General features: G+C 53.3%; 56 protein-coding genes, 5 tRNA genes, 1 other RNA gene and 2 pseudogenes (1 of these 64 only partly in view). 41 read left to right on the forward strand and 23 right to left on the reverse strand.

Annotation, left to right across the window (positions count from 1 at the left end):
• Nucleotides 1-114: 114 nt before the first annotated feature.
• Nucleotides 115-240 (reverse strand): hypothetical protein, encoded by a 126-nt coding sequence (locus ACS603_RS19330; protein ID WP_259349633.1) that lies wholly within the window; start codon nt 238-240, stop codon nt 115-117.
• A gap of 120 nt (nt 241-360) precedes the next feature.
• Here ACS603_RS19330 and ACS603_RS19335 point away from each other — a divergent pair.
• The 3 genes and pseudogenes from ACS603_RS19335 (at nt 361) to ACS603_RS19345 (ending at nt 1,487) form a co-directional block, all read left to right on the forward strand.
• Nucleotides 361-587 (forward strand): annotated as a pseudogene (locus ACS603_RS19335) (type II toxin-antitoxin system prevent-host-death family antitoxin).
• Nucleotides 588-717: 130 nt separating this feature from the next.
• Complete coding sequence (locus ACS603_RS19340) at nt 718-1,170, forward strand: STM2901 family protein (RefSeq protein ID WP_182060037.1); 453 nt, start codon at nt 718-720, stop codon at nt 1,168-1,170.
• On the forward strand, nt 1,170-1,487 hold the full coding sequence (locus ACS603_RS19345; RefSeq protein ID WP_182060038.1) for a DUF1493 family protein: 318 nt from the start codon (nt 1,170-1,172) through the stop codon (nt 1,485-1,487). Before ACS603_RS19340 ends, ACS603_RS19345 begins: the two co-directional genes overlap by 1 nt.
• A 24-nt stretch (nt 1,488-1,511) precedes the next feature.
• Here the strand turns inward: ACS603_RS19345 and ACS603_RS19350 are convergent, their stop codons facing one another.
• Nucleotides 1,512-1,994: an Hcp family type VI secretion system effector gene (locus ACS603_RS19350; protein WP_182060039.1), complete on the reverse strand. Its 483-nt coding sequence runs from the start codon at nt 1,992-1,994 to the stop codon at nt 1,512-1,514.
• A gap of 137 nt (nt 1,995-2,131) precedes the next feature.
• Entirely contained in the window at nt 2,132-2,404 is a 273-nt protein-coding gene (locus ACS603_RS19355; protein ID WP_182060040.1) for a hypothetical protein, read from the reverse strand.
• A 115-nt stretch (nt 2,405-2,519) separates the two neighbouring features.
• On the opposite strand from ACS603_RS19355, the pseudogene ACS603_RS19360 reads away from it, so the two are divergent.
• Nucleotides 2,520-2,855: pseudogene (locus ACS603_RS19360) on the forward strand (ISL3 family transposase); the annotation flags it as partial.
• A gap of 52 nt (nt 2,856-2,907) precedes the next feature.
• Here the strand turns inward: ACS603_RS19360 and fur are convergent.
• The 5 genes from fur to ybfF form a co-directional block, all read right to left on the reverse strand.
• On the reverse strand, nt 2,908-3,354 hold the full coding sequence (gene fur, locus ACS603_RS19365) for a ferric iron uptake transcriptional regulator (protein ID WP_014069352.1): 447 nt from the start codon (nt 3,352-3,354) through the stop codon (nt 2,908-2,910).
• Nucleotides 3,347-3,433 carry a ryhB-regulated fur leader peptide gene (locus tag ACS603_RS19370; RefSeq protein ID WP_182063536.1) on the reverse strand — a complete coding sequence of 29 codons (87 nt, stop codon included), beginning with the start codon at nt 3,431-3,433 and terminating at the stop codon, nt 3,347-3,349. Before ACS603_RS19370 ends, fur begins: the two co-directional genes overlap by 8 nt.
• 212 nt (nt 3,434-3,645) lie before the next feature.
• On the reverse strand, nt 3,646-4,176 hold the full coding sequence (gene fldA, locus ACS603_RS19375; RefSeq protein ID WP_003858653.1) for a flavodoxin FldA: 531 nt from the start codon (nt 4,174-4,176) through the stop codon (nt 3,646-3,648).
• A gap of 155 nt (nt 4,177-4,331) precedes the next feature.
• On the reverse strand, nt 4,332-4,619 hold the full coding sequence (gene ybfE, locus ACS603_RS19380; protein ID WP_041162017.1) for a LexA regulated protein: 288 nt from the start codon (nt 4,617-4,619) through the stop codon (nt 4,332-4,334).
• Nucleotides 4,620-4,748: 129 nt separating this feature from the next.
• On the reverse strand, nt 4,749-5,522 hold the full coding sequence (ybfF, locus tag ACS603_RS19385; protein ID WP_474944742.1) for an esterase: 774 nt from the start codon (nt 5,520-5,522) through the stop codon (nt 4,749-4,751).
• 183 nt (nt 5,523-5,705) lie between these two features.
• On the opposite strand from ybfF, the gene seqA reads away from it, so the two are divergent.
• On the forward strand, nt 5,706-6,254 hold the full coding sequence (seqA, locus tag ACS603_RS19390) for a replication initiation negative regulator SeqA (protein ID WP_014069356.1): 549 nt from the start codon (nt 5,706-5,708) through the stop codon (nt 6,252-6,254).
• A 24-nt stretch (nt 6,255-6,278) separates the two neighbouring features.
• Nucleotides 6,279-7,919, forward strand: a complete 1,641-nt coding sequence (gene pgm / locus ACS603_RS19395; protein ID WP_474944743.1) for a phosphoglucomutase (alpha-D-glucose-1,6-bisphosphate-dependent) — start codon at nt 6,279-6,281, stop codon at nt 7,917-7,919.
• 91 nt (nt 7,920-8,010) lie between these two features.
• On the opposite strand, the gene potE is transcribed toward pgm, so the two are convergent.
• From potE to kdpF, 9 genes are all read right to left on the reverse strand, one after another.
• Nucleotides 8,011-9,324 carry a putrescine-ornithine antiporter gene (potE, locus tag ACS603_RS19400; RefSeq protein ID WP_315688124.1) on the reverse strand — a complete coding sequence of 438 codons (1,314 nt, stop codon included), beginning with the start codon at nt 9,322-9,324 and terminating at the stop codon, nt 8,011-8,013.
• Nucleotides 9,321-11,519, reverse strand: coding sequence for an ornithine decarboxylase SpeF (gene speF, locus ACS603_RS19405; RefSeq protein ID WP_182060043.1), 2,199 nt, complete (start codon nt 11,517-11,519; stop codon nt 9,321-9,323). The genes potE and speF overlap by 4 nt, the downstream gene beginning before the upstream one ends.
• Before the next feature lie 256 nt (nt 11,520-11,775).
• Complete coding sequence (gene speFL / locus ACS603_RS19410; protein ID WP_003858645.1) at nt 11,776-11,880, reverse strand: leader peptide SpeFL; 105 nt, start codon at nt 11,878-11,880, stop codon at nt 11,776-11,778.
• A gap of 277 nt (nt 11,881-12,157) precedes the next feature.
• Complete coding sequence (gene kdpE / locus ACS603_RS19415; protein WP_014069360.1) at nt 12,158-12,835, reverse strand: two-component system response regulator KdpE; 678 nt, start codon at nt 12,833-12,835, stop codon at nt 12,158-12,160.
• Nucleotides 12,832-15,519, reverse strand: coding sequence for a two-component system sensor histidine kinase KdpD (gene kdpD, locus ACS603_RS19420; protein ID WP_474944744.1), 2,688 nt, complete (start codon nt 15,517-15,519; stop codon nt 12,832-12,834). The genes kdpE and kdpD overlap by 4 nt, the downstream gene beginning before the upstream one ends.
• A complete protein-coding gene (kdpC, locus tag ACS603_RS19425) occupies nt 15,520-16,095 on the reverse strand; it encodes a potassium-transporting ATPase subunit KdpC (protein ID WP_182060045.1) in 576 nt (191 codons plus the stop codon). It lies immediately after the preceding gene.
• Between the two features lie 12 nt (nt 16,096-16,107).
• Nucleotides 16,108-18,156, reverse strand: coding sequence for a potassium-transporting ATPase subunit KdpB (gene kdpB, locus ACS603_RS19430; RefSeq protein WP_182060046.1), 2,049 nt, complete (start codon nt 18,154-18,156; stop codon nt 16,108-16,110).
• 18 nt (nt 18,157-18,174) lie between these two features.
• Nucleotides 18,175-19,854, reverse strand: a complete 1,680-nt coding sequence (kdpA, locus tag ACS603_RS19435; protein WP_182060047.1) for a potassium-transporting ATPase subunit KdpA — start codon at nt 19,852-19,854, stop codon at nt 18,175-18,177.
• The gene (gene kdpF, locus ACS603_RS19440; protein ID WP_014069365.1) at nt 19,854-19,943 is read right to left on the reverse strand and encodes a K(+)-transporting ATPase subunit F; all 90 of its coding nucleotides are present in this window, start codon (nt 19,941-19,943) and stop codon (nt 19,854-19,856) included. The genes kdpA and kdpF overlap by 1 nt, the downstream gene beginning before the upstream one ends.
• Nucleotides 19,944-20,278: 335 nt before the next feature.
• Here kdpF and ACS603_RS19445 point away from each other — a divergent pair, with 335 nt between their 5' ends.
• From ACS603_RS19445 to nei, 7 genes are all read left to right on the forward strand, one after another.
• Entirely contained in the window at nt 20,279-20,485 is a 207-nt protein-coding gene (locus ACS603_RS19445; RefSeq protein ID WP_013097552.1) for a YbfA family protein, read from the forward strand.
• Between the two features lie 602 nt (nt 20,486-21,087).
• The gene (gene phrB / locus ACS603_RS19450) at nt 21,088-22,500 is read left to right on the forward strand and encodes a deoxyribodipyrimidine photo-lyase (RefSeq protein ID WP_182060048.1); all 1,413 of its coding nucleotides are present in this window, start codon (nt 21,088-21,090) and stop codon (nt 22,498-22,500) included.
• Between the two features lie 10 nt (nt 22,501-22,510).
• Nucleotides 22,511-23,254 carry a type 2 GTP cyclohydrolase I gene (locus ACS603_RS19455; protein ID WP_474944754.1) on the forward strand — a complete coding sequence of 248 codons (744 nt, stop codon included), beginning with the start codon at nt 22,511-22,513 and terminating at the stop codon, nt 23,252-23,254.
• A gap of 14 nt (nt 23,255-23,268) precedes the next feature.
• Nucleotides 23,269-23,925 (forward strand): 5-oxoprolinase subunit PxpB, encoded by a 657-nt coding sequence (gene pxpB, locus ACS603_RS19460; protein WP_182060050.1) that lies wholly within the window; start codon nt 23,269-23,271, stop codon nt 23,923-23,925.
• Nucleotides 23,919-24,851, forward strand: coding sequence for a 5-oxoprolinase subunit PxpC (pxpC, locus tag ACS603_RS19465; RefSeq protein WP_474944745.1), 933 nt, complete (start codon nt 23,919-23,921; stop codon nt 24,849-24,851). Before pxpB ends, pxpC begins: the two co-directional genes overlap by 7 nt.
• Entirely contained in the window at nt 24,838-25,575 is a 738-nt protein-coding gene (pxpA, locus tag ACS603_RS19470; RefSeq protein ID WP_474944746.1) for a 5-oxoprolinase subunit PxpA, read from the forward strand. Before pxpC ends, pxpA begins: the two co-directional genes overlap by 14 nt.
• A gap of 22 nt (nt 25,576-25,597) precedes the next feature.
• A complete protein-coding gene (nei, locus tag ACS603_RS19475) occupies nt 25,598-26,389 on the forward strand; it encodes an endonuclease VIII (protein ID WP_474944747.1) in 792 nt (263 codons plus the stop codon).
• A gap of 101 nt (nt 26,390-26,490) precedes the next feature.
• Here the strand turns inward: nei and ACS603_RS19480 are convergent, their stop codons facing one another.
• Entirely contained in the window at nt 26,491-27,774 is a 1,284-nt protein-coding gene (locus ACS603_RS19480; RefSeq protein WP_182060054.1) for a citrate synthase, read from the reverse strand.
• 639 nt (nt 27,775-28,413) lie between these two features.
• On the opposite strand from ACS603_RS19480, the gene sdhC reads away from it, so the two are divergent.
• From sdhC to pnuC, 27 genes are all read left to right on the forward strand, one after another.
• Nucleotides 28,414-28,818, forward strand: a complete 405-nt coding sequence (gene sdhC / locus ACS603_RS19485; RefSeq protein ID WP_182060055.1) for a succinate dehydrogenase cytochrome b556 subunit — start codon at nt 28,414-28,416, stop codon at nt 28,816-28,818.
• Nucleotides 28,812-29,159, forward strand: coding sequence for a succinate dehydrogenase membrane anchor subunit (sdhD, locus tag ACS603_RS19490; RefSeq protein WP_008501088.1), 348 nt, complete (start codon nt 28,812-28,814; stop codon nt 29,157-29,159). The genes sdhC and sdhD overlap by 7 nt, the downstream gene beginning before the upstream one ends.
• Nucleotides 29,159-30,925, forward strand: a complete 1,767-nt coding sequence (gene sdhA, locus ACS603_RS19495) for a succinate dehydrogenase flavoprotein subunit (protein WP_014069375.1) — start codon at nt 29,159-29,161, stop codon at nt 30,923-30,925. The genes sdhD and sdhA overlap by 1 nt, the downstream gene beginning before the upstream one ends.
• Before the next feature lie 15 nt (nt 30,926-30,940).
• Nucleotides 30,941-31,657 carry a succinate dehydrogenase iron-sulfur subunit SdhB gene (gene sdhB / locus ACS603_RS19500; protein ID WP_182060056.1) on the forward strand — a complete coding sequence of 239 codons (717 nt, stop codon included), beginning with the start codon at nt 30,941-30,943 and terminating at the stop codon, nt 31,655-31,657.
• Nucleotides 31,658-31,926: 269 nt separating this feature from the next.
• Complete coding sequence (gene sucA / locus ACS603_RS19505) at nt 31,927-34,734, forward strand: 2-oxoglutarate dehydrogenase E1 component (RefSeq protein ID WP_182060057.1); 2,808 nt, start codon at nt 31,927-31,929, stop codon at nt 34,732-34,734.
• A gap of 14 nt (nt 34,735-34,748) precedes the next feature.
• A complete protein-coding gene (odhB, locus tag ACS603_RS19510) occupies nt 34,749-35,969 on the forward strand; it encodes a 2-oxoglutarate dehydrogenase complex dihydrolipoyllysine-residue succinyltransferase (RefSeq protein ID WP_182060058.1) in 1,221 nt (406 codons plus the stop codon).
• 85 nt (nt 35,970-36,054) lie between these two features.
• A complete protein-coding gene (gene sucC, locus ACS603_RS19515) occupies nt 36,055-37,221 on the forward strand; it encodes an ADP-forming succinate--CoA ligase subunit beta (protein ID WP_014069379.1) in 1,167 nt (388 codons plus the stop codon).
• On the forward strand, nt 37,221-38,090 hold the full coding sequence (sucD, locus tag ACS603_RS19520) for a succinate--CoA ligase subunit alpha (protein WP_182060059.1): 870 nt from the start codon (nt 37,221-37,223) through the stop codon (nt 38,088-38,090). Before sucC ends, sucD begins: the two co-directional genes overlap by 1 nt.
• A 732-nt stretch (nt 38,091-38,822) precedes the next feature.
• On the forward strand, nt 38,823-40,391 hold the full coding sequence (gene cydA, locus ACS603_RS19525) for a cytochrome ubiquinol oxidase subunit I (protein WP_182063537.1): 1,569 nt from the start codon (nt 38,823-38,825) through the stop codon (nt 40,389-40,391).
• Nucleotides 40,392-40,406: 15 nt separating this feature from the next.
• A complete protein-coding gene (gene cydB, locus ACS603_RS19530) occupies nt 40,407-41,546 on the forward strand; it encodes a cytochrome d ubiquinol oxidase subunit II (protein WP_014069385.1) in 1,140 nt (379 codons plus the stop codon).
• Between the two features lie 14 nt (nt 41,547-41,560).
• Nucleotides 41,561-41,674 carry a cytochrome bd-I oxidase subunit CydX gene (gene cydX / locus ACS603_RS19535; RefSeq protein WP_182060060.1) on the forward strand — a complete coding sequence of 38 codons (114 nt, stop codon included), beginning with the start codon at nt 41,561-41,563 and terminating at the stop codon, nt 41,672-41,674.
• Entirely contained in the window at nt 41,674-41,964 is a 291-nt protein-coding gene (gene ybgE, locus ACS603_RS19540) for a cyd operon protein YbgE (RefSeq protein WP_182060061.1), read from the forward strand. Before cydX ends, ybgE begins: the two co-directional genes overlap by 1 nt.
• A 148-nt stretch (nt 41,965-42,112) precedes the next feature.
• Nucleotides 42,113-42,517, forward strand: a complete 405-nt coding sequence (gene ybgC, locus ACS603_RS19545) for a tol-pal system-associated acyl-CoA thioesterase (RefSeq protein WP_014069388.1) — start codon at nt 42,113-42,115, stop codon at nt 42,515-42,517.
• Nucleotides 42,514-43,206 (forward strand): Tol-Pal system protein TolQ, encoded by a 693-nt coding sequence (tolQ, locus tag ACS603_RS19550; RefSeq protein WP_182060062.1) that lies wholly within the window; start codon nt 42,514-42,516, stop codon nt 43,204-43,206. The genes ybgC and tolQ overlap by 4 nt, the downstream gene beginning before the upstream one ends.
• A 3-nt stretch (nt 43,207-43,209) precedes the next feature.
• Nucleotides 43,210-43,638, forward strand: a complete 429-nt coding sequence (gene tolR, locus ACS603_RS19555) for a colicin uptake protein TolR (RefSeq protein ID WP_003858589.1) — start codon at nt 43,210-43,212, stop codon at nt 43,636-43,638.
• Nucleotides 43,639-43,679: 41 nt separating this feature from the next.
• Entirely contained in the window at nt 43,680-44,978 is a 1,299-nt protein-coding gene (gene tolA, locus ACS603_RS19560) for a cell envelope integrity protein TolA (protein WP_182060063.1), read from the forward strand.
• A 134-nt stretch (nt 44,979-45,112) separates the two neighbouring features.
• Nucleotides 45,113-46,405 carry a Tol-Pal system beta propeller repeat protein TolB gene (gene tolB / locus ACS603_RS19565; RefSeq protein ID WP_474944755.1) on the forward strand — a complete coding sequence of 431 codons (1,293 nt, stop codon included), beginning with the start codon at nt 45,113-45,115 and terminating at the stop codon, nt 46,403-46,405.
• Between the two features lie 35 nt (nt 46,406-46,440).
• Complete coding sequence (gene pal, locus ACS603_RS19570; RefSeq protein ID WP_003858578.1) at nt 46,441-46,962, forward strand: peptidoglycan-associated lipoprotein Pal; 522 nt, start codon at nt 46,441-46,443, stop codon at nt 46,960-46,962.
• Nucleotides 46,963-46,971: 9 nt separating this feature from the next.
• Nucleotides 46,972-47,766 carry a cell division protein CpoB gene (cpoB, locus tag ACS603_RS19575; RefSeq protein ID WP_182060065.1) on the forward strand — a complete coding sequence of 265 codons (795 nt, stop codon included), beginning with the start codon at nt 46,972-46,974 and terminating at the stop codon, nt 47,764-47,766.
• Between the two features lie 161 nt (nt 47,767-47,927).
• Nucleotides 47,928-48,003, forward strand: a tRNA-Lys gene (locus ACS603_RS19580).
• A gap of 127 nt (nt 48,004-48,130) precedes the next feature.
• Nucleotides 48,131-48,206 (forward strand) — tRNA-Val (locus tag ACS603_RS19585).
• A 3-nt stretch (nt 48,207-48,209) separates the two neighbouring features.
• Nucleotides 48,210-48,285: transfer RNA gene (locus ACS603_RS19590), tRNA-Lys, on the forward strand.
• A gap of 42 nt (nt 48,286-48,327) precedes the next feature.
• Nucleotides 48,328-48,403, forward strand: a tRNA-Lys gene (locus ACS603_RS19595).
• 31 nt (nt 48,404-48,434) lie between these two features.
• A tRNA-Lys gene (locus tag ACS603_RS19600) sits at nt 48,435-48,510 on the forward strand.
• Between the two features lie 29 nt (nt 48,511-48,539).
• Nucleotides 48,540-48,665: non-coding RNA, RtT sRNA (locus tag ACS603_RS19605), on the forward strand.
• 237 nt (nt 48,666-48,902) lie between these two features.
• Entirely contained in the window at nt 48,903-49,946 is a 1,044-nt protein-coding gene (gene nadA / locus ACS603_RS19610) for a quinolinate synthase NadA (protein WP_446492441.1), read from the forward strand.
• Nucleotides 49,947-49,968: 22 nt separating this feature from the next.
• Nucleotides 49,969-50,688, forward strand: coding sequence for a nicotinamide riboside transporter PnuC (pnuC, locus tag ACS603_RS19615; protein ID WP_182060067.1), 720 nt, complete (start codon nt 49,969-49,971; stop codon nt 50,686-50,688).
• Here pnuC and zitB read toward each other — a convergent pair.
• On the reverse strand, nt 50,685-51,617 hold the full coding sequence (gene zitB, locus ACS603_RS19620) for a CDF family zinc transporter ZitB (RefSeq protein WP_182060068.1): 933 nt from the start codon (nt 51,615-51,617) through the stop codon (nt 50,685-50,687). The genes pnuC and zitB overlap by 4 nt on opposite strands.
• Before the next feature lie 184 nt (nt 51,618-51,801).
• On the opposite strand from zitB, the gene aroG reads away from it, so the two are divergent.
• Nucleotides 51,802-52,854 (forward strand): 3-deoxy-7-phosphoheptulonate synthase AroG, encoded by a 1,053-nt coding sequence (aroG, locus tag ACS603_RS19625; RefSeq protein ID WP_182060069.1) that lies wholly within the window; start codon nt 51,802-51,804, stop codon nt 52,852-52,854.
• 61 nt (nt 52,855-52,915) lie between these two features.
• Here the strand turns inward: aroG and gpmA are convergent, their stop codons facing one another.
• From gpmA to galT, 4 genes are all read right to left on the reverse strand, one after another.
• Nucleotides 52,916-53,668: a 2,3-diphosphoglycerate-dependent phosphoglycerate mutase gene (gene gpmA / locus ACS603_RS19630; RefSeq protein WP_014069398.1), complete on the reverse strand. Its 753-nt coding sequence runs from the start codon at nt 53,666-53,668 to the stop codon at nt 52,916-52,918.
• A gap of 228 nt (nt 53,669-53,896) precedes the next feature.
• Nucleotides 53,897-54,940 carry a galactose-1-epimerase gene (gene galM, locus ACS603_RS19635; protein WP_474944748.1) on the reverse strand — a complete coding sequence of 348 codons (1,044 nt, stop codon included), beginning with the start codon at nt 54,938-54,940 and terminating at the stop codon, nt 53,897-53,899.
• A complete protein-coding gene (galK, locus tag ACS603_RS19640) occupies nt 54,934-56,082 on the reverse strand; it encodes a galactokinase (protein ID WP_182060071.1) in 1,149 nt (382 codons plus the stop codon). Before galK ends, galM begins: the two co-directional genes overlap by 7 nt.
• A gap of 5 nt (nt 56,083-56,087) precedes the next feature.
• Nucleotides 56,088-56,946: the 3' portion of a galactose-1-phosphate uridylyltransferase gene (gene galT / locus ACS603_RS19645; protein ID WP_474944749.1), read on the reverse strand. The gene runs 188 nt beyond the window's last position; the window shows 859 of its 1,047 coding nt (coding positions 189-1,047); the start codon falls outside the window, past its right edge — the gene reads right to left on this strand; it ends in the stop codon at nt 56,088-56,090.

Below are 56,946 nucleotides of genomic sequence, written 5' to 3' on the forward strand. Positions count from 1 at the left end.
CTACGCTTACCGGGCCTGGAACGTTGTCATAGCCCGGCAGGCATAACGCCACCGGGCTTTTTTATGCCAGATAACAGGCAAAAAAAAAGCCGTCCCCGAAGGGACGACTCTGGGTTACTTGGTCTGAGTCATTACGTTGACCTGGAAGGTATTGCCGGAGATGTTAATCCCTGGGCCTTCGGAGGCAACGAACGACTTCAGAACAACGAGTAACACCACCGTTAAGATGGAATTTCTCATTTCTTCGCTCCTTTTCTGGAGCTATGTGGTGCTGCTTAATTTGAGTTTCCCGCTTTGCCTACGACCTCTCAACGCTTCCTCTGCTTAAACATCGTAAGTTTTACTCACCCAGAGTTCTCAATGCGAGTTATTAGCTACAGCGTAGCCAGTAAAAACTTGTCGGTGACTATGCGGCAAATAATAGAGGATCATGCGCCGGTTCTCATCGTTCACCAGAGCGGTGAATCATGCGTCCTGATGTCGCTGGAGGAGTACAATTCGCTTGGGAAACTGCATATCTGATGCGCTTACCGACGAACGCCAAACGCCTGATGAACGCTATTGAGAGCTTTAAAGCTGGTGGCTGAACGCGCATCTGACCATCTTCAGTACTGAAAGCGAGCCATTTTCTGATTTTTTTCGAAAATAGAACCCGCCTTTTATCCTTGTTATTAATAAGGGTTTAACCTTACCCTTATTTGATTAAGGGATTATGAAATGGACACTGTAGAGGAACTTGGAGGGACGTATTTCTATCACGGGAATGCGAACGTATCCCCACAGGAGCTTTTTTTGCTGATATTCGTGGAGGGTTTGGCGAACCATCTGGGCGTAACAGTGGAGACTGCTGCAACTATCCTGGCGGGTCAACCTATTTTGCCCAAGCGTAAGGTGCTGGGTGCCTCAGGTTCGCGTACAAGTATTGCCTCCAAGGTGGCGCGCCGTATTTTAAAGGGAGCCCGTTTTCCTGAAGGTGTGAGGGTGGAGACTATCATTGGTATGGGTAGATCAAGGCAGACAAATAATGTTGGGGCCGTTGTGGGAAGGGCGGTTCCGTTTGTTGGGTATGCCCAGGCGGTGATCATCTTTGCCCTTGTGGCCAGAGAAACCAGAAACAAGTACAACCTCATAGCCCGACCGAAAGATCGGATTGCCTGGACATATTTCTAATGTTGTTGCCAGATGAGCAGGAGTTTTTAAATTACATCACTGAGAACTACAGTGAGCGCAAGCGTCCAGCCCAGAAGGATTGGAGCTTTCAGGAGCATTTCAATCTCGTACCCGAAGATTTAGAGGATATGCTGCTCGACCTTTTCAACCGGTATGGGATTGAGTACAGCAAGTTTGTCATGGACAGCTACTTTGAGCCGGAACTGTTTTGGTTTCAGTTTGGGCTGAGAAAGAAGTTTCGTGATCGACAGTACAAGCCGCTGACTCTCGAAATGTTTATTGAGTCTGCCAAAGCAGGTTACTGGCTGTATGACTAAGGGGCTTTGCGCCCCTTACGATGTTTACGCGGACTGGCGTTCGTTCCAGGCGTCACTAAAGATAATATTCCCGTCGTTATGCTTCCAGGTAATCTTCTCGTAACGAAGTTCGACTGTTTCCATGTGGTTTTCGTTAGGGTTATCGCCTGGAGCCATTGCTGGCGAGATAGAAACGACCCGCACACCTTCAAGGAGCATGTTGAAGTATTCCTCCTCCTGACCTTGATAGTTGATGCGGTACCATTTTATTTCAGCTGATACCAGACTCTGGCCGGTGGCTACTGCTTTATAGAGGTATGGGCTTGAGCAATCGAATTCTTTGATGATCAGCATAGGTGAGTGCATGCGGGTACCGGTTATTTTGCCGGTGGCGTTATCTGTTGGGATCATGAGGTTGTGGTGGAACCCTTTAACCTCGATACTGCATTCTCTGTCCTGGACATCAACTCCGCCTTTGATTAATGCACCGCCGTCGTCCTTAAGCCATAAGTAAGCTGGTATAGACATTTTTTCTTATTTCCTTATTTTGTCGAATAATTTCATCGTTAAGAGATAAATAACCTTCGTGTTGAGAAGGTTGGTGGTTATCGGATAAGTGCTGGCATTACCACCGTCCACCACCTCTATCTATACTCGGGCTATGTTTATCGGCCTCTCATCTCACCGATAGATTTAACGTTCGGTATGGTCTGCATCTTCTCGACAGGGTCGTTACACAGATACTCTTCATGTTTCCGTATCGGGTTAGCATCTGCATCGAGCAGTTCAGAAACAAGAATTGCAGGTCCATCATCATCGAATGTAATGAGGTGGTAAAACGAGTAAGTGCCTCCCATTTCAGCGTATTCGACAAACTCGGTTTTTAAAGCAGGTAACCCCAGGCTATATCGAATAGCGTCACCTTTAACTTCGCGCACTTCAGCTCAATCGAGTGATCTTTTTATATGGTTAATAAAGGCAAGCCTATGCCCGTTACAAGCATCGAAGTAGAAACCAGATCATGTTTATGACCAGTACTGTCATTTTCAGATAATGACCAGGTGTTATTTAATCAAAAATACCGTGTATGTGCTGAAAACGGCACTGAAAGAGCTGTGGTATGCGCCGAATGAACAGGAGTCGATTCAGCGCGGGAATGAATGGTACAGACAATGCCCGGAAAGCGGCATAAAGGCGCTGAAGCAGTTCGCTGAAAAACTAAAGGGAAATGTTGGCGGGATAATAGCGAGTGCAAGGCACAGACTAAATACTAGCGTACTGGAAGGGATGAACAATAAGATCAAGGTGATAAAGAGAATGGCATACGGATACCGGGAAAACGACTACTTCTTCCTGAAAATAAAAGCAGCGTTCCCCGGTAAAGCGCGATCAACAAAAAAAAAGCCAACCTTTCGGCTGGCTCAGAGTATGAAAATAGCACTTACTTCGCGTCGTGCGCGTGATCATTTTCGCGGCAATCGCCTTCCGCACAGTGGCCGTACAGGTACAGGCTGTGGTTGGTCAGACGGATGCCATGACGGGCCGCGATTTCACGCTGGCGCGCTTCGATAGAGTCATCACTAAATTCAATGACCTTGCCACAGTCGAGGCAGATCAGGTGATCGTGATGGTGTTGCTGAGTCAGTTCGAAAACAGATTTACCGCCTTCGAAGTTATGACGGGTAACAATGCCCGCGTCATCAAACTGGTTCAGCACGCGATAAACGGTCGCCAGCCCAATTTCTTCACCCATGTCGATAAGACGCTTATAAAGGTCTTCCGCACTGACATGGTGATTGTCTGGTCCCTGAAGCACTTCAAGGATTTTTAACCGAGGAAGCGTAACTTTCAGGCCAGCCTTCTTTAATGCGGTGTTGTTGTCAGTCATGCGGAATCTGTCCTGTTGCTAAACGATTCACTTCTAAGGAGGAAGTGACAGAGAATGCACTTGGGATAATGCGTATCATTATAGAACTGCCATGTCTAAATGAAAACTGCAAGTCTCAAGCAAAGTATGCTTATAAAAACGTGGTATCACCAACAAACTTGTTCGATGGCATCCACGTTTTACCAAGGGGATATTGTACAGGTCTGAACGAAAAAGTTAAAAGTTTGTAGCAATTAATTTAATCGGTTTGACCCGGTCAAGCGGGCGCAACCGAAGTTGCGCCGCTCATTATCAGGCGTTAAGGATGTCGTCCAGGTTCAGTTCTTCGCGGACCTGTTTAACCCATTTTTCAACGCGTTCTGCAGTCAGTTCTGGCTGGCGGTCTTCATCGATGGCCAGACCCACAAAGTGATCGTCGTCGGCCAGGCCTTTAGAGGCTTCGAAGTGGTAACCCGCCGTTGGCCAGTGACCTACGATAGCTGCGCCGCGTGGTTCAATGATGTCGCGGATGGTGCCCAGCGCGTCACAGAAATATTCTGCGTAATCTTCCTGATCGCCACAACCGAACAGCGCAACCAGCTTACCGTTGAAATCAACCTCTTCCAGAGTCGGGAAGAAATCGTCCCAGTCGCACTGCGCTTCGCCGTAGTACCAGGTTGGAATACCCAGCAGCAGGATGTCATAGCCTTCGAGATCTTCTTTGCTGCTCTTGGCAATGTCATGCACATCGGCAACATCTTTACCGAGCTGTTTTTGAATGTTTTTTGCGATATTTTCGGTATTGCCGGTATCACTGCCGAAGAAAATGCCGATGATTGCCATGAGTAAAATAACCTCTTGAAACTTAATGGTATGGTGGCGCAATTTGTCCACGGATAAGGGCAATAATAGCAGAACAGACAACCCTGCGGAAACAGCTATCACGCAGGACTGCACTCTGTGCTACATGAAAAAGGTGAGAAAGGGAGTTTTCTGACTTATGCCTTGCTGTGCAATTTTTCGAGTTGGGCGATCAACATCTCTTCAATCAGCTCGCTGCGGCTGATGTCGCGGGCGCTGGCAAGCTCGTTGAGTGCATCAACGGCATCGGCGTTGAGTTTCAGTTCGACACGCTTAAGCCCACGATTTTTATCGCGTTTAAGCTGGTTGCGTTTATTAATACGCAGCTGTTCATCGCGCGAAAGCGGATTTGTCTTGGGTCGTCCCGGGCGACGCTCATTCGCGAACAGATCTATTGTCGTACGGTCCGTTTGTTCTTTGGCCATGATTTTGAGACTTCGGGGGAAAACAAGCCGCCCTGCTATTGCCCGGGCGATAAGCGCGCCATCATACATCACCCACATCGGCACGCCAACGACTGGAAGCCCGCAGGCTTCCGGTCGCTGTCTTTTTAATCAATTCGCAGTATCAGAGAGATAGCGACGGATCGCGCGAAGCACGGCTTCTGGTTTTTCAGCATGAACCCAGTGTCCGGCTCCGGCGATAACATGCGCGCGGGCTTCGGGGAACTGCCTGATCAATTCATCACGACAGGCTTCGGTGACATACGGCGAATTACCGCCGCGCACAAAGAGGGTAGGGTGTTGCCAGGCCGCAACCGGCTCCCAGCCTACGATTTCTGAGTATTGATCCCACAGCACCGGCACGTTGAAGCGCCACTGGCCGTCGACAAACGATTTCAGCAGAAACTGCACCACACCTTCTTCATTAAGGTGGTCGCGCATGATGGCTGCGGCCTGCTGGCGGGTGGAAACACCGGCGTCTGTCACTGCATTAATAGCGGCAAAGATCTCATCGTGGCGACGCACGTCATAATCCACGGGCGCTACGTCTATTACGACCAGGCCGTTAATGTGCTCCGGCGCGAGTGCGGTCAGGGCCATAACGGCTTTGCCTCCCATTGAATGCCCAATCAGCGTCACCTTTTCGAGGTTGTTTGCCTTAAGCGTATCCAGAAGATCCTGCGCCATTGCGGCGTAAGTCATCTCTGGCGAGCGCCCTGAAAGGCCATGGTTGCGCATATCTACCTGCAAAATATCGTGATCGCTAACCAGATCCCGCGCCAGCACACCCAGGTTATCCAGGCTGCCAAAAAGACCGTGAACCAGTACGATGGGAGAATTATTGTTCGGCGATTGTGCAGATTGCGCTCGGGTATTCAATTTCATGGCAAAGTTCTTTTTTTACGTATGTCAGGTTAGGGTATCATGTTGACCATTCTGCCGCCCGGCTGCAAGGATCCAGTTTAATCTGACTTTTGCCGCCAACCTGGCTTGACGCTATCCGCTGTTGGGATTTGACCTTATAATCCCAACGACTTGTATTCAGATAAGATATCGCACTGGATTAAGATGAAAACAATCGAAGTTGATGACGAACTCTATCAGTATATCGCCAGCCAAACGCGGCATATCGGGGAGAGCGCGTCCGACATTTTACGGCGTATGCTTAAAATTTCCGCCGCCTCACAGCCTGTCACTCCTGTCGCGAAAGATGTCGTGTCTCAGCCGAGCGTTGCGGTGCAAGCCAAACCCGCTATGACACCGGCGAAAGACAAAGTTCGTGCGATGCGCGAACTGCTGCTGTCTGATGAATATGCAGAACAGAAAAAAGCGGTTAACCGCTTTATGCTGGTGCTGTCTACACTCTACTCACTGGATAACAAAGCGTTTGCTGAAGCGACTGAGTCGCTGCATGGCCGTACTCGCGTCTATTTTGCGGGCGACGAACAGACGCTGTTGCAAAATGGCAATCAAACCAAACCCAAACACGTGGCTGGTACCCCGTATTGGGTGATCACCAATACCAACACGGGGCGCAAGTGCAGCATGGTCGAACACATCATGCAGTCCATGCAGTTCCCGGCGGAATTGATTGAAAAGGTTTGCGGTACAATTTAACCCTTGCATAAGAAGGACCAGGCAATGGCAAATCACAGCCGTGCAGGCCAACCTGCACAACAAAGCGATTTGATTAACGTCGCCCAACTGACCGCTCAGTACTACGTGCTGAAGCCGGTTGTAGGTAACGCAGAACACGCAGTGAAGTTTGGTACATCTGGCCACCGCGGCAGTGCGGGGCGCCACAGCTTTAACGAACCGCATATTCTGGCCATTGCCCAGGCCATCGCGGAAGAGCGCGCTAAAAATGGCGTCACCGGTCCGTGCTATGTAGGGAAAGATACTCACGCCTTGTCTGAGCCTGCATTCATTTCCGTACTGGAAGTGCTGGCAGCCAATGGCGTTGACGTCATTGTGCAGGAAAACAACGGCTTTACCCCAACGCCGGCGGTGTCCAACGCGATTCTGGTGCACAACAAAAAAGGCGGTGCGCTGGCTGACGGTATCGTTATCACACCATCCCACAACCCGCCGGAAGACGGTGGTATCAAATACAATCCACCTAACGGCGGCCCGGCAGATACTAACGTTACCAAAGTGGTGGAAGACCGTGCTAACGCCCTGCTGGCAGATGGCCTGAAAGGCGTGAAACGTATTTCCCTGGATGCCGCGATGGCATCTGGTCGCGTGAAAGAGCAGGATCTGGTGCAGCCGTTTGTTGAAGGGCTGGCGGATATCGTCGATATGGCGGCTATCCAGAAAGCAGGCCTGAAACTGGGTGTAGATCCTCTCGGCGGCTCCGGTATCGAATACTGGAAACGCATCGCAGAGCATTACAAGCTGGATCTGACCATCGTTAACGATCACGTCGATCAGACCTTCCGCTTTATGCATCTGGATAAAGACGGTGCTATCCGCATGGACTGCTCCTCTGAATGTGCGATGGCTGGCTTGCTGGCGCTGCGCGACAAATTCGACCTGGCCTTTGCTAACGACCCAGATTATGACCGTCACGGTATTGTCACCCCGGCAGGGCTGATGAACCCGAACCACTATCTGGCGGTGGCCATCAACTATCTGTTCCAGCACCGTCCACAATGGGGCAAAGATGTTGCCGTGGGTAAAACGCTGGTGTCCTCTGCGATGATTGACCGTGTGGTTGACGCGCTGGGCCGCAAGCTGGTGGAAGTGCCGGTTGGCTTCAAATGGTTTGTTGATGGTCTGCATGACGGCAGCTTCGGCTTTGGTGGTGAAGAGAGCGCGGGTGCATCCTTCCTGCGTTTCGACGGTACGCCATGGTCCACCGATAAAGACGGCATCATTATGTGTCTGCTGGCGGCAGAGATTACTGCCGTAACCGGGAAAAACCCGCAGGAGCACTACAATGAGCTGGCTGCACGTTTTGGCGCGCCAAGCTACAACCGTATCCAGGCTTCAGCGACCTCTGCGCAGAAAGCAGCGCTGTCTAAACTGTCCCCGGAAATGGTGAGTGCCAACACACTGGCTGGTGATCCTATCACTGCACGCCTGACGGCAGCGCCGGGTAATGGTGCGTCTATTGGCGGCCTGAAGGTGATGACCGACAACGGCTGGTTCGCTGCGCGTCCTTCAGGTACGGAAGATGCGTACAAAATCTATTGCGAAAGCTTCCTCGGCGACGAACACCGTAAGCTGATTGAGAAAGAAGCGGTAGAGATTGTCAGCGAAGTGCTGAAAAACGCGTAAGTGCGGTTTGTGTGCCGGGCGGCACTGCGTTTGCCCGGCCTACAACAACGAACGTAGGCCCGGTAAGCGCTAGCGCCACCGGGCTATTTTTTTAGCTGTGTTTATTCTTCAATTCAAACCGTGGTGACACCAGACCGTACAGCGTCCAGCCCATAAAGGTCACCATCGCGCCGTAGAGCATCGCTTCCTGGCCGGACGAATAGAGCGCATAGAAGCTGTAAATTGCCCCAATCAGCGCCACGATGTTGGCCATTCTGGCTTTGCCCGGATCGACTTTTGCCACCTTCTGAATAATCACCAGGGCCGCCATCGACAGGATGTACGGAATGATATTCGTCACCACTGCCAGGTTTACCAGCACGTTGAACTGGCTGTTCAGCGACGGGCTGATGGTCATCAGCGACAAACCACTCTGGAAGATAACAATCGCTAACATACCCTGCACCGGCGCATCTGCTTTCGTCACACGCGAGAAGATTTTCGGGAAATAACCTTCGTCTGCGGATGACTTAAACACCTGCGCAATGGTGAACTGCCAGCCGAGCAGTGAGCCGCAGCAGGACATCACCATCAGACCCATGATCACTTTCCCGACGGTTGGGGTAAACATCTGCGCGAAGGCCAGCCCGAACGGCGCGGTGGAGTTGGCGAGATCCATGTTAGGCACAATCCCGGCAATCACGTTAGTTGAAACGATGTAGATAACGGCAGCGCCCAGCGTACCGCCCAGTACAGCAATCGGGACGTTCTTTTCCGGGTTTTCCACAACTTCGGCATTCGCACAGGCGGATTCCAGACCGAGGAATGCCCACAGCGTCATGGCGATAGATGACCCCACCGCAGTAAAGAACGGTACATTGTGCGGGTTCCAGGAGTTGGCATACAGCGTAGGGCTAAACCAGAACCAGCCGATGATGCACAATCCCACCACCGGGATGATCACCCCCCAGACGGTGATACTGCTGATCTGCCCGGTGATGCGCGCACCACCGAAGTTCGCAATGGTACAGATCCACAATACACAAATGGTGGCGATACCGATTTGTACCGGACTGAGCGTGGCACCAAACAGCTCCGTACCGTAACCGACAGCCGAAATAGCAATCGCCACGTTGGCAATCAGCAACGACACACCGTAGGTATAGTTGGCCATAAAGTTGCCCGACTTACCGAAGGCATACTCCGCATAGCCACCCATGCCACCTGATTTACGGCTGAACATCCCGCACTTGGCAAAGGCCCACGCCAGCGCCATTGAGCCAACGGCAGTCACCAGCCAGGAGATAATCGAGATTGTACCGACTTCTGCGAGCTTGGTAGGCAGCATGATAATTCCCGACCCCATCATGTTTACCATGGTGAGGATGGTCAGCTGCACCACACCCATCTTGTTAGACTTACTCATAATTTTTCTCCTTTCAGCAACGACGGCTGAGCGGCAGGTTGCTTGATGACGTTACAGCGAACGTGTTTGCGGCCGTCACACTCTTCCACGTACACGCCCTGGAGCTCTGGCGCAAAGCCTGGCAACAGGTTGATACCTTCTTCCAGCGCGGCAAAGTAGCGCAGCACTGAACCGCCCCAGACTTCACCTGGCACAACGCACAGCACGCCTGGTGGGTAAGGGAGAGCGCCTTCGGCGGCAATACGGCCTTCGGCATCGCGCAGAGACACCAGCTCCACCTCCCCGCGCAGGTAGGCATAGTTGGCGTCCTGGGGTGACATCACCACGCGTGGGAAATGAGACTTACGGAACATCTCTTTTTGCAGCTGTTTCACGTTATTACGCGCATACAGGTCGTGCATTTCCTGGCAAATCTGACGCAGGGAATAGTCGGCGTAGCGTTCCGGGTATTGCTTACAAATCGATGGCAGCACCTCTTTTAACGGTGCATCGGTCTGGAGCAGTTTTTCGAAGCGCACCAGCTGAGCCACAAGCTGCTGCAACTTGCCCATATCCTCTGCCGGGGTCAGCAGGAACAGGATGGAGTTCAGGTCGCATTTTTCCGGGACAATACCGTTTTCGCGCAGGAAGTTCGCGAGAATGGTCGCCGGGACGCCGAAATCCTCGTACTCACCGGTACGGGCGTTGATGCCCGGTGTGGTCAGCAGCAATTTGCACGGGTCGATAAAGTACTGATGCTCGGCATAACCTTCAAAGGCGTGCCAGTTCTCGCCAGGGACGAAGTGGAAGAAGCGCAGGTCAGTGGCAATTTCTGCTGTATCCCAGCTTTCCCACGGGCGACCATCTACGGTTTCCGGCACGAACGGGCGAAGGAACTGGCAGTTTTGCAGAATAAGTTTGCGCGCTTCGATACCTGTGACCACGCAATCCATCCACATGTTGCGACCGCTCTGGCCTTCATGCATCCGGGCGTTGATATCGAGCGCCGCAAACAGCGGATAAAACGGGCTGGTGGAGGCGTGCATCATAAAGGCGTTGTTGAGACGCTTATGCGGCACATAGCGCTGCTGGCCTTTGATGTGGCTGTCTTTCTTGTGGATCTGCGAGGTTTGCGAGAAGCCTGCCTGCTGTTTATGCACCGACTGGGTCACCAGAATACCTGGATCGTTCTCGTTCAGCTCCAGCAGCAGCGGCGAGCAGTCGGCCATCATCGGAATAAATTGCTCGTAGCCCACCCATGCAGAATCAAACAGGATGTAATCACACAGGTGGCCAATGTTATCCACCACCTGACGGGCGTTATAAATGGTGCCATCGTAAGTACCAAGCTGGATAACCGCCAGTCGGAACGGGCGTTCGTCACGGGCGCGACCCGGGGCAACTTCTGCGACCAGCTCGCGAAGATAGCTTTCTTCGAAGCAGTGCGCGTCAATCCCGCCAATAAAACCGTATGGGTTTCGTGCTGTTTCCAGATAAACCGGCGTCGCACCGGCCTGTAACAGCGCCCCGTGATGGTTGGATTTATGGTTATTTCGATCGAACAGCACCAGGTCGCCAGGCGTCAGCAGGGCGTTTAAAACCACTTTGTTTGATGATGACGTACCGTTCAGCACAAAATAGGTCTTATCGGCATTAAACACTTTTGCCGCATGTTGCTGGGCAATACAAGGGGCGCCTTCGTGGATCAGCAGATCGCCCATGGCCACATCCGCGTTACACAGATCCGAACGGAACAGCGTTTCGCCAAAGAAATCCACAAACTGGTTACCGGCAGGATGACGGCGGAAGAACTGCCCCCCCTGATGCCCCGGGCAGTCAAACGCGCTGTTACCCTGTTTGACGTAATCTACGAGGGCACGGAAGAACGGCGGGCGCAGTTGGGTTTCGTACTTCTGCGCGGCAGCTTCAAGCTGGCGGCCATAGAAATCATTGCTGGTGTCAGAGCATTCAAAAACCCCCTGAATGCGGGACAAATATTCTGCCGGAACAATTTCTTCTTTATGTGTGGCAATAAAGACGGGAATACCAAATCCTGTTGCTTCTATTTCTTCTATCGCACCACTTGAAATATCGTTGATGGCCAAAACAACGGCAGCAACATCAATATAATCAGAAGCACTCACATCCACCATTTCGCGAGTGGTGGTAAAGCAATCAGGGCATGAACGGCTGGCAGCAATTTTTAAACTTTTCATCTTTATCTCTTTATTTTAGGCAATAGGAGGCCTTCGATTCTTTACAAGAAAAAAATCGATAATTTACCGGAATAAAAAGCAAAGCCTGACCTCTGATAAAAAATCAGTTAATTGCTTTTTACAGAATTAAATCCAGTCCGTCCGGCTACGAAAGAGCCTGGATCAAGAGAAATGAGCGCACGTGTTCACAGGCAGTCGCCTGTAAAATAAGGTTTTTTAGAATAACCTGTAAGCAGATGCGCCAGAAGTCGAAGGACTACCGGGCATTAAAGAGATGAAAGTCGAAGCAGTTACGGTGGGCAAACATCATAATATGAGTTGTCCGCCGTATGTGGGGCATTAAACGATTGTTGTTTTCCATGTGTGTTTTCCTTTCAGTAATTGAAAGCATGGTCATTCTATCCAGGAAAGGGCGACAAACCGTGAAGGAGATCAACAATAATCGATCAGATCAGAAATAAATATTCTATTTTATTGAATATCGCAGATCAAAATGCTGTTTTGTATGATTAATGTTAATATTCTGTTTTTATATTGTTTTGATTGGCTAAAAATAAGCCGTAAATAACGGCTTTGTTATTTTCTAATATATACATAGGGTGTTATTTATTTTAATTAAAATCGAAATGAATAACTATTCAAATCATGAACCGATAACCGATACCGGTTTCAGTTAATAAATGACGAGGACGCGCGGGGTCGACTTCGAGTTTCTGGCGAAGGTGTCCCATATATATGCGTAAATAGTGACTATGCTCAACAGCGTTTGGTCCCCAGACCTGATTTAACAGCTGACGCTGGGTGAGGACCTTACCATGGTTGTTGAGCAAAACGGCGAGCAGACGAAATTCAATCGGGGTGAGGTGGATCTCCTCTTCACCGCGCTGGATGCGCCGTGAAGCTAAATCGACCTGAATGTCGGAAAAGGTGTACACCGGCTCTGAAGGCGTTGTGGCACTGTGTCGGCGCAGCGCCACGCGTAGCCGGGCCTGAAGCTCGCCAATCCCAAAGGGCTTGATCAGATAGTCGTCAGCACCGGCATCGAGTGCCGCAATTTTATCTGTCTCTTCGGTACGGGCCGAGAGCACCAGAATGGGCATCTGACTCCACTGGCGCACTTCGCGGATGAAATCGATGCCATCGCCATCCGGCAGCCCCAGATCGAGAATGACCAGGTCCGGCTTGCGGGTTGCGGCCTCGATCAGGCCGCGCTGAAGCGTCCCCGCGTCATGAACGCGCAGGCCGTCTCCTTCCAGCGCGGCGCGCAGAAAACGGCTAATCGCGAGTTCATCTTCAACAATCAGGACGTTAATCACAAATCCTCTGGCAATTCATCAAGTTCTGGCGGGGGATCAAGAGGAAGTGTAACACAGAAATGCGCGCCACCTTCCGGGCGGTTCGCCGCTGAAATGGTTCCCCCGTGCACATCGATAATGGCCTGGCAGATAGCCAGCCCAAGCCCGACCCCCGGAATGGCAGACTCCTTATTTCCGCGCGCGAACTTCTCAAAAATGGCGTGCTCCTGCCCGGCAGGGATGCCAGGACCAGTATCCCAGACCTCGAGCTGCAAGGTATGTGCTTCTACCGTTGCGTTAATGCCAATACGGGCTTTCTGCCCCGCATATTTGGCGGCATTTTCCAGCAGGTTGATCAGCACCCGTTCGAACAGCGGCCCGTCAACGTGGATGAGCGTCAGCGGTTCTGGCAGGTTCAGCTCAATATGCCGACCGCCCATTCCGGGCTCGAGCATTTTTAAGGCGCTGCCAACCACTTCCTCGAGCGTCAGCCACTCTTTTTTGAGGTTAAAACCGCCGGACTGAATACGTGCCATATCCAGCAAATTATTCACCAGACGGGTGGTATTGAGTACATGCTGGCGTATTTCGCTGGCCTGCAAGGCGTGGCTGGAGCCTTCCGCCGCCAGGTCAAGCGTCAGGATCTCTGACTGACCAAACAGCACGGTGAGCGGGGTACGCAGGTCGTGTGAAAGCGCTGCAAGCAGGGAGTTACGAATGCTCTCGCGCTCGCTGGCAAGCCTTGCCTGTTCTTCGCTGCTGGTGAGGGCCAGACGTTCAAGCGCACTGGCAACCAGCAGGGTAAATGTCTCCAGCAGGCGTTGCTGCTCGGGGATCATCAGTTGGCGCAGGTTGGTAGGTTCGACAATCACCAGCCCATGATTTTTGTCGGCACTGCGCAACGGCAGGATCTGGTAAGGCACGCCTGGCAACGTATCGGTCCCGGCGCCGGCGGGCAAACCTTTATCAAAACTCCAGCGAGCAATGGCTTCATCCCAGGGTGTCATCCCGGTGGCTGACGTCAGCGGGCGCAACACACCATGCTCGTTTGGTAACAAAATCAGGTTACTGGCGTGAAACGTGGAGCGAATAAACTGCTCGCTGGTCTGGACGATATCCAGAGGCGTGCGGCCCACTGCCAGGGATTTGGACATCTCGTACAGATGGCGAGTGCGCTGTTCGCGATAGCGGGCAATCCGCGCCTGATAGCGAACACCCGCGGTCAGATTCCCGATAACCAGCCCCACGGTCAGCATCACGCCAAACGTCAGGATGTACTGCACATCCGAAACTGCCAGCGTGCCACGTGGGGCGATAAAGAACAGATCGAAGCTCACCACGTTGATAACCGTTGCCAGGACCGAAGGCCAGCGACCGTAGAAAAGCGCCACCACAACCACGCCCAACAGGTAAATCATCACCAGATTAGCGGCGTCAAAGGCGATCAGCCACTGGCTGGCAATGAGGGTTATCAGGGTGCAAAGTACAACGGCAACAAGGCAGCCGCGGATTTGAATACGCCATTTATCACTAAATGCCCGGGCATCCGGCAGGCGGCCTGGCAGGGGAGAGGGCTTGTCATCGAGTGCCACAATCACCAGATCCAGATCGGGTGCGCGTCGGGCCAGCTTATCGGCAAAAGATTCGCGGCTAAACCAGCGTCGATGCTGACGGCGACCAATAACGATTTTGCCGAGATTGTGTTCTCGCGCGTAGCGCAGAATGGCTTTGTCTTCCACCGGGTCGGAGAGGGTGGCGGTTTCAGCGCCAAGCTCCTGGGCAAGCCGGAGCGAGCCAAGGATCGCCCGGCGCTGGTTTTCCGGCAGCGCATGAAGACGAGGGGTTTCGACATACACCGCGTGCCAGACGCTGCCAAATTTTGCCGCCAGCCGGGCGGCAGTACGGATAAGCTTTTCGTTGCCACTGCCGTGATCAATGCACAGCAGAATGGCATCCCGCGTGTGCCAGACGCGCTCTTGTCCTTGCAGATCACGCCAGGCGCGCATCTGATCGTCAACGCGGTCGGCCGTGCGGCGCAGGGCCAGCTCGCGAAGGGCAATCAGGTTGCCCTTGCGAAAGAAATGCTCAATGGCGCGTTCGGCCTGGCCTGCGATATACACTTTACCTTCGTGCAGACGCTGGCGCAGATCGTCGGGGGGAAGGTCAACCAGCACGACTTCATCGGCGGAGTCGAAGAACGGATCCGGCACAGTCTCCCGCACCTGAATACCGGTGACACCGCTGACTACGTCGTTCAGGCTCTCCAGATGCTGGACGTTCACGGTCGTAAAAACGTCGATGCCCGCTTCCAGAAGCTCTTCGACATCCTGCCAGCGTTTAGGGTGGCGTGAGCCTGGCGCATTGCTGTGCGCCAGTTCGTCCATCAGGATAAGCGCCGGACGGCGGGCGAGGGCGGCGTCCAGATCGAACTCAGTGACCAGCCGCCCGCGGTGGCTGATACGGCGGGGCGGTTGCGCGGCAAGCCCGGCCAGCAGCGACGCTGTCTCTTTGCGCCCGTGTGTTTCAACGACGCCGATAAGAATGTCGAGCCCTTGCGCCCGTAACCGCTGTGCTTCAGTGAGCATGGCAAAGGTTTTCCCGACGCCCGCGCAGGCGCCGAAAAAGATTTTCAGTTTGCCGCGATGGGCTTCAGCAGTCTGTTCGAGCAGCCTGTCCGGGTCCGGGCGAATGGGCTCGTCGGTCATTTAGTTTTTCCTTAGCGCGTCCAGCGCCAGATTCAGCTCAACAATGTTCACGACTGGCATCCCGATGAAACTGACCAGCGGTTTCTGCGTATGCTCAGCAACCAGCTGGCTGACCTGTTCGGTGGTCAGCTGGCGGGCGGTAGCCACACGCGGAATTTGCCATGCGACCGATGCCGGCGTCAGGCTGTAATCCAGCCCGCTGGCGGAGGCGGTCACCAGCTCGACAGGCACCTCGCGGCTGGCCTGCGGATTAGCTGCACGCAGTGCGGCAACGCGTTCTGCAATCGCATGGTCAAGCTCCGGGTTGCTGCCGGCCAGATTACTGCCACCGGAGGCCATCGGATTATACGGGCTTTCAGCCGTGGCGGAAGGGCGGCCCTGGAAGTAGCGGGCATCCGTAAAGTTCTGGCCAATAAGGCGCGAACCACGGGTTTCTCCATCCTGCATAATCAGCGAGCCGTTCGCCTGATCGGTAAACCACCACTGGCCCAGCGCGGTGGTCACCAGCGGGTATAGCCCGCCGGTAATCAGCGATAACAGAATAAACAGAAGTATAGCGGGGCGTAACATTGTCATTTGATTCACCTTTTAAACCAGCCCGAACAGGGTCAACAGCATGTCGATAACCTTGATGCCAACGAAAGGAACGACCAGCCCACCCAGCCCGTAAATCCACAGATTACGGCGCAGCATGGCGGCTGCAGTCAGCGGCTTGTAGCTCACGCCTTTCAGCGCCAGCGGGATCAGGAAGACGATGATCAGGGCGTTAAAAATCACCGCGCTGAGAATGGCCGAAGCCGGGGAGTGCAGATGCATGACGTTCAGCGCATTCAACTGCGGATAGGTTGCCGCAAACGCCGCCGGGATAATGGCAAAATACTTCGCCACATCGTTGGCAATACTGAAGGTGGTAAGCGAACCACGGGTCATCAGCATCTGTTTACCGATGTGAACCACCTCAATCAGCTTGGTCGGGTTAGAATCGAGGTCGACCATGTTGCCCGCCTCTTTCGCCGCCTGCGTCCCGGAGTTCATCGCAACCGCAACATCGGCCTGCGCCAGCGCTGGCGCATCGTTAGTGCCATCACCCGTCATCGCCACCAGGCGACCTTCAGCCTGATACTGGCGGATCAGCGCCAGTTTGGCTTCCGGTGTGGCTTCTGACAGAAAATCATCCACGCCTGCTTCTGCGGCGATCGCGGCGGCGGTAAGACGGTTATCCCCGGTGATCATCACCGTTTTGATCCCCATCTTGCGTAGCTGGGCAAAACGCTCTTTGATGCCGCCTTTGACAATATCTTTCAGCGCAATAACGCCCAGCACATGCGACCCCTCAGACACCACCAGTGGAGTGGCTCCCTGACGGGCAACGCTGTCTACCAGTTTGTCCACTTCTGGCGGGAAATGGCCGTTGTTAGCTTCGATATGGCGACGAATGGCGTCGACGGAGCCTTTGCGGATCATCCGGTCCTGGATGTTAATCCCGCTCATACGGGTTTGGGCGGTGAACGGCACAAAGGTGGCATGCAGACTCTGCACATCGCGCTGACGCAGGTTAAAACGCTGCTTAGCCAGAATAACGATACTGCGGCCTTCCGGTGTTTCATCGGCCAGCGACGAAAGCTGCGCGGCGTCAGCCAGCGTTTTTTCATTTACGCCAGGTGCGGGCAAGAATTCCGACGCCTGACGGTTACCGAGGGTGATTGTCCCGGTTTTATCCAGCAGCAGAACGTCCACATCACCGGCGGCCTCAACGGCACGTCCGCTGGTGGCAATAACGTTCGCGCCCAGCATCCGGCTCATACCGGCCACACCGATAGCTGAAAGCAGCCCGCCGATGGTGGTCGGGATCAGACAGACCAGCAGGGCAACCAGCACAGTAATACTGACCGCGGTACCACCGTAAGCAGAAAACGGCCACAGGGTGGCGGTTGCCAGCAGGAAGACAATGGTCAGTGCAACCAGCAGAATGGTCAGGGCGATTTCGTTTGGCGTTTTACGACGCTGTGCGCCCTCGACCATGGCGATCATCCGGTCCAGGAAAGTTTCACCCGGGTTAACGCTGCACTGGATAACCAGCCAGTCAGAGAGAATACGCGTGCCGCCAGTGACGGAGGCAAAGTCGCCGCCGGATTCACGGATAACCGGGGCGGATTCCCCGGTAATGGCGCTTTCGTCTACCGATGCCCCGCCTTCAATGACTTCGCCATCGCAGGGGATGATGTCCCCGGCTTCAACCAGCACCACATCCCCTTTACGCAGCTCATCCGCCGGGACGTGATCCATCTGCGCGCCATGTTTTGGCTCGCGCAATTTGCGGGCAAACGCGGTCTTTTTTACCCCTTTCAGGCTGTTGGCCTGCGCTTTACTGCGGCCTTCCGCCAGGGCTTCGGCAAAGTTGGCGAACAACACGGTGAACCACAGCCAAAGGCTGATAGCCCCGGTAAACAGCGCATTTCCCACCAGATGACCAGTTCCCATCGCCACTGCCAGTGCCGTGGTGAGCAGGCTGCCAACCCAGACGATAAACATCACCGGGTTATGCCACTGAACGCGCGGGCTTAATTTTTTCACCGCATCCATTAGCGCCTGGCGAACTAAAGACGGTTCAAGCAGGGCCAGTTGTTTACGACTCATGACAAATTCTCCGCAAAATCAGCGTAAAGAGAGATATTCCGCGACCGGGCCTAACGCGAGGGCGGGGATAAAGGTCAGGGCACCGACCAGCAACACGGTGCCAATCAGCAGTCCAGTGAATAGCGCGCCGTGGGTTGGTAACGTACCGCTGGTGGTCGGTTGGATTTTTTTACTCACCAGCGAACCGGCAATGGCCAGCACGGGGACGATGACGCCAAAACGGCCGACAAACATGCAAAACGCCAGCAGACAGTTCCAGAACGGGGAGTTAGCGCTCAGGCCTGCAAAGGCGCTGCCGTTGTTGTTGGCGGCAGACGAGACGGCATAAAGCACTTCACTAAACCCGTGAATGCCCGGGTTGAAGATGCCGCTGCGTCCCGCTTCGGTCATCAACGCCAGCGCAGTGCCCAGCAGCACAAGTGCCGGAGTGACCAGGATAGCCAGTGCAGTGAGCTTCATTTCACGCACGTCGATTTTTTTACCCAGGTATTCCGGGGTGCGACCAATCATCAACCCGGCGATAAACACCGCCAGCAGAACAAACAGCAACATGCCGTACAGCCCGGAGCCTACGCCGCCAAACACCACTTCACCGATTTGCATCAGCCACAGTGGGATCATGCCGCCCAGTGCCGTAAAGGAGTCGTGCATCGCGTTGACCGCACCACACGAGGCCGCTGTGGTGACAACCGCGTAAAGGCTGCTCGCCAGAATGCCAAAGCGACTCTCTTTTCCTTCCATATTGATATTGCTGCTGGCGCCCAGCTGCATGAAGTGGCTGTTGCCATTCCATTCGGCCCACATCACCAGCGCTGCGCAAATCACGAAGATAAGGGACATCGCCCAGAGCAGGGTGCGGCCCTGGCGGCGATCGTTAACCACATCGCCAAACGCAAAGCACAGCGCGGCAGGGATCAGGAAGATCGCCAGCATTTGTACGCAGTTCGTCAGCGCCGTTGGGTTTTCAAACGGATGAGACGAGTTAGCATTGAAGAACCCGCCCCCGTTGGTGCCGAGCATTTTTATGGCCTCTTGCGAGGCAACCGGCCCCATTGGCAAAAGCTGTTTTGCCCCTTCAAGCGAGGTATAGCTTGTGTAGGGAAGCAGGTTTTGCAGCGTGCCTTGCTGAATAAAGAACAGGGCAATAATGAGGGCAATTGGAAGCAGCACCCACAGGATGATACGTGTCAGATCGACCCAGGCGTTACCCAACGTACCGACATTCTGACGCGCAAATGCTCGCGTCAGGGCGAAGATCACCGCAATGCCGCTGGCCGCAGAGAGGAAGTTCTGCACTGTTAAGCCAGCCATCTGGCTGAAGTAGCTCAGGGTGGTTTCACCGGCATAGGACTGCCAGTTGGTATTGCTGACGAAGCTGACCGCCGTGTTCAACGCCAGATGCCAGGACAGGCCCGGCAACTGCTGCGGGTTCAGCGGTAAAATGCCCTGAAGCATCAACATCGCGAACAGCGCAACCAGGCCGACAATGTTGAGCAGCAGGATAGCCATCAGATACTGGCACCAGTTCATCTCCTGGTCGCGTATTCCCAGTACGCGCCAGAGCCCTTTTTCAACGCTGCCAGCAACGGGCAGCGCCACGTTGTTTATCATCCTCGCAAGCAGGGTTCCCAGTGGTCTTGCAAGCAAGAACAGCACCAGTAAAAAGCTGGCAATAAGCAAAAACGCCTGAGCAGCCATCAGAATGCCTCCGCATTAATCAGGGCATAAACCAGATAACCCAATAACAGGAACACCAGCACGATGCCGGCAATCAGACCTGCACTCACAACCCACCTCCGGGTGACATTTATATTTGTTCTAAAGATAGGATTTACAGCGCAAAGATTTCGCAAAAATCAGGAGGGGGGATGTAAAAAAAGTATAAAAATGGAAAATCCACAATTTAACTGTTGATAAGTAAATCGTTAACTTTTTTGTAACTTAGTTACGGCGAGAGTGTAAATATTCACTAAATGGATGAAAATAAGTGGTCGGATGAGTAGTAAAATTACAAACAAAGCGATATTATTTTAGCCAGGTCACAGATTTTGAATTTTCCGGATGATGTTTCCGGCCAACTATAGGCCGGATGATGTTTCCGGCCAACTATAGGGGAGAAAATATGGATCTGTATAAAGAGTATCCGGCTCATATCGTTTTCATGCGACGCGCTTTCGCCGTAGTGGCTGGCGTGCTGGCACTGCCGGTCATGCTTTTCTGGAAAGACCGCGCACGTTTTTATAGCTATCTGCACCGCGTCTGGGCGAAAACCAGCGAAAAGCCGGTGTGGATGGATCAGGCCGAAAAAGCGACCTGCGATTTCTACTAATACTAAGATTACACACAGCAATAAAAAAACCGCCAACAGCAATGTGGCGGTTTTTTTATCCCTCTGGATTCGCGGTCCGTTGGGTGGTCTTGCAGCCCCTACCCGGGATTTTCATCATACCCTACTGTAAACAGATGGCAATCCCTCTAAACCTTTATAAAATCCTAATTTTATTCGAATAATTTACCTTTGCTGGTGATGTTATTTATGATGCAGCGTCCCTTTCCGCCATCTCGCACATGGGCATCGGTCCAGGGAAAGGTGTTTTTACAGCCGTAAAGCAGCCCACCTACCCGGGCTTGTGTCCACCGACTTATCACCGGTGGTGAACGGTGGAGCGGTTAGCAGCAGGGACCGCATAATGAAACGCTATATATGCATTGCGTTCATTGTCGCCAGCGTACTCGTTGTTAAGCGTGATGAACCGACCAGGTTTGTTGCATTGACCACGATAGCGCAGGACAAGTAGCGTTAAGGCCGCCTCGGGCGGCCTTTTTTATTTCATCACGTCTACACTTCATGGCAAAGTACCGTAAAAGGCCGCCGCTTTTTCCTTTGGTGGCGTGCCCTTACGGACATAATGGATATTTGCCTGGAGTTTTATGCCCACCCATCTGGTTTGGTTTCGCGCCGATTTACGCGTACATGACAATCTCGCCCTCGCGGCGGCCTGCCGCGATAAGCACGCACGCGTGCTGGCGCTGTTTATCGCTACCCCCGGTCAGTGGCAACAGCATGATGTGGCACCCCGACAAGCGGCATACCTTCGCTCGCATCTGAATCATCTGCAACATGCGCTTGCCGAAAAAGGCATTCCGCTGATTTATAAAGAGGTGAGTGACTTTGCTGCGCAGCAAGCCGCGGTAATGGAAATCTGTCAGCAGCACGACGTTACGCACCTTTTTTACAACTATCAGTACGAGTTCAACGAGCAGCAGCGGGATCGTCAGCTGGAAAACATCGCAGAAGAGGTTGTATGCCAGGGATTTGATGACAGCGTGATGCTGCCCCCCGGCAGCGTGATGACCGGCAATCATGAGATGTATAAAGTCTTTACGCCGTTCAAAAATGCGTTTATCAAGCGTCTGAAAGAGGGATTACCCGAGTGCGTTGCTGCGCCGGCCATCAGAGGTGAAGCCTTAACAGATTTGCCTGAACTCGCATTTAACTACCCGCAGGCAGCGTTTAACGACGCCCATTTTCCGGCATCGGAAAAAGAGGCTATCGCGCAACTGCGCCACTTCTGTAAACAGGGCGCGGCAGATTACGAAGCGCGTCGGGATTTCCCCGCCATTGAAGGCACCAGTCGTCTGTCAGCCTGTTTAGCCCTGGGCGTGCTGTCACCGCGTCAGTGTTTGCATCGCCTGCTGGCGGAACAGCCGCGTACGCTTGACGGTGGGCCAGGTTCAGTGTGGCTCAACGAACTTATCTGGCGCGAGTTTTACCGCCATCTGATGACGTATCATCCTGCTTTATGCAAACATCGGCCATTCATCCGCTGGACGGATAACGTCAAATGGCAGCACAACGATGAGCGCCTTCAGGCCTGGCAGAAGGGGGCAACGGGTTACCCGATTGTCGATGCTGCCATGCGCCAGCTCAATGAAACGGGATGGATGCATAACCGTCTGCGGATGATTACCGCCAGCTTCCTGGTGAAAGATCTGCTTATCGACTGGCGCGCCGGGGAGCGGTATTTTATTTCTCAGCTTATTGATGGCGATCTGGCCGCGAACAACGGCGGATGGCAGTGGGCAGCGTCCACCGGAACCGATGCAGCTCCCTATTTCAGGATTTTTAACCCTACAACGCAGGGGCAAAAATTTGATGCTGACGGTGAGTTTATCCGCCACTGGTTGCCCGCGCTTAAGGACGTTCCCGCTAAAGCGATCCACGACCCGTGGGCATGGGCGGATAAACAGGGCATAAGGCTCGATTATCCCCGTCCCGTAGTTGACCATAAACAGGCGCGAGTCGCCACGCTGGCGGCGTACGAAGCCGCTCGCAAAGCTTAAGAGAGTGATGATGAAAAACACTGAACTGGAAAGCCTGATTAACGAAAAACTCAACACCGCCTCTTTCAGCGACTACGGGCCAAACGGTCTGCAGGTTGAAGGGCGCGAAACGGTGCAGAAAATTATCACCGGTGTGACGGCAAGCCAGGCGCTGCTGGATGAGGCCGTGCGTCAGGAAGCGGATGCAATCATCGTTCATCATGGCTATTTCTGGAAAAATGAATCCCCGATTATTCGTGGCATGAAGCGCAACCGGCTGAAAACGCTGCTGGCCAATGACATCAACCTGTATGGTTATCACCTGCCGCTGGATGCCCATCCTGAGCTGGGTAACAACGTACAGCTGGCGCAGCTGTTGGGCATTACCGTCATGGGTGAAGTTGAGCCGCTGGTGCCGTGGGGTGAGCTGGCCATGCCGGTCCCAGGGCTGGAGCTGGCTTCCTGGATTGAAGCCCGGCTTGGCCGCCGCCCGCTATGGTGCGGTGATACCGGGCCAGATACGGTTAAACGCATTGCCTGGTGCACGGGCGGCGGTCAGGGCTTTATCGACAGCGCGGCGCGTTTCGGTGTGGATGCATTCATCACCGGAGAAGTCTCTGAACAAACCGTTCACTCCGCACGTGAACAAGGGCTGCATTTTTACGCGGCCGGGCATCACGCAACAGAGCGCGGCGGCATTCGCGCACTCAGCGAGTGGCTGACGGAAAATACCGATCTGGAAGTGACGTTTGTGGATATCCCTAATCCTGCCTGATGAGAGGTGTTTAAGTGCAGCGAGCGCGTTGTTATCTTCTGGGTGAAACGGCAGTGGTTCTGGAGCTTGAGCCTCCGGTGACACTTGCCACGCAAAAGCGTATCTGGCGGCTGACGCAGCGCCTGGCGGATGTACCGGAAGTGGTGGAAGCCATTCCGGGTATGAACAACATCACCGTTGTGCTACGTAATCCGCATACTCTGGCGCTGGACGCCATTGAGCGTTTGCAGTGCTGGTGGGAAGAGAGTGACGCGCTGGAGCCAGAATCCCGGTCGATTGAGATCCCGGTCGTTTATGGCGGTAAGGGTGGCCCGGATTTATCTGTTGTGGCACAGCACTGCGGGTTAACAGAAAAACAGGTTGTCGAACTGCACGCCTCGGTGAACTACGTGGTCTGGTTTTTAGGATTCCAGCCTGGCTTCCCCTATCTGGGCGGTTTATCACCCGAGCTGCATACGCCGCGTCGGGCTGAACCGCGCCTGAGCGTCCCGGCGGGGACCGTGGCTATCGGAGGGGAGCAAACCGGCATCTACCCGCTTGCCTCACCCGGTGGCTGGCAACTGATCGGACACACCTCTGCACCGTTATTTGAACCCGGGAAGGATGCGCCAATACTCCTTCGCCCTGGGGATACCCTGCGCTTTGTCCCGCAGAAGGAGGGGATATGTTAACGCTTATTCGCGCAGGACTTTATTCCTCGGTTCAGGATGCCGGCCGGTTTGGCCTGCGCCAGTCGGGCGTCAGCTATTGTGGCGCGCTCGACCGGCCGGCACTTGAAATTGCCAACCTGTTGGTGGGCAACCCTGGCAATACGGCGGCGCTGGAAATCACTCTTGGTCAGTGTGTATTGGAATTTAGCCAGGAAACCTGGTTTGCCCTGACCGGTGCAGGTTGCGATGCAACGCTTGATGGCAAAGCGGTGTGGACGGGCTGGCGGCTGCGGGCGAAAGCGGGCCAGCGATTGGTGCTCAAACGCCCGTTACACGGCGTACGCAGCTACCTTGCGGTTGCCGGGGGTATCGATGTGCCGGAAGTGATGGGCTCGTCCAGTACCGATGCCAAAGCGGGCATCGGCGGGCATGAAGGGCGCCTGCTTCGCGACGGCGATCGTCTTGCCATTAAGCCATCATCTCGCCACTTCACCACAACCCAGGGGGTGAAACAACTGCTCTGGGGTAACCTGATCCGCGCCTTGCCAGGACCGGAATATCAGGAATTTGACGAGGTTTCTCAGGAGTCATTCTGGCGTTCTCCGTGGCACCTTAGCCCACAAAGTAACCGTATGGGTTATCGCTTGCAGGGGCAGACGCTGACCCGTACGACAGACCGTGAATTGCTGTCCCACGGTTTGTTGCCTGGTGTCATCCAGGTGCCGGGAAACGGTCAACCAATTGTGCTGATGAATGATGCGCAGACAACAGGTGGTTACCCGCGTATTGCCTGTATTATCGATGCCGATCGCTACCATCTGGCGCAAATACCGCTTGGGCAGCCGATCCACTTCATTCAATGCTCGCTGGAAGAGGCGCTGAAAGCGCGTCACGATCAGCAGCGATATCTGGAACAACTGGCGTGGCGACTCGATGGTAAAGATTGATTTAAACGCCGATCTGGGCGAGGGCGGCAGCGCAGATGCCGAACTGATGACGCTGGTCTCTTCGGTCAATATCGCCTGCGGATACCATGCGGGCGATGCGCAAACCATGCTGGCGAGCGTGCGTAGTGCAATTAAAAATGGCGTAGCGATAGGTGCTCATCCTAGCTTCCCCGACAGGGAAAACTTTGGCCGCACGGCAATGGTTTTACCGCCTGAGACTGTTTACGCCCAGACGCTGTACCAGACCGGAGCGCTGGACGCGATTGTCCGCGCCCAGCACGGCGTAATGCGCCACGTGAAGCCGCACGGGATGCTTTACAACATGGCCGCACAGGATCCTGCTCTGGCGGACGCCATTGCCCGTGCCGTGTGGGATCACAATCCGCAGCTGATCCTGGTCGGGCTGGCGGGGAGTGAACTTATTCGCGCCGGTCAGCGCCTGGGGCTGGTCACTCGTCAGGAAGTGTTTGCCGACAGAGGGTATCAGCAGGACGGTAGCCTGGTTCCACGCGGTCAACCAGGAGCGCTTATCACTGATGACGCGCAGGCGCTGGTACAAACACTGGATATGGTGCGCACCGGGCGGGTGAGAACGATTAATGGTGCTCAGGCAAACGTACAGGCTGAAACGGTGTGCTTACACGGTGATGGCGAGCACGCGCTGCTGTTTGCGCGTCGGCTGCGGGCGGCTTTTGCCGAACAGGGGATCCTCGTTCGCGCCTGAATTTTACAATAAGGACTGAAAGATGCCAGAAGGCCCGGAGATCCGCCGCGCGGCGGATAGCCTGGAGGCGGCGATAAAAGGCAAACCCCTGACGAATGTCTGGTTTGCTTTCCCTCAACTTAAGCCGTTTGAAGCACAGCTGCTGGGGCAAACGGTGACCCATATCGAAACGCGGGGCAAAGCACTGCTGACGCACTTTTCCCATAACCTGACGTTATATAGCCATAACCAGCTTTACGGTGTCTGGCGGGTTGTTAATACGGGTGAGTCATTGCAAACCACCCGCGTGTTGCGCGTTAAATTACAAACGGCCGATAAAACCATCCTGCTGTATAGCGCCTCGGATATCGAAATGTTAACACCGGAGCAACTGCTCACTCACCCGTTCCTGCAGCGTGTCGGGCCGGATGTGCTGGATATGCGGCTGACGGCGCGCGATGTTAAAGCCCGGTTGTTATCGCCCACCTTCCGCAACCGGCAGTTTTCGGGGCTGTTGCTCGATCAGGCGTTTCTGGCAGGTTTAGGCAATTACCTTCGCGTAGAAATTCTGTGGGTGGTAGGGTTGGCAGCACAACATAAAGCGTCGCAGCTGAATGATGCACAACTCGATGCGTTATCCCATGCGCTGCTGGATATTCCGCGCCTGTCTTACAACACGCGTGGCATGGTGGATGACAACAAGCACCACGGGGCGCTGTTCCGCTTTAAGGTGTTTCATCGCGATGGTGAACCCTGCGAGCGGTGTGGCGGGGTGATTGAGAAGACAACGCTCTCTTCAAGACCGTTTTACTGGTGTCCTGGGTGCCAGATGTAAAAAAGCAAAACGGTAACCCAGAGGTTACCGTTTTTAATGTTTGTTCCCTCTCCACGTGGGAGAGGGTTAGGGTGAGGGCATCAGGCCGCACCCTATTCACATTAGCGCTTAATATCAGACTTAAAATCACGTTGCTCGTAGCCGGTATACAGCTGGCGAGGACGGGCGATTTTCATGCCTTCGCTGTGCATTTCGTTCCAGTGCGCAATCCAGCCCACGGTACGTGCCATGGCGAAGATCACGGTGAACATGGAAGACGGAATACCCATCGCTTTCAGGATGATACCAGAGTAGAAGTCTACGTTCGGGTAGAGTTTCTTCTCGATGAAGTACGGGTCGTTCAGCGCGATGTGTTCCAGCTCCATCGCCACTTCCAGCAGATCATCTTTGGTGCCCAGCTCTTTCAGCACTTCGTGACAGGTTTCACGCATTACGGTTGCGCGTGGGTCATAGTTTTTGTAAACACGGTGACCGAAGCCCATCAGACGGAAGGAGTCATTCTTGTCTTTCGCGCGACGCACGAATTCAGGAATGTGTTCAACGGAGCTGATCTCTTCCAGCATCTTCAGTGCTGCTTCGTTCGCGCCGCCGTGCGCCGGTCCCCACAGGGAGGCAATGCCCGCAGCGATACAGGCGAACGGATTCGCGCCTGAAGAGCCAGCGGTACGCACGGTTGAAGTAGAGGCGTTCTGCTCGTGGTCTGCGTGCAGGATCAGAATACGGTCCATGGCACGTTCCAGCACTGGGTTCACTTCGTACTCTTCGCACGGTGTGGAGAACATCATACGCAGGAAGTTACCGGCATAAGAGAGGTCGTTGCGCGGGTAAACGAACGGCTGACCGATAGAATATTTGTAACACATCGCTGCCATGGTTGGCATTTTGGACAGCAGACGGAACGCCGCGATATCACGGTGACGTGGGTTATTCACGTCCAGGGAATCGTGGTAGAACGCCGCCAGCGCACCGGTAATACCGCACATCACCGCCATCGGGTGAGAGTCACGACGGAACGCATGGAACAGACGGGTGATCTGCTCATGGATCATGGTGTGGCGGGTAACGGTGGTTTTGAATTCATCGTATTGAGCCTGCGTCGGTTTTTCGCCGTTCAGCAGGATGTAGCACACTTCCAGATAGTTGGATTCGGTGGCTAACTGATCGATGGGGAAACCGCGGTGAAGCAGGATACCTTCGTCACCGTCAATGAAGGTGATTTTGGATTCGCAAGATGCGGTAGAGGTAAATCCAGGGTCGAAGGTGAAAACACCTTTAGAACCCAGCGTACGGATATCAATAACATCCTGACCGAGCGTGCCTTTTAGCACATCCAGTTCAATAGCATTGTCACCACCCAGGGTGAGTTTTGCCTTTGTATCAGCCATTTACGGTCTCCTTAGCGCCTTATGCTTAAGACTGCTGTTCACCGGATTTGCATTCAGCTGTTAATCACCGTTACCAGATTGTTATTTGGCTTACCGCTCAGCTCACGAGGAGAAACCAGGGTACAGAGCTATGGCGCCTTGCAGGTAAACGGATGAAATATCAGTGAAAACACAGCAAATCAGCGTTTTTGCAGTCCGAATTATTCAAACCTGTATATCACTAATAACTGTCCTGATAACTTCGGTCAATACCATCACACTGTTACATAACTATTTGTCAGGTGAAAGAGAGACCTCATAACTTTTGCGCATTATATGCCTTTTCTGATGACGTTTGTAACAATATTGTTTAACATTTGTCAAATCAGATGATTAAAATTTAAAAAGATGTTGTTATCGTGACCCTGATCACTGTTCCAGAGAAAACCCGACAAACTGTATGTAGGTTAATTGTAATGATTTTGTGAACGGCCTATACTGCCGCCAGGTCTCCGGAACACCCTGCAATCCCGAGCCACCCAGCGTTGTAACGTGTCGTTTTAGCATTTGGAAGCAATGTTTTGCATGACGCGCAGTTATAGAAAAGGAACGCTGCTTGACCCGCATCGCAGTCCGGAGGAAGGAAACAATAAGAACAGCATGTGGGCGTTATTCATGATAAGAAATGTGAAAAAACAAAGACCTGTCAATCTGGATCTCAAAACGATCCGATTCCCTGTAACAGCAATAGCGTCCATTTTGCACCGTGTTTCTGGTGTGATTACGTTTGTGGCGGTCGGTATTCTGCTGTGGTTGCTGGGAACCAGCCTCTCATCTCCTGAAGGATTCCTTCAGGCCTCTGCCATTATGAACAGCTTCTTCGTGAAATTTATCATGTGGGGCATTCTGACTGCGCTGGCATACCACGTTGTAGTGGGTGTTCGCCATCTGCTGATGGACTTTGGCTATCTGGAAGAAACCTTCGAAGCCGGGAAACGCTCCGCTAACATTTCGTTTGTGATTACTGTCGTGCTTTCACTTCTCGCAGGAGTTCTCGTATGGTAAGCAACGCCTCCGCATTAGGACGCAACGGCGTACATGACTTCATTCTGGTTCGTGCTACCGCCATCGTTCTCACCCTTTACATCATCTATATGATTGGTTTCTTCGCGACCAGCGGCACGCTGACGTGGGAAATCTGGAGCGGGTTCTTCGGATCTGCCTTCACCAAAGTGTTCACCCTGCTGGCCCTGTTCTCCATCCTTATTCATGCCTGGATTGGCATGTGGCAGGTGTTGACCGATTACGTTAAACCACTGGCTATTCGCCTTCCTCTGCAACTGGCTATCGTCGTTGCTCTGGTGGTTTACGTCATTTATGGATTCGTTGTGGTGTGGGGTGTGTAATGAAACTGCCAGTCAGAGAATTTGATGCTGTTGTGATTGGTGCTGGTGGCGCAGGTATGCGCGCAGCGCTGCAAATTTCCCAGAGCGGCCAGACCTGTGCGCTGCTCTCTAAAGTCTTCCCGACCCGTTCCCATACCGTATCTGCGCAGGGTGGTATCACCGTTGCGCTCGGTAATACCCATGAAGATAACTGGGAATGGCACATGTACGATACGGTAAAAGGTTCCGATTACATCGGTGACCAGGATGCCATCGAATATATGTGTAAGACCGGCCCGGAAGCGATTCTGGAACTGGATCATATGGGGCTGCCGTTCTCCCGTCTGGAAAATGGCACCATCTATCAGCGTCCGTTTGGCGGCCAGTCGAAAAACTTCGGCGGTGAGCAGGCGGCACGTACTGCGGCGGCGGCTGACCGTACTGGTCACGCACTGCTGCACACTCTGTATCAGCAGAACCTGAAAAACCACACCACTATCTTCTCCGAGTGGTACGCGCTGGATCTGGTGAAAAACGCCGATGGCGCAGTTGTCGGTTGTACCGCGCTGTGTATCGAAACCGGTGAAGTGGTTTACTTCAAAGCCCGCGCAACCGTGCTGGCGACCGGCGGCGCAGGCCGTATTTATCAGTCCACCACTAACGCCCATATCAACACCGGTGACGGCGTTGGCATGGCTATCCGCGCTGGTGTGCCGGTGCAGGATATGGAAATGTGGCAGTTCCACCCAACCGGTATCGCCGGTGCGGGCGTTCTGGTGACAGAAGGCTGCCGTGGTGAAGGTGGTTATCTGCTGAACAAGCACGGCGAGCGCTTCATGGAGCGTTATGCCCCGAATGCGAAAGACCTGGCGGGTCGTGACGTGGTGGCACGTTCCATCATGATCGAAATCCGTGAAGGCCGCGGCTGTGACGGCCCATGGGGTCCTCACGCCAAGCTGAAACTGGATCACCTGGGTAAAGAAGTTCTGGAATCCCGTCTGCCGGGCATCCTGGAGCTGTCCCGTACCTTCGCCCACGTTGACCCGGTAAAAGAACCGATTCCGGTTATCCCAACCTGTCACTACATGATGGGCGGTATTCCGACCAAAGTTACCGGTCAGGCACTGACCGTGAACGAGCAGGGCGAAGATGTGGTTATCCCTGGCCTGTTCGCGGTAGGTGAAATTGCCTGCGTATCCGTACACGGTGCCAACCGTCTGGGCGGTAACTCACTGCTCGACCTGGTGGTATTTGGCCGTGCGGTGGGTCTGCATCTGCAAGAGTCGATTGCTGAACAGGGCGACCTGCTTGACGCGACCGACGCTGAAATCGATGCCTCTCTCGAACGTCTGAACCGCTGGAACGGTAACCGTAACGGTGAAGATCCGGTTGAAATCCGTAAAGCGCTTCAGGAATGTATGCAGCACAACTTCTCGGTATTCCGTGAAGGTGATGCGATGGCGAAAGGGCTTGAGCAGCTGAAAGCGATCCGCGAGCGTCTGAAAAATGCCCGTCTGGACGACACCTCCAGCGAGTTCAATACCCAGCGCGTTGAGTGTCTGGAGCTGGATAACCTGATGGAAACCGCTTACGCCACTGCGGTGTCAGCAAACTTCCGTACCGAGAGCCGTGGTGCACATAGCCGCTTCGACTTCCCGGATCGTGATGACGAAAACTGGCTGTGCCATTCCCTGTATCTGCCAGAGTCGGAGTCCATGACGCGTCGTAGCGTCAATATGGAACCGAAACTGCGTCCGGCGTTCCCGCCGAAGATTCGTACTTATTAATGCGGAGACAGGACAATGAAACTCGAATTCTCAGTTTATCGTTATAACCCGGATGTAGACGATGCTCCGCATATGCAGGATTACACCCTGGAAGCGGAAGAAGGTCGCGACATGATGCTGCTGGATGCCTTAATGCAGCTTAAAGAAAAAGATCCGACACTGTCGTTCCGTCGTTCGTGCCGTGAAGGGGTGTGTGGCTCTGATGGCGTGAACATGAACGGCAAAAATGGTCTGGCCTGCATCACACCAATTTCTGCGTTGCAGCGCCCGGGTCAGAAAATTGTTATCCGTCCTCTGCCAGGCCTGCCGGTTGTGCGTGATTTGGTGGTGGACATGGGGCAATTCTATGCACAATATGAGAAGATTAAGCCTTACTTATTGAATAATGGGCAAAATCCACCCGCTCGTGAGCACTTACAGTCTCCTGAGCAGCGTGAAAAACTCGATGGGTTGTACGAGTGTATTCTCTGTGCATGTTGTTCGACGTCTTGCCCATCGTTCTGGTGGAACCCGGACAAATTTATCGGCCCGGCGGGTCTGCTGGCTGCCTATCGCTTCCTGATCGATAGCCGCGATACCGAAACCGATAGCCGTCTGGAAGGACTGAGTGACGCTTTCAGCGTATTCCGCTGCCATAGCATCATGAACTGCGTCAGTGTTTGTCCTAAGGGGCTGAACCCAACGCGCGCCATCGGCCATATTAAGTCGATGTTGTTGCAGCGCAGTGCATAAGTAGTGAGAGGGGAGCGCTGTTCCCCTCACCCTAACCCTCTCCCTGTGGGAGAGGGAATAGATTGCAGGAAATCTTTAAAAACTGCCGACGACCTTCCCCCTCTCCCTGTGGGAGAGGGTCGGGGTGAGGGGAAACCCTTAAGACAGTTTCTAAAGGTTCCTTCGCGGGCCAAATGAAAAGAGCTCGCAGGTGAACCCCGGCACGTACACGTGGTGTGCGTGGTAGTTTCTACGGCGAAAGTAAGCATAAAAATGCTTAAGGGATCACGATGCAGAACGGCGCAATGAAAGCCTGGCTGGACTCTTCTTTCCTTTCTGGTGCGAACCAGAGCTGGATCGAACAGCTCTATGAAGACTTCTTAACCGATCCTGACTCAGTGGACGCAAACTGGCGTTCCATGTTCCAGGAGTTGCCTGGCACGGGAGTCAAACCGGATCAATTCCACTCCAAAACACGTGATTATTTCCGCCGTCTGGCGAAGGATGCCTCACGTTACTCTTCTGCGATTTCCGACCCTGACACCAATGCGAAGCAGGTTAAAGTCCTGCAACTTATCAACGCTTACCGCTTCCGTGGTCACCAGCACGCGAATCTCGATCCGCTGGGACTGTGGCAGCAAGACCGTGTAGCGGATCTTGATCCGGCATATCACGATCTGACCGAGGCTGATTTCCAGGAAAGCTATAACGTAGGTTCTTTTGCTATCGGCAAAGACACGATGAAGCTGGGCGAACTGATTGATGCGCTCAAGCAAACCTATTGCGGCTCCATCGGCGCGGAATACATGCACATTACCTCTACAGAAGAAAAACGCTGGATCCAGCAGCGTATTGAATCTGTGGCAGGCCATGCGACCTTCTCTGTTGAAGAGAAAAAACGCTTCCTGAGTGAACTGACCGCAGCAGAAGGCCTTGAGCGCTATCTGGGCGCGAAATTCCCGGGCGCAAAACGCTTCTCGCTGGAAGGCGGCGATGCATTAGTGCCAATGCTCAAAGAGCTGATTCGCCACGCAGGCAACAGCGGTACCCGTGAAGTGGTACTGGGCATGGCGCACCGTGGTCGTCTGAACGTACTGATCAACGTGCTGGGTAAAAAGCCGCAGGATCTGTTCGACGAATTCGCGGGCAAACATAAAGAACATCTCGGTACCGGTGACGTGAAGTACCACATGGGCTTCTCGTCTGATATTGAAACCCAGGGTGGCCTGGTTCACCTGGCGCTGGCGTTTAACCCGTCGCACCTGGAGATCGTCAGCCCGGTGGTTATCGGTTCCGTGCGTGCACGCCTGGATCGTCTGGACGAGCCAAGCAGCAACAAAGTTCTGCCAATCACCATTCACGGTGACGCAGCCGTAACCGGGCAGGGCGTGGTTCAGGAAACCCTGAACATGTCCAAAGCGCGTGGTTACGAAGTGGGCGGTACGGTTCGCATCGTTATTAACAACCAGGTGGGCTTCACCACGTCTAACCCACTGGATGCGCGTTCTACCCCGTACTGCACCGACATCGGCAAAATGGTACAGGCACCTATCTTCCACGTTAACGCAGATGACCCGGAAGCCGTTGCTTTCGTGACCCGCCTGGCGCTGGACTTCCGTAACACGTTCAAACGCGATGTGTTCATCGACCTGTTCTGTTACCGCCGTCATGGCCACAACGAAGCTGATGAGCCAAGTGCAACCCAGCCGTTGATGTACCAGAAAATCAAAAAACACCCAACGCCGCGCAAAATCTATGCTGACAAGCTGGAAGCGGAAAAATTGTCCTCGCTGGAAGATGCGACCGAAATGGTCAACCTCTACCGCGACGCGCTGGATGCGGGTGAATGCGTAGTGAAAGAGCTGCGCCCAATGAACATGCACTCCTTTACCTGGTCGCCATACCTCAACCACGAGTGGGATGAGAGCTACCCGAACAAGGTTGAGATGAAGCGTCTGCAAGAGCTGGCAAAACGTATCAGCACTGTGCCAGAAGCTATTGAGATGCAGTCTCGTGTGCAGAAAATCTATTCCGACCGTCAGTCTATGGCGGCAGGTGAGAAGCTGTTCGACTGGGGTGGCGCTGAAAACCTGGCTTATGCAACGCTGGTTGACGAGGGTATCCCTGTTCGTCTGTCCGGTGAAGATGCGGGCCGTGGCACCTTCTTCCACCGTCATGCCGTGGTGCATAACCAGACCAACGGTTCTACCTATACCCCGTTGCAGCACGTACATAACGGCCAGGGCCAGTTCAAGGTCTGGGACTCGGTACTGTCTGAAGAAGCGGTGCTGGCATTTGAATATGGCTATGCCACCGCAGAACCACGCACCCTGACCATCTGGGAAGCGCAGTTCGGTGACTTCGCCAACGGTGCGCAGGTGGTTATCGACCAGTTTATCTCCTCCGGCGAGCAGAAGTGGGGCCGTATGTGTGGCCTGGTGATGCTGCTGCCGCACGGTTATGAAGGGCAGGGGCCGGAGCACTCCTCCGCGCGTCTGGAACGTTATCTGCAACTCTGTGCTGAACAGAACATGCAGGTGTGCGTGCCGTCTACCCCGGCTCAGGTTTACCACATGCTGCGTCGTCAGGCGCTGCGCGGGATGCGTCGTCCGCTGGTGGTGATGTCTCCGAAATCGCTGCTTCGTCATCCGCTGGCAGTATCCAGCCTGGATGAACTGGCTAACGGCACCTTTATGCCAGCCATCGGCGAGATTGACGAGCTGGATCCGAAAGCCGTGAAGCGTGTCGTAATGTGTTCTGGTAAGGTTTATTACGACCTGCTGGAACAGCGCCGCAAGAACAATCAGAAAGATGTCGCCATCGTGCGTATCGAACAGCTTTATCCATTCCCGCATCAGGCGATGCAGGAAGTGCTGAAACAATATGCTCACGTTCATGATTTTGTCTGGTGCCAGGAAGAGCCGCTTAACCAGGGCGCATGGTACTGCAGCCAGCATCATTTCCGTGAAGTGATTCCATTTGGGTCTGCCCTGCGTTACGCAGGTCGCCCGGCCTCCGCCTCTCCGGCGGTAGGGTATATGTCCGTTCACCAGAAGCAGCAACAAGATCTGGTCAATGACGCGCTGAACGTCGATTAATTAAAGGATACATAATGAGTAGCGTAGATATTCTTGTTCCCGACCTGCCTGAGTCTGTAGCAGATGCGACCGTCGCCACCTGGCACAAAAAACCGGGCGATGCCGTTAAGCGCGATGAAGTGCTGGTAGAAATCGAAACTGACAAAGTGGTACTGGAAGTACCGGCTTCGGCGGATGGTGTTCTGGATGCAGTGCTGGAAGATGAAGGCACGACCGTAACCTCTCGTCAGATTCTGGGTCGCCTGCGTGAAGGCAACAGTGCGGGCAAAGAGTCCAGCGCGAAATCTGAAGAGAAAGCCTCTACCCCAGCGCAGCGCCAGCAGGCCTCCCTGGAAGAGCAGAGCAACGACGCGCTCAGCCCGGCGATCCGTCGCCTGCTGGCAGAGCACAACCTGGACGCGGCTGCCATTAAAGGCACCGGTGTGGGTGGTCGTCTGACGCGCGAAGACATTGAGAAACACCTGGCGAAAGCACCTGCCAAAGCAGAAGCCAAAGCCCCTGCGGCAGCACCAGCGGCACAGCCTGCTCTGGGCGCGCGCAGCGAAAAACGTGTACCGATGACCCGTCTGCGTAAGCGTGTTGCTGAGCGTCTGCTGGAAGCGAAAAACTCCACCGCGATGCTGACCACCTTCAACGAAGTGAACATGAAGCCAATCATGGACCTGCGTAAGCAGTACGGTGACGCGTTTGAAAAACGTCACGGTATCCGTCTGGGCTTTATGTCCTTCTACGTGAAAGCGGTTGTTGAAGCGCTGAAACGCTACCCGGAAGTGAACGCATCTATCGATGGCGATGATGTGGTTTACCACAACTATTTCGACGTCAGCATGGCGGTTTCTACTCCACGTGGTCTGGTAACCCCAGTTCTGCGTGATGTGGATACTCTGGGTATGGCTGACATCGAGAAAAATATTAAAGAGCTGGCAGTGAAAGGCCGCGACGGCAAGCTGACCGTAGACGACCTGACCGGCGGTAACTTCACTATTACCAACGGCGGCGTATTCGGGTCACTGATGTCCACGCCAATCATCAACCCACCGCAGAGTGCGATCCTCGGAATGCACGCCATCAAAGATCGTCCGATGGCGGTAGACGGTAAAGTTGAGATCCTGCCAATGATGTACCTGGCGCTCTCTTACGATCACCGTCTGATCGATGGCCGCGAGTCCGTAGGCTTCCTGGTAGCCATTAAAGAGCTGCTGGAAGATCCAACGCGTCTGCTGCTCGACGTCTAGTTTTAGCAGTCTTGCCCGGCGGTGCTGAGCTTGCCGGGCCTACAAAAGCAATACCTAACGATTACCTGAAGGATGGATAGAACACATGAACTTACATGAATATCAGGCCAAACAGCTGTTTGCCCGGTATGGCTTACCGGCTCCGGTGGGTTATGCCTGTACTACCCCGCGTGAAGCAGAAGAAGCCGCATCTAAAATCGGTTCCGGCCCTTGGGTAGTTAAATGTCAGGTTCACGCTGGTGGCCGTGGTAAAGCGGGCGGTGTGAAGGTTGTTAAGAGCAAAGAAGAGATCCGTGCTTTTGCTGAACATTGGCTCGGCAAGCGCCTGGTAACTTATCAAACAGATGCGAACGGCCAGCCTGTTAACCAGATCCTGGTAGAAGCGGCGACCGATATCGCAAAAGAACTGTACCTCGGCGCAGTTGTAGACCGTAGCTCCCGTCGCGTGGTGTTCATGGCGTCTACTGAAGGCGGCGTGGAAATCGAAAAAGTGGCAGAAGAAACCCCTCATCTGATCCACAAAGTGGCCATTGATCCGCTGGCAGGCCCAATGCCTTACCAGGGTCGTGAGCTAGCGTTCAAACTGGGTCTGGAAGGGAAACTGGTTCAACAGTTCACCAAGATCTTCATGGGGCTGGCGACTATCTTCCTGGAGCGCGATCTGGCTCTGATCGAAATCAACCCGCTGGTTATCACCACGCAGGGCGATCTGATCTGCCTCGACGGTAAACTGGGCGCTGACGGCAATGCACTGTTCCGCCAGCCGGATCTGCGCGAAATGCGCGACCAGTCTCAGGAAGACCCGCGTGAAGCTCAGGCTGCACAGTGGGAACTGAACTACGTTGCACTTGATGGCAACATCGGCTGCATGGTTAACGGTGCGGGCCTGGCAATGGGCACCATGGACATCGTTAAGCTGCACGGTGGTGAGCCAGCGAACTTCCTCGACGTAGGCGGTGGCGCAACCAAAGAGCGCGTAACCGAAGCGTTCAAAATCATTCTCTCTGACGACAATGTGAAAGCCGTTCTGGTTAACATCTTCGGCGGTATCGTACGTTGCGACCTGATCGCTGACGGTATCATCGGCGCGGTGGCAGAAGTGGGCGTTAACGTCCCGGTTGTTGTGCGTCTGGAAGGTAACAACGCTGAACTCGGCGCGAAAAAATTGGCTGACAGCGGCCTGAATATTATTGCAGCGAAAAGTCTGACGGATGCAGCTCAGCAGGTTGTTGCCGCAGTGGAGGGGAAATAATGTCAGTTTTAATTAATAAAGATACCAAGGTTATCTGCCAGGGCTTCACCGGTAGCCAGGGGACTTTCCACTCCGAGCAGGCGATTGCCTACGGTACGCAGATGGTTGGCGGTGTAACGCCAGGTAAAGGCGGTACAACTCACCTGGGTCTGCCAGTGTTCAACACCGTACGCGAAGCAGTAGAAGCGACGGGTGCAACCGCGACCGTTATCTACGTTCCGGCGGCATTCTGCAAAGATTCCATCCTGGAAGCGATCGACGCAGGCATCAAACTGATCATCACTATCACCGAAGGCATCCCGACCCTGGACATGCTGACTGTGAAAGTGAAGCTGGATGAAGCTGGCGTGCGTATGATCGGCCCGAACTGCCCAGGTGTTATCACCCCGGGCGAGTGCAAAATCGGCATCATGCCAGGCCACATTCACAAACCGGGCAAAGTGGGTATCGTTTCCCGCTCTGGTACCCTGACCTATGAAGCGGTTAAGCAGACCACTGACTACGGTTTCGGCCAGTCCACCTGTGTGGGCATCGGTGGTGACCCGATCCCTGGCTCTAACTTCATCGACATCCTGAAGCTGTTCCAGGAAGACCCGCAGACTGAAGCGATCGTGATGATCGGTGAAATCGGCGGTAGCGCAGAAGAAGAAGCCGCTGCGTACATCAAAGATCACGTGACCAAGCCTGTTGTGGGTTACATCGCAGGCGTAACTGCGCCGAAAGGCAAACGTATGGGCCACGCAGGCGCAATCATCGCGGGCGGTAAAGGTACAGCGGATGAGAAATTCGCTGCACTGGAAGCTGCTGGTGTGAGAACTGTGCGCAGCCTGGCCGATATCGGCGAAGCACTGAAATCCATCATTAAGTAAGTCCTCTCTGCTCCCAGGACTGGGAGCTTTGAAATAAAAATGTCCGTTTCGACATGGTTGGCCGCTGAAAAGCGGCCTTTTTTATTACGCGCGGCATGTCATGAAATAGTCACAAACTGGTGTTAATTTACGGACTTGTAAAGGTAAAATATTTGTTATTTATTTGCGTTAAAGAAAGCGAGTGGAAAAATACGTAAGACCAACTAGAATTAATGTCCTGCCTGCATCCACATGCCTGCGCCACTATAGTTAATCAAAATCACCTCTGTTTATATTAATTATCCCATTCGATAACTTCAGATGTATTTACGTATACATATATTTAACATGGTTTTTACTCTGTTTACCGCAGCGGTACACAATTAACATAAAGCCTTAATTTTGATTTAAATCAATGTTTAATGTTTGGAAAAAGACACCAAAAAGCGCTAAATTGTGCCAGATCAAAATGGCTGAAAAGTGGTAGTTTTGCTATAAGTTGATCACCGTCGTAAAACGTAAATGTGATTCAATAAAAACCTGTTTATTGTAAGGGTTTTGCAGCGTATTATATTTACGGGATCAATTTGGTTTTTTTATTAACGTATTTGCAACTTTTCATCACTGCTTTTTCCTCCCGTAGAGAATAAGCACTGAAGAAGGGAAGCAGATAACTTTGTATTGGGGCATGCGTGTGGATCTCTCTTATGGGGTTCACTCTCGGAGTCTTCATGCGATGAGCAAGGAGTCATGATGTTAGATATAGTCGAACTGTCGCGCTTACAGTTTGCCTTGACCGCGATGTACCACTTCCTGTTTGTGCCACTGACGCTCGGTATGGCGTTCCTGCTGGCCATCATGGAAACGGTCTACGTCCTCTCCGGCAAACAGATTTATAAAGATATGACCAAGTTCTGGGGCAAGTTGTTTGGTATCAACTTTGCACTGGGCGTGGCAACCGGTTTGACCATGGAGTTCCAGTTCGGGACTAACTGGTCATATTATTCCCACTACGTCGGGGATATCTTCGGTGCGCCGCTGGCCATTGAAGGTCTGATGGCCTTCTTCCTCGAATCCACCTTTGTAGGTCTGTTCTTCTTCGGTTGGGACCGTCTGGGCAAAGTCCAGCATATGGCGGTAACCTGGCTTGTGGCATTGGGTTCCAACCTGTCCGCACTGTGGATCCTGGTGGCGAACGGCTGGATGCAAAACCCAATCGCATCTGATTTCAACTTCGAAACCATGCGTATGGAGATGGTCAGCTTTGCCGAGCTGGTCCTGAACCCGGTAGCCCAGGTTAAATTCGTTCACACCGTGGCATCTGGCTACGTTTGTGGCGCGATGTTCGTTCTGGGTATCAGCTCCTACTATATGCTGCGCGGTCGTGACTTTGCTTTCGCTAAGCGCTCCTTTGCTATCGCTGCTAGCTTCGGTATGGCTGCAATCCTCTCCGTTATCGTACTGGGTGATGAATCCGGTTACGAAATGGGTGACGTGCAGAAAACCAAACTGGCAGCCATCGAAGCTGAGTGGGAAACCCAACCGGCTCCGGCTGCCTTTACCCTGTTCGGTATCCCGGATCAGGATGCGCAGCAAAACCACTTCTCGATTCAAATCCCTTACGCGCTGGGCATCATCGCAACCCGCTCCGTCGACAAACAGGTTACTGGCCTGAAAGATCTGATGGTGCAGCATGAAGGCCGTATCCGTAATGGTATGAAAGCTTACTCACTGCTGGAACAGCTGCGTGCTGGTTCTACCGATCAGGCTATACGCGATCAGTTCAACAGCGTGAAGAAAGACCTGGGTTATGGGCTGCTGCTCAAACGCTATACCCCGAACGTCTCTGACGCGACGGAAGCGCAAATCCAGCAGGCCACTAAAGACTCCATTCCGCGCGTTGCGCCGCTGTACTTTGCGTTCCGTATCATGGTGGGCTGCGGCATCATCATGCTGCTTATCATCGCGGCGTCCTTCTGGTCTGTTATTCGTAACCGTGTCGGTCAGAAAAAATGGCTGCTGCGTACCGCGATGTACGGTATCCCACTGCCGTGGATTGCTATCGAATCCGGTTGGTTTGTGGCGGAATATGGCCGTCAGCCATGGGCGATAGGTGAGGTGCTGCCAACGGCGGTAGCGAACTCCTCCCTGACAGCGGGCGATCTGATCTTCTCCATGCTGCTGATTTGTGGTCTGTATACCCTGTTCCTGGTGGCTGAACTGTTCCTGATGTTCAAGTTCGCGCGCCTTGGCCCAAGCAGCCTGAAAACCGGTCGCTATCACTACGAGCAGTCTGCTGCGACTACTCAGCCGGCACGCTAAGACAGGAGTCATCAAATGATCGATTATGAAGTATTGCGTTTTATCTGGTGGCTGCTGGTTGGTATTTTGCTGATTGGCTTTGCTGTCACCGACGGTTTCGACATGGGGGTGGGGATGCTCACCCGTTTCCTCGGTCGTAATGACACCGAGCGTCGAATTATGATCAACTCCATTGCCCCGCACTGGGACGGTAACCAGGTGTGGCTCATCACCGCTGGCGGCGCGCTGTTCGCTGCCTGGCCGATGGTCTACGCGGCTGCGTTCTCCGGCTTCTATGTGGCGATGATTTTGGTGCTGGCGTCTTTATTCTTCCGTCCGGTGGGTTTCGACTACCGTTCCAAGATTGAAGACACCCGCTGGCGCAACATGTGGGACTGGGGCATCTTCATTGGTAGCTTTGTTCCACCGCTGGTGATTGGTGTGGCGTTCGGTAACCTGTTGCAGGGTGTTCCGTTCCACATTGATGAGTACATGCGTCTTTACTACACCGGTAACTTCTTCCAGCTGCTGAATCCGTTTGGTCTGCTGGCGGGCGTGGTGAGTGTGGCGATGATCATTACTCAGGGCGCGACTTACCTGCAAATGCGTACGGTAGGTGAACTGCATCTGCGTTCACGTGCAACTGCTCAGTTGGCCGCTCTGGTGACGCTTGTCTGCTTCGCACTGGCCGGTGTCTGGGTGGTGTACGGTATTGATGGCTACGTGGTGACCTCTGCGATGAACCATGCTGCGCCGTCTAACCCGCTGACGAAAGAAGTTGTGCGTCAGGCTGGTGCCTGGATGACTAACTTCAACAATATGCCTGTGCTGTGGGTTATCCCGGCTCTGGGTGTTCTGTTGCCGTTGCTGACTGTACTGACGTCCCGTCTGGAAAAAGGCGCCCTGGCGTTTGTGTTCTCTTCGCTGACGCTGGCGTGCATTATTCTGACGGCGGGTATCGCGATGTTCCCATTCGTTATGCCGTCCAGCACCATGATGAACGCAAGTCTGACCATGTGGGATGCAACATCTAGCCAGCTGACACTGAACCTGATGACGTATGTTGCGTGTGTGTTCGTACCGATTATCCTGCTCTACACCACCTGGTGTTACTGGAAAATGTTCGGTCGTATCACGAAAGAAGACATTGAACGCAACACTCATTCCCTGTACTAAGTAAGGAGCTGAATATGTGGTATTTCGCATGGATTTTGGGGACGCTTCTTGCCTGTGCATTTGGCATCATTACTGCCCTGGCGCTTGAGCACGTTGAAGCGTCCAAAGCGGGTGACGAAAAACACTAATGAACATTATCGCGATGCTTTACGCGGTAATGGATAAGCGCCCGTTAAGGGCGCTTTCTTTAGTGATGGCATTACTGCTGGCAGGTTGTATTTTCTGGGACCCTTCGCGTTTTGCAGCGAAGACCAGCGAGCTTGAGATTTGGCACGGTTTGTTCATCATGTGGGCCGTGTGCGCAGGTGTTATTCACGGCGTTGGCTTTCGTCCGAAAGCCATTCACTGGCAGGGTATTTTCTGCCCGCTGATTGCCGATCTGGTGCTTCTCGCTGGGCTGATTTTCTTCTTCTTCTGAATAAGAAATGTCCGTTAATCATATGGGCTTACCCGAGCCCATAAAAATTTACTCTCCGTTTACTTTCTCCCATTCCAAACCACCTTTCCCGCGCGTATAGTAGCGAAGTTTAAAAGAGTTAACTTTTGTTGCATTACCGGGATGTAAAGTGAATACAACGCTGTTTCGATGGCCGGTTCGTGTCTACTACGAAGATACCGATGCCGGTGGTGTGGTATACCACGCCAGCTACGTTGCTTTTTATGAACGGGCACGCACAGAGATGCTGCGCCATCATCACTTTAGCCAACAAGTGCTGTTGGCTGAGCGAGTTGCCTTTGTGGTACGCAAGATGACGCTTGAGTATTTTGCGCCTGCCAGACTCGACGATATGCTCGAAGTCCAAACAGAAATAACATCAATGCGCGGAACCTCACTGGTGTTCACGCAACGGATCCTCAATGCAGAGAACACGGTACTGAACGAAGCTGAAGTACTGATTGTCTGTGTTGATCCACTCATCATGAAGCCTCGTGCGCTTCCTAAGTCTATTGTCGCGGAGTTTAAGCAGTGACTGACATGAATATCCTTGATTTGTTCCTGAAGGCAAGCCTTCTGGTTAAACTTATCATGTTGATTTTGATTGGTTTTTCAATCGCATCCTGGGCCATCATCATCCAGAGAACGCGTATCCTCAATGCCGCTAGCCGCGAGGCTGAAGCGTTTGAAGACAAGTTCTGGTCTGGTATCGAACTTTCCCGTTTGTATCAGGAAAGCCAGGGGCGTCGGGATAACCTCGCAGGCTCCGAACAAATTTTTTACAGCGGTTTCAAAGAATTTGCCCGTTTGCATCGTGCTAATAGCCATGCACCGGAAGCGGTTGTTGAAGGTGCGTCCCGTGCGATGCGCATTTCCATGAACCGTGAACTGGAAACCCTTGAAACGCATATTCCGTTCCTTGGCACAGTAGGTTCCATCAGCCCGTATATCGGCCTGTTTGGTACGGTGTGGGGGATTATGCACGCCTTTATCGCCCTGGGTGCGGTGAAGCAGGCGACATTGCAGATGGTTGCTCCGGGTATTGCAGAAGCACTGATCGCGACCGCTATCGGTCTGTTCGCCGCTATCCCGGCGGTTATGGCGTATAACCGTCTGAATCAGCGTGTGAACAAACTGGAACTGAACTACGACAACTTTATGGAAGAGTTCACCGCGATTCTGCACCGTCAGGCGTTTACCAGCACCGAGAGTAACAAGGGGTAAACCATGGCCAGATCGCGTGGACGAGGTCGTCGCGAGCTCAAGTCCGAAATCAATATCGTTCCGCTGCTGGACGTACTGTTAGTGCTGCTGCTTATCTTTATGGCAACAGCGCCGATAATCACCCAGAGCGTGGAAGTGGATCTGCCGGATGCGACAGAATCACAGGCGGTAAGCACCAATGACGATCCTCCGGTTATCATTGAGGTTTCCGGCGTAGGGCAATACAGCGTGGTGGTAGAAAAAGATCGTATGGATCAGTTACCGCCAGAGCAGGTGATTGCTGAAGCGCAGCGCCGCCTGGAGTCAAATCCGAAGACGGTCTTTTTAATCGGTGGCGCAAAAGATGTGCCTTACGATGAAATTATAAAAGCGCTGAACTTGCTCCATAGCGCGGGCGTTAAGTCTGTTGGCTTAATGACGCAGCCTATTTGATCACCTGCTAGCAGTGGGATACGAGTTTTTGGGAACCGATAGTGTCAAAGGCAACCGAACAAAACGATAAGCTTAAGCGAGCGATAATTATCTCCGCAGTGCTGCACGTTATTCTTTTTGCGGCACTGATCTGGAGTTCGTTCGACGAGCATATAGATGCATCAGCTGGCGGTGGTGGGGGGTCTTCCATCGACGCCGTCATGGTGGATCCTGGTGCGGTAGTACAAAACTATAATCGCCAGCAACAACAGCAGGCGAGTGCAAAACGTGCTGAAGAGCAGCGTGATAAACAGGCGCAACAGCAAGCTGAGGAACTGCGTGAAAAGCAGGCCGCAGAGCAGGAGCGTTTGAAGCAGCTCGAGAAAGAACGTTTGCAGGCGCAGGAAGCAGCGAAAGAGCAAGCGGAACAGCAGAAACAGGCTGAAGCCGCCGCTAAAAAAGCGCAGGAACAGCAGAAACAAGCCGAAGAAGCCGCAGCAAAAGCGGCTGCTGACGCCAAAGCTCAGGCTGACGCACAGGCAAAACTGGCCGCAGAAGCCGCGAAGAAAGCCGCAGCGGATGCCCAGAAACAGGCTGAGGAAGCAGCGAAGAAAGCGGCTGCCGATGCTCAGAAGAAAGCTGAAGCAGAAGCTGCGAAGAAAGCCGCAGCAGATGCCCAGAAGAAAGCTGAAGCAGATGCAGCGAAAAAAGCCGCTCAGGAAGCTGAGAAGAAGGCTGCCGCCGACGCTGCTAAGAAAGCGGCTGCCGCTGAGAAAGCCGCTGCGGAAAAAGCCGCTGCTGCTGAGAAGGCTGCTGCCGCTGCTGCGGCCAAGAAAGCCGCCGCCGCTGAAAAGGCTGCTGCCGATAAAGCTGCTGCCGCTGAAAAAGCTGCTGCTGATAAGAAAGCCGCTGCGGCTGAAAAAGCTGCTGCTAAAAAGGCTGCTGCGGAAAAAGCCGCTGCTGCCTCGGGAGTGGATGACCTGCTGGGCGACCTGAGTTCTGGTAAGAATGCGCCGAAAGGCACAACCAGTGGTAGCGCAGGTGGTTCATCTCCTGCTAAAGGAAGTAAGCCGGGGCAGGGTGGTGCATCTCAGGCAGAGATTGCTTCGTACATATCACAGGTTCAGGCAGCCATTCGTGGTCACCTGTATGACTGGGATACCTACAAAGGCAAAACCTGTACTTTGCGTGTAAACATTGGTTCAGACGGCTCGATACTTAGTGTGAAATCGGAAGGTGGGGACGATGCGTTCTGTCAGCAGATGCTGTCTGCGACCAGCAGAATGACCAAGTTCCCTAAACCGCCATCTCAGGCTGTGTATGAAACGTTTAAAAATGCACCACTGGACTTCAAACCTTAAGTTACATTTTCCCCGTGCAAACGGGGAAAAATAGACCAGGTTTAGTCACAGGGTTCTGGTAGTTTTGTCTATTTGAGTTTGTTAACATTCTGCTAAATTATCGCGGGTAAGGTTACCCAGATAAGGGAGATATGATGAAGCAGGCATTACGTGTAGCATTTAGTTTCTTAATGCTGTGGGCAGCTGTGCTGCACGCAGAAGTACGTATCGAGATCACCCAGGGGGTGGACTCGGCACGCCCAATCGGTGTTGTTCCGTTCCAGTGGGCCGGTCCTGGCGCTGCACCAGAAGATATTGGTGGCATCGTTGCGGCTGACCTGCGTAACAGCGGTAAATTCAACCCGTTAGATCGTTCTCGTCTGCCTCAGCAGCCTGGTACTGCGCAGGAAGTTCAACCTGCAGCATGGTCTGCGCTGGGTATTGATGCGGTTGTTGTAGGCCAGGTTACTCCTGGCCCGGACGGCAGCTATAACGTGGCTTATCAGCTGGTGGATACCGGCGGTGCGCCAGGTACCGTTCTGGCTCAGAACTCTTACAAAGTGACCAAGCAATATCTGCGTTATGCTGGCCACACGGCGAGTGACGAAGTGTTCGAAAAGCTGACCACGATTAAAGGCGCTTTCCGTACTCGTATCGCTTATGTGGTACAGACCAACGGTGGTCAGTTCCCGTATGAGCTTCGCGTGTCCGATTACGATGGTTACAACCAGTTCACTGTTCACCGTTCTTCACAGCCGCTGATGTCTCCGGCATGGTCACCAGACGGTTCTAAACTGGCTTATGTTACCTTTGAAAGCGGTCGTTCTGCACTGGTTATTCAGACGCTGTCTAACGCTGCTGTACGCCAGGTTGCGTCCTTCCCGCGTCACAACGGTGCGCCTTCATTCTCACCGGATGGTTCTAAACTGGCATTTGCCCTGTCTAAAACCGGTAGCCTGAACCTGTACGTGATGGACATTGGTTCTGGTCAGATCCGCCAGGTGACGGATGGTCGTAGCAACAACACTGAGCCGACCTGGTTCCCGGATAGCCAGAACCTGGCGTTTACTTCCGACCAGGCAGGCCGTCCACAAATCTATAAAGTGAATGTCAACGGCGGTGCTCCGCAGCGTATTTCCTGGGAAGGTACACAAAACCAGAACGCAGACGTGAGCAGCGACGGTAAGTTTATGGTAATGGTCAGCTCCAACGGTGGGCAGCAACACATTGCCAAACAAGATCTGGTAGCGGGTGGCGTTCAAGTTCTGTCGTCAACGTTCCTGGATGAAACGCCAAGTCTGGCACCTAACGGCACTATGGTAATCTACAGCTCTTCTCAGGGGATGGGATCTGTGCTGAATCTGGTTTCTACAGATGGGCGTTTCAAAGCGCGTATTCCGGCTACTGATGGACAGGTAAAATCACCTGCCTGGTCGCCGTATCTGTAAATAATAATTAATTGATTACTAAAGGAATCATAGAAATGCAACTGAACAAAGTGCTGAAGGGGCTGATGATCGCTCTGCCTGTAATGGCAATCGCAGCGTGTTCTTCTAACAAGAACGCAAGCAATGACCAGAGCGGCGAAGGCATGATGGGTGCCGGCACCGGTATGGACGCGAACGGCAATGGCAACATGTCTTCTGAAGAGCAAGCGCGTCTTCAGATGCAGCAGCTGCAGCAGAACAACATCGTTTACTTCGATCTGGATAAGTACGACATCCGTTCTGACTTCGCTGCGATGCTGGATGCTCACGCTAACTTCCTGCGTAGCAACCCATCTTACAAAGTCACCGTAGAAGGTCACGCGGACGAACGTGGTACTCCAGAGTACAACATCTCCCTGGGTGAGCGTCGTGCTAACGCTGTTAAAATGTACCTGCAAGGTAAAGGCGTTTCTGCTGACCAGATCTCCATCGTTTCTTACGGTAAAGAAAAACCAGCAGTACTGGGTCATGACGAAGCGGCTTACTCCAAAAACCGTCGTGCCGTACTGGTTTACTAAGAGAATTGCATGAACAGTAACTTCAGACATCATCTGTTGAGTCTGTCGTTACTGGTTGGAATAGCGGCCCCCTGGGCCGCTTTTGCTCAGGCACCAATCAGTAGTGTCGGCTCAGGCTCGGTTGAAGACCGTGTCACTCAACTCGAGCGTATTTCTAATGCTCATAGTCAGCTTTTAACCCAACTCCAGCAGCAACTTTCCGATAACCAAACCGATATTGATTCTTTGCGTGGGCAGATCCAGGAAAGTCAGTATCAGCTTAATCAGGTTATGGATCGTCAGAAGCAGATCATGTTGCAAATCGATAGCCTTAGTAACGGTGGTGCAGCTGCACAGCCAGCAGCGGGCGATCAGAGTGGTGGTGCTGCGGCAACACCGGCTCCGGCAGCAGATGCTTCAGCCTCGACAGGTGCGCCTGTACAGAGCGGTGACGCGAATACGGATTACAACGCGGCCATTGCACTGGTACAGGACAAATCTCGTCAGGAAGATGCAATCGTTGCGTTTCAAAACTTCGTCAAGAAGTACCCTGATTCTACTTACCAGCCAAACGCGAATTACTGGCTTGGTCAGTTGAATTACAACAAGGGTAAGAAGGATGATGCGGCGTTTTATTTTGCCTCCGTGGTGAAAAATTACCCAAAATCACCTAAAGCACCTGATGCGATGTTCAAGGTCGGCGTGATCATGCAGGACAAAGGTGATACCGCAAAGGCAAAAGCAGTCTACCAACAGGTTGTGACGAAGTTCCCGGGTACCGAAGGTGCCAAACAGGCGCAAAAACGTCTGAGTTCGATGGGATGATTACCGCATGACCAGAAATCGCCTTATTTCTGGTCGTGCAGCATGATTACTAAGCAGTTAAGTGATCTTCATCGAAATTTTTGTTGCGCAGAATTCTTAAATCAGTAATATATGCCGCCGTTGCCACGGGATATCAAACAACGTGAAAGCAGCGCAAAAGTGGGTCGTTAGCTCAGTTGGTAGAGCAGTTGACTTTTAATCAATTGGTCGCAGGTTCGAATCCTGCACGACCCACCACTAATCTGGTGGATAGTAGTAATTCAGCGTGAAGGATAACGTTGCGTAAGCAACGGCCCGTAGGGCGAGGCAAAGCCGAGTCATCCTGCACGACCCACCAATTAAAGCAGTACCGGTAATACAGAGTGGGTGATTAGCTCAGTTGGTAGAGCATCTCCTTTACACGGAGGGGGTCGGCGGTTCGAGCCCGTCATCACCCACCACTCGGGTCGTTAGCTCAGTTGGTAGAGCAGTTGACTTTTAATCAATTGGTCGCAGGTTCGAATCCTGCACGACCCACCAATTCTTATTGGTTCCGAGTGATAATTCAGGCAATACCCAGATGGGTCGTTAGCTCAGTTGGTAGAGCAGTTGACTTTTAATCAATTGGTCGCAGGTTCGAATCCTGCACGACCCACCAGCCTGAATAAATTTGAAGTACATCCCGCAAGGGGTCGTTAGCTCAGTTGGTAGAGCAGTTGACTTTTAATCAATTGGTCGCAGGTTCGAATCCTGCACGACCCACCAATGTAAAAAAGCGCCCTAAAGGCGCTTTTTTGCTATCTGCGATTTGAACGATTCGAACCTGCCGCAGGTTCGAGCCGAACAACGTGAGGCAGCGGAGCCGTTTACGGCGACGACCCGAAGGGCGAGCGAAGCGAGTCATCCTGCACGACCCACCAATGTAAAAAAGCGCCCTAAAGGCGCTTTTTTGCTATCTGTTATTCCGATATGTTTCGACCTTGTGGGTCGGGTTAGGCAAAGCCGCCACCCGACAAATGCTGCGCGCACCTAATTCCGGTGACTTTTAAGCTCAAATTCGCTATCTTGTTTAGTATACAAAACACAATTGCCACCCGTTTTGCTATGTCATGCAAAAGAAAGGCAATATTGTTAAGCCAGTAAAACGAGAAGCCAAAATGAGTGTGATGTTCGATCCAGAAGCCGCGATCTATCCTTTCCCGCCAAAACCCGTCCCGCTAACCCTGGATGAAAAACAGTTTTACCGTGAGAAAATCAAGCGACTTCTCAAAGAGCGCGATGCTGTGATGGTGGCGCATTACTACACCGACCCTGAAATTCAGCAACTGGCGGAAGAGACCGGCGGTTGTATCTCCGATTCCCTGGAGATGGCGCGTTTCGGCGCAAAACATCCGGCTTCCACGTTACTGGTAGCGGGCGTGCGTTTTATGGGGGAAACGGCAAAGATCTTAAGCCCGGAAAAAACTATCCTGATGCCGACGTTGAACGCCGAATGTTCACTCGATCTCGGTTGCCCTATCGAGGAATTCTCCGCGTTCTGCGATGCGCATCCTGACCGTACTGTCGTGGTCTACGCCAATACCTCTGCCGCGGTCAAAGCACGTGCAGACTGGGTCGTGACCTCCAGCATTGCGGTAGAGTTGATTGAACATCTCGATAGCCTGGGTGAAAAAATTATCTGGGCACCCGATCGTCATCTTGGGAACTATGTTCAAAAGCAAACCGGTGCCGATGTTCTCTGCTGGCAGGGGGCATGTATTGTGCATGATGAATTCAAAACGCAAGCGCTGGCACGCATGAAAGGGTTATACCCGCAGGCGGCTATTCTCGTTCACCCGGAATCACCACAGTCGATTGTTGATATGGCAGATGCCGTTGGGTCAACCAGTCAGCTGATTAATGCTGCGAAAACGCTGCCGCACAAGCAGCTTATTGTGGCCACCGATCGCGGCATCTTCTATAAGATGCAACAGGCCGTGCCGGAAAAAGAGCTGCTGGAAGCACCGACCGCAGGAGAGGGCGCAACATGCCGTAGCTGTGCCCATTGTCCGTGGATGGCCATGAACGGCCTGAAAGCCATTGCGGAAGGGTTAGAAACGGGAGGTGCAGCCCATGAAGTTCATGTTGATGCTGCGTTGCGTGAAGGCGCGTTAATTCCGCTTAACCGAATGCTGGATTTTGCGGCTACACTACGTACTTAATTCAAAACGCCCAGGGGAAAAGATGGATTTTTTTAGCACGCAAAACATTCTGGTTCATATACCGATTGGTGCGGGTGGCTACGACCTGTCATGGATTGAAGCTATAGGCACTCTGGCTGGCCTGCTTTGCATCTGGCTAGCCAGTCTGGAGAAGATCAGCAACTACGCGTTTGGGCTTATCAACGTCACGTTGTTTGCGATTATTTTCTTCCAGATCCAACTCTATGCCAGCCTGCTATTACAGCTGTTCTTCTTTGCCGCGAATATTTATGGCTGGTATGCCTGGTCGCGTCAGAACAGCCAGCAGGAAGCAGAACTCCAAATCCGCTGGTTGCCGCTGCCCAAGGCAATCGCCTGGTTTGCGGCCTGCGTTGTCGCCATCGGCTTTATGACTGTGTTTATCAACCCGGTGTTCGCTTTCCTGACGCGCATTGCGGTGTCAATAATGTCTGCGCTTGGGTTGAATGTCACCCTGCCAGAGCTCCAGCCTGATGCCTTCCCGTTCTGGGATTCCTGCATGATGGTGCTGTCGATTGCGGCAATGATCCTCATGACCCGTAAGTACGTCGAAAACTGGCTGCTATGGGTCATCATTAACGTCATTAGCGTGGTAATTTTTGCCCTGCAAGGTGTTTACGCTATGTCGCTGGAATATCTGCTGTTGACCTTCATTGCGCTGAACGGTAGCCGCATGTGGATAAACAGCGCGCGTGAACGTGGCTCACACGCGCTATCCAGTTAATGCTGGTGATGATGTGAATGGCCGGACTGCATCTCGTTAAGATGGCAGTCCGGGCCATTACAGGGCTGATATTCCATCTGAATGGTTGCGTGAGCAATCTCGTAGTGGTGTTCCAGGAAATGCTGAATGCGTTCAAGTAGCGCATCATGATCGTGAGGTGGTATCACCTGGACGTGCAACGTCATAATTGGTTTTTCACCGACCAGCCAGACATGAACATGATGCACGTTTCGCACCTCAGGGATCGAGCGGCACAGGTTGCGCTTGAGAGCCGGGATGTCCAGCGAAGTGGGAGCTCCCTCCAGTAACTCATTGACGCTCTCCTTCAAAAGCCGCCAGGCGCTGCGCAAAACAAGGCACGAAACCAGCACCGACAGGATCGGGTCAATAGGCGTCCAGCCTGTATAGAGGATAACCAGCGCAGCCACAACAGCCCCTACCGAACCGAGCAAATCCCCCAGCACATGAAGGGCCGCAGCCCGCACGTTCATATTCTTTTCGCCGCTACCGCGATGCAAGATCCAGAATGCCAGGATATTGGCAAGGAGCCCGGCAATGGCAATAACCATCATGGTTGCACCGGCTACAGGCTGCGGGTGTCTGAAACGCTGGAACGCCTCCCAGACGATAAGAATGGTAATAACAACCAGTGCAATGGCGTTAACAAAGGCTGCAAGGGTCGTGAGTCTGAGCCAGCCAAACGTATGACGGGCATTTGGCCGCCGGCGTGCAAACTGTACCGCCAGCAGTGCAAACAGCAGGGCGGCGGCGTCGGTAAGCATATGCCCGGCGTCTGCCAGCAGCGCCAGAGAGCCTGAAACCACCCCACCGATGACCTCGATGACCATAAAGGTTGCAGTAACCCCGAAAGCCAGCGCCAGCCGTTTGGCGTTGTCATCGGCCCAAGCGTGTGAATGGGAGTGTGCCATATCTATTTTCCTGGTTCATTTTTAGGTTAAGTGTAGAGTTTTTAATGTGTTACACAAACGTGTTTTTTGGCCTGTCTCTGCAAACCCCGGAGAGAGTGTAAAAGGCGGTTTACACTAAGCGGCGGGCAAGTTAGATTGAAAGCATTGCATTCAATACTAGAGTTATGGCAGAGCTGAATAGAAAATGAATTATCAGAATGACGATTTACGCATTAAAGAGATCAATGAGTTATTACCTCCAGTAGCACTCCTTGAAAAATTCCCCGCCACAGAAAACGCTGCAAACACGGTTTCCCATGCCCGCAAAGCGATCCATAAGATCCTGAAAGGTAATGACGATCGTCTTCTGGTGGTGATTGGCCCATGCTCCATTCACGATCCTGCGGCGGCCAAAGAGTACGCTTCCCGCTTGATTAAACTGCGTGATGAGCTGAAAGGTGAGCTGGAAATCGTGATGCGCGTTTATTTTGAAAAACCGCGCACTACCGTTGGCTGGAAGGGGCTGATTAACGATCCACACATGGATAACAGTTTCCAGATCAATGACGGCCTGCGCATCGCGCGTAAGCTGCTGCTGGAAATCAACGACAGCGGTCTGCCAGCTGCCGGCGAATTCCTGGACATGATCACCCCACAGTATCTCGCCGACCTTATGAGCTGGGGCGCCATCGGTGCACGTACCACTGAATCTCAGGTACACCGTGAACTGGCGTCCGGCCTTTCTTGCCCGGTTGGTTTTAAGAATGGGACTGACGGCACCATCAAAGTGGCCATTGACGCGATCAATGCTGCAGGCGCGCCGCATTGCTTCCTGTCAGTGACCAAATGGGGTCACTCTGCCATCGTGAACACCAGCGGTAACGGTGACTGCCACATCATCCTGCGCGGCGGTAAAGAGCCTAACTACAGCGCAAAACATGTGGCGGAAGTGAAAACCGGTCTTGAGAAAGCAGGACTGGCACCACAGGTGATGATCGACTTCAGCCACGCTAACTCCAGCAAGCAATTCCAAAAGCAGATGGACGTGGGCACGGACGTTTGTCAGCAGATTGCGGGCGGCGAAACCGCTGTTATCGGTGTGATGATCGAAAGCCACCTGGTGGAAGGCAACCAGAACCTGGAAGGCAGCGAGCCGCTGGTTTATGGCAAGAGCGTGACGGATGCCTGCATTGGCTGGGAAGATACTGACACGATTCTGCGTCAGCTGGCGGAAGCGGTAAAAGCACGCCGCGGCTGATACGAATTTTGGCAATAAAAAAGCGTGGATTGCTCCACGCTTTTTTTATGTCTGGCGAAAATTACTTCGCTTTACCCTGGTTCGCTACTGCCGCCGCTTTTGCAGCGATTTCATCAGCGTTACCCAGATAGTAGTGTTTGATTGGTTTGAAGTTTTCGTCGAACTCGTACACCAGCGGCACGCCAGTTGGGATGTTCAGTTCGAGGATCTCATCTTCACCCATGTTATCCAGGAATTTCACCAGCGCGCGCAGGGAGTTACCGTGAGCTGCGATGATAACGCGCTCACCGCTTTTCAGGCGTGGCAGAATGGTTTCGTTCCAGTAAGGCACAACGCGGTCGATGGTCAGCGCCAGGCTTTCGGTCTGTGGCAGTTCAGCATCGGTCAGTTTTGCGTAGCGCGGATCGTGGCCCGGGTAACGCTCGTCATCTTTGGTCAGCTCTGGTGGAGTTACCGCGAAGCCACGACGCCACTGTTTAACTTGCTCGTCACCGTATTTCTCAGCGGTTTCAGCTTTGTTCAGGCCTTGCAGGGCACCGTAGTGACGCTCGTTCAGTTTCCAGGATTTCTCAACTGGCAGCCATGCCTGATCCAGCTCGTCCAGGACGTTCCACAGAGTGTGGATGGCACGTTTCAGCACAGAGGTGTAAGCAAAATCAAAGCTGAAGCCTTCTTCCTTCAGCAGTTTACCCGCCGCTTTCGCTTCGCTTACGCCTTTTTCGGACAGGTCAACATCGTACCAACCGGTAAAGCGGTTTTCGTTGTTCCACTGGCTTTCGCCGTGGCGCACCAGAACCAGCTTAGTAATAGCCATCTCTTACTCCTCAAGCATTTTGAATGATAACAATTCTCATTATATTGCCGTGGCCATGCCAGCGGCAACGCTTAACCATAACCATAGCGAAAATAGTCTCTCAGTGTAAGATGCTTGTGAATCCAGGGTTATGATTTTGTCTATGAGTGGCGCTATTTTCAGCAAGATGGGCAAAAAAAGCCCTCATGGCGAGGGCTCTGCTTTTATACTGCCGGATGACACCTGGTGTTATGCGTGAGGGATAAAATGATATTCCGTTACGCTAACGTACTCTTCACCCGGGCGCAGCACGCAGTCTGGCTGCGGCCATTCTGTATGGTTAGGGCTGTCCGGGAGGAACTCGCTTTCCAGCGCCAGACCCTGCCAGTCGCTGTACTCGTTATGTGTGCGGGCTGGCGTGCCGCCGAGGTAGTTGCCCGAATAAAATTGCAGGGCAGGGGCCGTGGTATAGACCGTCATCTGCAACTTTTCATCCGCTGACCAGACGTGGGCTGCAGGCTGCTTCACGTCGCCTTTTGCCTGTAACAGGAAAGCGTGATCGTAACCTTTCACTCTGCGCTGATCGTCATCGCTCAGGAAATCCTGAGCGACAGATTTTGTCGCGCGGAAATCAAAGCTGGTGCCGCTCACCGATTTCAGGCCCTGATGCGGGATACCCATCTCATCGACCGGCAAATAGTCATCCGCCAGCAGCTGAAGCTTATGCTGGCGAACATCGCACTGGTTACCGTCGAGATTGAAATACGCGTGATTAGTCATATTGACCGGGCAGGCTTTATCGGTCGTTGCGCGGTACTCAATCGCAATACGGTTATCTTCCGTCAGGGTAAAACGTGCCGTGGCGGCGAGATTACCCGGGAAGCCCTGATCGCCATCGGGGGAGTCCAGCGAGAACAGCACTTCGCCATCATTCTGCCGAACAATCTGCCAGCGGCGTTTATCAAATCCTTCCGGCCCACCGTGCAGCTGGTTTTCGCCCTGGCTTGACAGCAGCGGATAGCTCACGCCATCAAGTTCAAAACGGCTTTTGGCGATGCGGTTGGCGTAACGGCCCACGGATGCGCCGAGATAGGCCGCCTGAGTGATGTATTGTTCCGGCGATGCGCAGCCGAGCAGAGTTTCACGCACGCTGCCATCAGGCATAGGCACACGTGCGGAGAGTAATGTTGCGCCCCAGTCCATCAGCGTAACCACCATCCCTGCGCTGTTGCGCAGGGTTAACAGGCGATACGGCAGACCATCCGGTGCGAGGGTTGGCGTTTCGTTTAGCACTGTCCCGCTCCTTGCGTTGCTTTACACACATAGAAGGTTTCTTTGATGCCGGTTTTGGCTTCGTATTGTTTTGCTACTGCATCCTGAACGGCCGGAACCAGCTCTTCAGGAATCAGCGCCACGATGCAGCCGCCAAAACCGCCGCCAGTCATGCGCACGCCGCCTTTATCACCGATGGTGGCTTTAACAATCTCAACCAGCGTGTCAATTTGCGGCACGGTGATTTCGAAATCATCGCGCATAGAGGCATGAGATTCGGCCATCAGCTCACCCATGCGTTTCAAATCGCCTTTTGCCAGCGCTGAAGCGGCTTCAACCGTACGGGCGTTTTCCGTCAGTACGTGGCGAACGCGTTTAGCCACCACCGGATCAAGCTCATGGGCAACTTTGTTGAATTCATTGATTGAAACGTCGCGCAGGGCAGTCTGCTGGAAGAAACGCGCGCCGGTTTCACACTGCTCACGACGGGTGTTGTACTCGCTGCCTACCAGGGTACGCTTGAAGTTACTGTTGATGATAACGACCGCCGCGCCCTTTGGCAGCGGAACCGCTTTGCTTCCCAGCGAGCGACAGTCAATCAGCAGCGCGTGTTCTTTCTTGCCGAGGGCAGAAATCAGCTGGTCCATAATGCCGCAGTTGCAGCCAACGAACTGGTTTTCTGCTTCCTGGCCATTCAGCGCGATTTGTGCGCCGTCCAGCGGCAGATGGTAAAGCTGCTGGAACACAGTACCTACCGCCACTTCCAGCGAAGCCGACGAGCTCAGCCCGGCACCCTGCGGAACGTTACCGCTGATCACCAGATCGGCGCCGCCGAAGTTTTTATTGCGCTTTTGCAGATGCTTAACAACGCCGCGCACGTAGTTCGACCATTGCTGTGTATCGTGCGCAATAATCGGGGCATCAAGAGAGAATTCGTCGGTCTGGTTGTCATAATCTGCCGCTACCACGCGAACCTTGCGGTCATCACGTTTAGCGCAGCTGATCACCGTCTGGTAATCAATGGCGCAGGGCAGCACGAAACCGTCGTTATAATCTGTGTGTTCGCCAATCAGGTTAACGCGGCCAGGCGCCTGAATAACGTGGGTGGCAGGGTAGCCAAATGCTTCAGCAAACAGGGATTGTGTTTTATCTTTCAGACTCATTTTTTTTAGACTCCTGATTCGCGATAGTGGACGTCGCTAACGGCACGCAGACGTTCTGCTGCCTGTTCTGCCGTCAGGTCACGCTGGGTTTCTGCCAGCATTTCGTAGCCCACCATAAATTTACGTACCGTCGCGGAACGCAGCAGCGGCGGATAGAAATGGGCATGTAACTGCCAGTGTTGGTTTTCTTCACCGTTAAACGGCGCGCCGTGCCAGCCCATCGAGTAAGGGAAGGAACACTGGAACAGGTTGTCGTAGCGGCTGGTCAGTTTTTTCAGCGCCAGCGCCAGGTCATCGCGCTGCGCATCGCTGAGGTCGGTAATGCGTTGCACATGTGCTTTTGGCAGCAGCAGCGTTTCAAACGGCCAGGCAGCCCAGTAGGGTACAACGGCCAGCCAGTGCTCGGTTTCGACTACGGTACGGCTGCCATCTGCCAGCTCGCGTTGGGTGTAATCCACCAGCATTGGCGAGCCATTCTGCGCGTAATACACTCTTTGCAGACGGTCTTCGCGTTCGGCTTCATTTGGCAGGAAGCTGTTTGCCCAAATCTGGCCGTGCGGGTGCGGGTTAGAGCAGCCCATCGCCGCACCTTTGTTTTCAAACACCTGCACCCAGGGATAGGTTTGGCCTAACTCTGCGGTCTGTGTCTGCCAGGTGCTCACCACCTCTTTCAGAGCCTCGATGCTCAGTTCCGGCAGCGTTTTGCTGTGATCGGGCGAGAAGCAGATCACGCGGCTGGTGCCACGTGCGCTTTCGCAACGCATCAGCGGATCCTGGCTTTCCGGGGCATCCGGGGTGTCGGTCATCAGGGCCGCAAAATCGTTGGTGAAAACGTATGTGCCCTTGTATTCCGGGTTGGTATCG

It is taken from the genome of Enterobacter sp. Li2LvB3 (genome assembly GCF_056156645.1).

Bases quoted from the DNA above. Each gene is read 5' to 3' on its own strand.
- ACS603_RS19330 (WP_259349633.1), bottom strand. From the start codon at position 240: ATGAGAAATTCCATCTTAACGGTGGTGTTACTCGTTGTTCTGAAGTCG.
- ACS603_RS19340 (WP_182060037.1), top strand. From the start codon at position 718: ATGGACACTGTAGAGGAACTTGGAGGGACGTATTTCTATCACGGGAAT.
- ACS603_RS19345 (WP_182060038.1), top strand. From the start codon at position 1,170: ATGTTGTTGCCAGATGAGCAGGAGTTTTTAAATTACATCACTGAGAAC.
- ACS603_RS19350 (WP_182060039.1), bottom strand. From the start codon at position 1,994: ATGTCTATACCAGCTTACTTATGGCTTAAGGACGACGGCGGTGCATTA.
- fur (WP_014069352.1), bottom strand. From the start codon at position 3,354: ATGACTGACAACAACACCGCATTAAAGAAGGCTGGCCTGAAAGTTACG.
- ACS603_RS19370 (WP_182063536.1), bottom strand. From the start codon at position 3,433: ATGATACGCATTATCCCAAGTGCATTCTCTGTCACTTCCTCCTTAGAA.
- fldA (WP_003858653.1), bottom strand. From the start codon at position 4,176: ATGGCAATCATCGGCATTTTCTTCGGCAGTGATACCGGCAATACCGAA.
- ybfE (WP_041162017.1), bottom strand. From the start codon at position 4,619: ATGGCCAAAGAACAAACGGACCGTACGACAATAGATCTGTTCGCGAAT.
- ybfF (WP_474944742.1), bottom strand. From the start codon at position 5,522: ATGAAATTGAATACCCGAGCGCAATCTGCACAATCGCCGAACAATAAT.
- seqA (WP_014069356.1), top strand. From the start codon at position 5,706: ATGAAAACAATCGAAGTTGATGACGAACTCTATCAGTATATCGCCAGC.
- pgm (WP_474944743.1), top strand. From the start codon at position 6,279: ATGGCAAATCACAGCCGTGCAGGCCAACCTGCACAACAAAGCGATTTG.
- potE (WP_315688124.1), bottom strand. From the start codon at position 9,324: ATGAGTAAGTCTAACAAGATGGGTGTGGTGCAGCTGACCATCCTCACC.
- speF (WP_182060043.1), bottom strand. From the start codon at position 11,519: ATGAAAAGTTTAAAAATTGCTGCCAGCCGTTCATGCCCTGATTGCTTT.
- speFL (WP_003858645.1), bottom strand. From the start codon at position 11,880: ATGGAAAACAACAATCGTTTAATGCCCCACATACGGCGGACAACTCAT.
- kdpD (WP_474944744.1), bottom strand. From the start codon at position 15,519: ATGACCGACGAGCCCATTCGCCCGGACCCGGACAGGCTGCTCGAACAG.
- kdpC (WP_182060045.1), bottom strand. From the start codon at position 16,095: ATGACAATGTTACGCCCCGCTATACTTCTGTTTATTCTGTTATCGCTG.
- kdpB (WP_182060046.1), bottom strand. From the start codon at position 18,156: ATGAGTCGTAAACAACTGGCCCTGCTTGAACCGTCTTTAGTTCGCCAG.
- kdpA (WP_182060047.1), bottom strand. From the start codon at position 19,854: ATGGCTGCTCAGGCGTTTTTGCTTATTGCCAGCTTTTTACTGGTGCTG.
- ACS603_RS19445 (WP_013097552.1), top strand. From the start codon at position 20,279: ATGGATCTGTATAAAGAGTATCCGGCTCATATCGTTTTCATGCGACGC.
- phrB (WP_182060048.1), top strand. From the start codon at position 21,088: ATGCCCACCCATCTGGTTTGGTTTCGCGCCGATTTACGCGTACATGAC.
- ACS603_RS19455 (WP_474944754.1), top strand. From the start codon at position 22,511: ATGAAAAACACTGAACTGGAAAGCCTGATTAACGAAAAACTCAACACC.
- pxpC (WP_474944745.1), top strand. From the start codon at position 23,919: ATGTTAACGCTTATTCGCGCAGGACTTTATTCCTCGGTTCAGGATGCC.
- pxpA (WP_474944746.1), top strand. From the start codon at position 24,838: ATGGTAAAGATTGATTTAAACGCCGATCTGGGCGAGGGCGGCAGCGCA.
- nei (WP_474944747.1), top strand. From the start codon at position 25,598: ATGCCAGAAGGCCCGGAGATCCGCCGCGCGGCGGATAGCCTGGAGGCG.
- ACS603_RS19480 (WP_182060054.1), bottom strand. From the start codon at position 27,774: ATGGCTGATACAAAGGCAAAACTCACCCTGGGTGGTGACAATGCTATT.
- sdhC (WP_182060055.1), top strand. From the start codon at position 28,414: ATGTGGGCGTTATTCATGATAAGAAATGTGAAAAAACAAAGACCTGTC.
- sdhD (WP_008501088.1), top strand. From the start codon at position 28,812: ATGGTAAGCAACGCCTCCGCATTAGGACGCAACGGCGTACATGACTTC.
- sdhA (WP_014069375.1), top strand. From the start codon at position 29,159: ATGAAACTGCCAGTCAGAGAATTTGATGCTGTTGTGATTGGTGCTGGT.
- sdhB (WP_182060056.1), top strand. From the start codon at position 30,941: ATGAAACTCGAATTCTCAGTTTATCGTTATAACCCGGATGTAGACGAT.
- sucA (WP_182060057.1), top strand. From the start codon at position 31,927: ATGCAGAACGGCGCAATGAAAGCCTGGCTGGACTCTTCTTTCCTTTCT.
- odhB (WP_182060058.1), top strand. From the start codon at position 34,749: ATGAGTAGCGTAGATATTCTTGTTCCCGACCTGCCTGAGTCTGTAGCA.
- sucC (WP_014069379.1), top strand. From the start codon at position 36,055: ATGAACTTACATGAATATCAGGCCAAACAGCTGTTTGCCCGGTATGGC.
- sucD (WP_182060059.1), top strand. From the start codon at position 37,221: ATGTCAGTTTTAATTAATAAAGATACCAAGGTTATCTGCCAGGGCTTC.
- cydA (WP_182063537.1), top strand. From the start codon at position 38,823: ATGTTAGATATAGTCGAACTGTCGCGCTTACAGTTTGCCTTGACCGCG.
- cydB (WP_014069385.1), top strand. From the start codon at position 40,407: ATGATCGATTATGAAGTATTGCGTTTTATCTGGTGGCTGCTGGTTGGT.
- cydX (WP_182060060.1), top strand. From the start codon at position 41,561: ATGTGGTATTTCGCATGGATTTTGGGGACGCTTCTTGCCTGTGCATTT.
- ybgE (WP_182060061.1), top strand. From the start codon at position 41,674: ATGAACATTATCGCGATGCTTTACGCGGTAATGGATAAGCGCCCGTTA.
- tolR (WP_003858589.1), top strand. From the start codon at position 43,210: ATGGCCAGATCGCGTGGACGAGGTCGTCGCGAGCTCAAGTCCGAAATC.
- tolB (WP_474944755.1), top strand. From the start codon at position 45,113: ATGAAGCAGGCATTACGTGTAGCATTTAGTTTCTTAATGCTGTGGGCA.
- pal (WP_003858578.1), top strand. From the start codon at position 46,441: ATGCAACTGAACAAAGTGCTGAAGGGGCTGATGATCGCTCTGCCTGTA.
- cpoB (WP_182060065.1), top strand. From the start codon at position 46,972: ATGAACAGTAACTTCAGACATCATCTGTTGAGTCTGTCGTTACTGGTT.
- nadA (WP_446492441.1), top strand. From the start codon at position 48,903: ATGAGTGTGATGTTCGATCCAGAAGCCGCGATCTATCCTTTCCCGCCA.
- pnuC (WP_182060067.1), top strand. From the start codon at position 49,969: ATGGATTTTTTTAGCACGCAAAACATTCTGGTTCATATACCGATTGGT.
- zitB (WP_182060068.1), bottom strand. From the start codon at position 51,617: ATGGCACACTCCCATTCACACGCTTGGGCCGATGACAACGCCAAACGG.
- aroG (WP_182060069.1), top strand. From the start codon at position 51,802: ATGAATTATCAGAATGACGATTTACGCATTAAAGAGATCAATGAGTTA.
- gpmA (WP_014069398.1), bottom strand. From the start codon at position 53,668: ATGGCTATTACTAAGCTGGTTCTGGTGCGCCACGGCGAAAGCCAGTGG.
- galK (WP_182060071.1), bottom strand. From the start codon at position 56,082: ATGAGTCTGAAAGATAAAACACAATCCCTGTTTGCTGAAGCATTTGGC.